56 protein-coding genes, 1 tRNA gene and 4 pseudogenes are annotated in these 57,553 nt (G+C 43.2%); 24 read left to right on the top strand and 37 right to left on the bottom strand.

Annotation, left to right across the window (positions count from 1 at the left end; genetic code table 11):
* Positions 1 to 84 precede the first annotated feature (84 nt).
* Complete coding sequence (locus tag BLL41_RS19750; protein WP_071579150.1) at positions 85 to 1,617, bottom strand: MFS transporter; 1,533 nt, start codon at positions 1,615 to 1,617, stop codon at positions 85 to 87.
* A gap of 517 nt (positions 1,618 to 2,134) precedes the next feature.
* Here BLL41_RS19750 and cdoA point away from each other — a divergent pair.
* Complete coding sequence (gene cdoA / locus BLL41_RS19745; protein WP_071579149.1) at positions 2,135 to 2,620, top strand: cysteine dioxygenase; 486 nt, start codon at positions 2,135 to 2,137, stop codon at positions 2,618 to 2,620.
* 104 nt (positions 2,621 to 2,724) lie between these two features.
* Here the strand turns inward: cdoA and BLL41_RS19740 are convergent.
* The 3 genes from BLL41_RS19740 to BLL41_RS19730 form a co-directional block, all read right to left on the bottom strand.
* Positions 2,725 to 2,797: transfer RNA gene (locus BLL41_RS19740), tRNA-Ala, on the bottom strand.
* A gap of 106 nt (positions 2,798 to 2,903) precedes the next feature.
* Positions 2,904 to 3,734 carry an undecaprenyl-diphosphate phosphatase gene (locus tag BLL41_RS19735; RefSeq protein ID WP_071579148.1) on the bottom strand — a complete coding sequence of 277 codons (831 nt, stop codon included), beginning with the start codon at positions 3,732 to 3,734 and terminating at the stop codon, positions 2,904 to 2,906.
* Positions 3,735 to 3,826: 92 nt separating this feature from the next.
* Entirely contained in the window at positions 3,827 to 4,993 is a 1,167-nt protein-coding gene (locus BLL41_RS19730) for an AI-2E family transporter (RefSeq protein WP_071579147.1), read from the bottom strand.
* 180 nt (positions 4,994 to 5,173) lie between these two features.
* Between BLL41_RS19730 and iolU the strand changes: the two genes are divergently transcribed.
* Positions 5,174 to 6,160: a scyllo-inositol 2-dehydrogenase gene (gene iolU, locus BLL41_RS19725; RefSeq protein ID WP_071579146.1), complete on the top strand. Its 987-nt coding sequence runs from the start codon at positions 5,174 to 5,176 to the stop codon at positions 6,158 to 6,160.
* Positions 6,161 to 6,200: 40 nt separating this feature from the next.
* Here iolU and rhaA read toward each other — a convergent pair whose 3' ends face one another.
* The 10 genes and pseudogenes from rhaA to mcpB form a co-directional block, all read right to left on the bottom strand.
* Positions 6,201 to 7,475 (bottom strand): L-rhamnose isomerase, encoded by a 1,275-nt coding sequence (rhaA, locus tag BLL41_RS19720; RefSeq protein WP_071579145.1) that lies wholly within the window; start codon positions 7,473 to 7,475, stop codon positions 6,201 to 6,203.
* A gap of 24 nt (positions 7,476 to 7,499) precedes the next feature.
* Positions 7,500 to 7,814: an L-rhamnose mutarotase gene (rhaM, locus tag BLL41_RS19715; RefSeq protein ID WP_071579144.1), complete on the bottom strand. Its 315-nt coding sequence runs from the start codon at positions 7,812 to 7,814 to the stop codon at positions 7,500 to 7,502.
* A 17-nt stretch (positions 7,815 to 7,831) separates the two neighbouring features.
* Complete coding sequence (gene rhaB, locus BLL41_RS19710; RefSeq protein WP_071579143.1) at positions 7,832 to 9,289, bottom strand: rhamnulokinase; 1,458 nt, start codon at positions 9,287 to 9,289, stop codon at positions 7,832 to 7,834.
* 4 nt (positions 9,290 to 9,293) lie between these two features.
* The gene (gene rhaR / locus BLL41_RS19705) at positions 9,294 to 10,070 is read right to left on the bottom strand and encodes a rhamnose catabolism operon transcriptional regulator RhaR (RefSeq protein WP_071579142.1); all 777 of its coding nucleotides are present in this window, start codon (positions 10,068 to 10,070) and stop codon (positions 9,294 to 9,296) included.
* Positions 10,071 to 10,127: 57 nt separating this feature from the next.
* On the bottom strand, positions 10,128 to 12,197 hold the full coding sequence (locus BLL41_RS19700) for a bifunctional aldolase/short-chain dehydrogenase (protein WP_071579141.1): 2,070 nt from the start codon (positions 12,195 to 12,197) through the stop codon (positions 10,128 to 10,130).
* Between the two features lie 145 nt (positions 12,198 to 12,342).
* Positions 12,343 to 14,331 carry a methyl-accepting chemotaxis protein gene (locus BLL41_RS19690; RefSeq protein WP_071579140.1) on the bottom strand — a complete coding sequence of 663 codons (1,989 nt, stop codon included), beginning with the start codon at positions 14,329 to 14,331 and terminating at the stop codon, positions 12,343 to 12,345.
* A gap of 113 nt (positions 14,332 to 14,444) precedes the next feature.
* Entirely contained in the window at positions 14,445 to 15,395 is a 951-nt protein-coding gene (locus BLL41_RS23365) for a methyl-accepting chemotaxis protein (protein ID WP_369877620.1), read from the bottom strand.
* A pseudogene (locus tag BLL41_RS23360) lies at positions 15,390 to 16,286 on the bottom strand (cache domain-containing protein); the annotation flags it as partial. The gene BLL41_RS23365 and the pseudogene BLL41_RS23360, both read right to left, overlap by 6 nt.
* 266 nt (positions 16,287 to 16,552) lie before the next feature.
* A pseudogene (locus BLL41_RS19680) lies at positions 16,553 to 16,975 on the bottom strand (methyl-accepting chemotaxis protein); the annotation flags it as partial.
* A gap of 56 nt (positions 16,976 to 17,031) precedes the next feature.
* The gene (gene mcpB, locus BLL41_RS19675; RefSeq protein ID WP_071579137.1) at positions 17,032 to 19,020 is read right to left on the bottom strand and encodes a methyl-accepting chemotaxis protein McpB; all 1,989 of its coding nucleotides are present in this window, start codon (positions 19,018 to 19,020) and stop codon (positions 17,032 to 17,034) included.
* A 158-nt stretch (positions 19,021 to 19,178) separates the two neighbouring features.
* On the opposite strand from mcpB, the gene BLL41_RS19670 reads away from it, so the two are divergent.
* Positions 19,179 to 19,916 (top strand): protein-glutamine gamma-glutamyltransferase, encoded by a 738-nt coding sequence (locus BLL41_RS19670; protein ID WP_071579136.1) that lies wholly within the window; start codon positions 19,179 to 19,181, stop codon positions 19,914 to 19,916.
* A 13-nt stretch (positions 19,917 to 19,929) separates the two neighbouring features.
* Here BLL41_RS19670 and BLL41_RS19665 read toward each other — a convergent pair whose 3' ends face one another.
* From BLL41_RS19665 to BLL41_RS19640, 7 genes and pseudogenes are all read right to left on the bottom strand, one after another.
* Complete coding sequence (locus tag BLL41_RS19665) at positions 19,930 to 20,184, bottom strand: hypothetical protein (protein ID WP_003242211.1); 255 nt, start codon at positions 20,182 to 20,184, stop codon at positions 19,930 to 19,932.
* A 161-nt stretch (positions 20,185 to 20,345) separates the two neighbouring features.
* Complete coding sequence (locus BLL41_RS19660) at positions 20,346 to 20,744, bottom strand: secondary thiamine-phosphate synthase enzyme YjbQ (protein WP_071579135.1); 399 nt, start codon at positions 20,742 to 20,744, stop codon at positions 20,346 to 20,348.
* Positions 20,704 to 20,829 (bottom strand): annotated as a pseudogene (locus tag BLL41_RS22730) (hypothetical protein); the annotation flags it as partial. The gene BLL41_RS19660 and the pseudogene BLL41_RS22730, both read right to left, overlap by 41 nt.
* Before the next feature lie 34 nt (positions 20,830 to 20,863).
* Positions 20,864 to 22,528 (bottom strand): glycoside hydrolase family 13 protein, encoded by a 1,665-nt coding sequence (locus BLL41_RS19655; protein WP_071579134.1) that lies wholly within the window; start codon positions 22,526 to 22,528, stop codon positions 20,864 to 20,866.
* A gap of 124 nt (positions 22,529 to 22,652) precedes the next feature.
* Positions 22,653 to 23,942 carry a hemolysin family protein gene (locus tag BLL41_RS19650; RefSeq protein WP_071579133.1) on the bottom strand — a complete coding sequence of 430 codons (1,290 nt, stop codon included), beginning with the start codon at positions 23,940 to 23,942 and terminating at the stop codon, positions 22,653 to 22,655.
* A 43-nt stretch (positions 23,943 to 23,985) separates the two neighbouring features.
* The gene (locus tag BLL41_RS19645) at positions 23,986 to 24,663 is read right to left on the bottom strand and encodes a zinc metallopeptidase (protein WP_014477803.1); all 678 of its coding nucleotides are present in this window, start codon (positions 24,661 to 24,663) and stop codon (positions 23,986 to 23,988) included.
* 40 nt (positions 24,664 to 24,703) lie between these two features.
* Entirely contained in the window at positions 24,704 to 24,967 is a 264-nt protein-coding gene (locus tag BLL41_RS19640) for a YuzI family membrane protein (RefSeq protein WP_015483620.1), read from the bottom strand.
* 46 nt (positions 24,968 to 25,013) lie between these two features.
* Between BLL41_RS19640 and mstX the strand changes: the two genes are divergently transcribed.
* Positions 25,014 to 25,346 (top strand): biofilm formation protein MstX, encoded by a 333-nt coding sequence (mstX, locus tag BLL41_RS19635; protein ID WP_071579132.1) that lies wholly within the window; start codon positions 25,014 to 25,016, stop codon positions 25,344 to 25,346.
* Positions 25,343 to 26,329: a potassium channel protein KbfO gene (gene kbfO / locus BLL41_RS19630; RefSeq protein WP_071579131.1), complete on the top strand. Its 987-nt coding sequence runs from the start codon at positions 25,343 to 25,345 to the stop codon at positions 26,327 to 26,329. The genes mstX and kbfO overlap by 4 nt, the downstream gene beginning before the upstream one ends.
* On the opposite strand, the gene BLL41_RS19625 is transcribed toward kbfO, so the two are convergent.
* The 5 genes from BLL41_RS19625 to BLL41_RS19605 all read right to left on the bottom strand — a co-directional run bounded on the left by BLL41_RS19625 (position 26,326) and on the right by BLL41_RS19605 (position 31,121).
* On the bottom strand, positions 26,326 to 26,730 hold the full coding sequence (locus BLL41_RS19625) for a YugN-like family protein (RefSeq protein ID WP_071579130.1): 405 nt from the start codon (positions 26,728 to 26,730) through the stop codon (positions 26,326 to 26,328). The two genes, kbfO and BLL41_RS19625, sit on opposite strands and share 4 nt — an antisense overlap.
* A 59-nt stretch (positions 26,731 to 26,789) precedes the next feature.
* Positions 26,790 to 27,161 (bottom strand): hypothetical protein, encoded by a 372-nt coding sequence (locus tag BLL41_RS19620; RefSeq protein WP_083428083.1) that lies wholly within the window; start codon positions 27,159 to 27,161, stop codon positions 26,790 to 26,792.
* Positions 27,162 to 27,219: 58 nt separating this feature from the next.
* A complete protein-coding gene (locus BLL41_RS19615) occupies positions 27,220 to 28,572 on the bottom strand; it encodes a glucose-6-phosphate isomerase (protein WP_003243401.1) in 1,353 nt (450 codons plus the stop codon).
* 110 nt (positions 28,573 to 28,682) lie between these two features.
* Positions 28,683 to 29,855 carry an iron-containing alcohol dehydrogenase gene (locus BLL41_RS19610; RefSeq protein ID WP_071579128.1) on the bottom strand — a complete coding sequence of 391 codons (1,173 nt, stop codon included), beginning with the start codon at positions 29,853 to 29,855 and terminating at the stop codon, positions 28,683 to 28,685.
* A gap of 102 nt (positions 29,856 to 29,957) precedes the next feature.
* Positions 29,958 to 31,121, bottom strand: a complete 1,164-nt coding sequence (locus BLL41_RS19605; protein WP_071579127.1) for an iron-containing alcohol dehydrogenase — start codon at positions 31,119 to 31,121, stop codon at positions 29,958 to 29,960.
* Positions 31,122 to 31,351: 230 nt separating this feature from the next.
* Here BLL41_RS19605 and BLL41_RS19600 point away from each other — a divergent pair, with 230 nt between their 5' ends.
* Positions 31,352 to 31,588: a DUF378 domain-containing protein gene (locus BLL41_RS19600; RefSeq protein ID WP_003220771.1), complete on the top strand. Its 237-nt coding sequence runs from the start codon at positions 31,352 to 31,354 to the stop codon at positions 31,586 to 31,588.
* Positions 31,589 to 31,664: 76 nt separating this feature from the next.
* Here the strand turns inward: BLL41_RS19600 and yugI are convergent, their stop codons facing one another.
* The 3 genes from yugI to BLL41_RS19585 all read right to left on the bottom strand — a co-directional run bounded on the left by yugI (position 31,665) and on the right by BLL41_RS19585 (position 33,920).
* On the bottom strand, positions 31,665 to 32,057 hold the full coding sequence (gene yugI / locus BLL41_RS19595) for a S1 domain-containing post-transcriptional regulator GSP13 (RefSeq protein WP_003228864.1): 393 nt from the start codon (positions 32,055 to 32,057) through the stop codon (positions 31,665 to 31,667).
* Positions 32,058 to 32,258: 201 nt separating this feature from the next.
* Entirely contained in the window at positions 32,259 to 33,419 is a 1,161-nt protein-coding gene (locus BLL41_RS19590) for an aminotransferase (RefSeq protein WP_071579126.1), read from the bottom strand.
* On the bottom strand, positions 33,420 to 33,920 hold the full coding sequence (locus tag BLL41_RS19585; protein ID WP_009968070.1) for an Lrp/AsnC family transcriptional regulator: 501 nt from the start codon (positions 33,918 to 33,920) through the stop codon (positions 33,420 to 33,422).
* A 148-nt stretch (positions 33,921 to 34,068) separates the two neighbouring features.
* Between BLL41_RS19585 and BLL41_RS19580 the strand changes: the two genes are divergently transcribed.
* Positions 34,069 to 34,890 (top strand): alpha/beta fold hydrolase, encoded by an 822-nt coding sequence (locus BLL41_RS19580; protein WP_040081982.1) that lies wholly within the window; start codon positions 34,069 to 34,071, stop codon positions 34,888 to 34,890.
* A 27-nt stretch (positions 34,891 to 34,917) separates the two neighbouring features.
* Here the strand turns inward: BLL41_RS19580 and BLL41_RS19575 are convergent, their stop codons facing one another.
* A complete protein-coding gene (locus BLL41_RS19575) occupies positions 34,918 to 35,178 on the bottom strand; it encodes a DUF1871 family protein (protein WP_071579125.1) in 261 nt (86 codons plus the stop codon).
* 86 nt (positions 35,179 to 35,264) lie between these two features.
* Here BLL41_RS19575 and patB point away from each other — a divergent pair, with 86 nt between their 5' ends.
* The 3 genes from patB (at position 35,265) to kapB (ending at position 38,273) form a co-directional block, all read left to right on the top strand.
* Entirely contained in the window at positions 35,265 to 36,428 is a 1,164-nt protein-coding gene (gene patB / locus BLL41_RS19570; protein ID WP_071579124.1) for a cystathionine beta-lyase PatB, read from the top strand.
* 126 nt (positions 36,429 to 36,554) lie between these two features.
* On the top strand, positions 36,555 to 37,841 hold the full coding sequence (kinB, locus tag BLL41_RS19565) for a sporulation sensor histidine kinase KinB (protein ID WP_071579123.1): 1,287 nt from the start codon (positions 36,555 to 36,557) through the stop codon (positions 37,839 to 37,841).
* 45 nt (positions 37,842 to 37,886) lie between these two features.
* Positions 37,887 to 38,273 (top strand): kinase-associated lipoprotein KapB, encoded by a 387-nt coding sequence (gene kapB, locus BLL41_RS19560; protein ID WP_071579122.1) that lies wholly within the window; start codon positions 37,887 to 37,889, stop codon positions 38,271 to 38,273.
* 26 nt (positions 38,274 to 38,299) lie between these two features.
* On the opposite strand, the gene kapD is transcribed toward kapB, so the two are convergent.
* Positions 38,300 to 38,917: a 3'-5' exonuclease KapD gene (gene kapD / locus BLL41_RS19555; protein WP_014665171.1), complete on the bottom strand. Its 618-nt coding sequence runs from the start codon at positions 38,915 to 38,917 to the stop codon at positions 38,300 to 38,302.
* A gap of 75 nt (positions 38,918 to 38,992) precedes the next feature.
* A complete protein-coding gene (locus BLL41_RS23170; protein ID WP_069840233.1) occupies positions 38,993 to 39,196 on the bottom strand; it encodes a hypothetical protein in 204 nt (67 codons plus the stop codon).
* Between BLL41_RS23170 and BLL41_RS19545 the strand changes: the two genes are divergently transcribed.
* The 3 genes from BLL41_RS19545 (at position 39,099) to BLL41_RS19535 (ending at position 42,708) form a co-directional block, all read left to right on the top strand.
* Positions 39,099 to 40,307 carry a multidrug efflux MFS transporter gene (locus tag BLL41_RS19545; RefSeq protein WP_371261924.1) on the top strand — a complete coding sequence of 403 codons (1,209 nt, stop codon included), beginning with the start codon at positions 39,099 to 39,101 and terminating at the stop codon, positions 40,305 to 40,307. The genes BLL41_RS23170 and BLL41_RS19545 overlap by 98 nt on opposite strands.
* 92 nt (positions 40,308 to 40,399) lie before the next feature.
* Positions 40,400 to 42,274 carry a transglycosylase domain-containing protein gene (locus BLL41_RS19540; protein WP_083428081.1) on the top strand — a complete coding sequence of 625 codons (1,875 nt, stop codon included), beginning with the start codon at positions 40,400 to 40,402 and terminating at the stop codon, positions 42,272 to 42,274.
* Between the two features lie 20 nt (positions 42,275 to 42,294).
* The gene (locus BLL41_RS19535; protein ID WP_071579120.1) at positions 42,295 to 42,708 is read left to right on the top strand and encodes a thiol-disulfide oxidoreductase DCC family protein; all 414 of its coding nucleotides are present in this window, start codon (positions 42,295 to 42,297) and stop codon (positions 42,706 to 42,708) included.
* A 249-nt stretch (positions 42,709 to 42,957) separates the two neighbouring features.
* On the opposite strand, the gene BLL41_RS19530 is transcribed toward BLL41_RS19535, so the two are convergent.
* Entirely contained in the window at positions 42,958 to 43,515 is a 558-nt protein-coding gene (locus BLL41_RS19530) for a YufK family protein (protein WP_003228837.1), read from the bottom strand.
* A gap of 177 nt (positions 43,516 to 43,692) precedes the next feature.
* Between BLL41_RS19530 and maeL the strand changes: the two genes are divergently transcribed.
* The 4 genes and pseudogenes from maeL (at position 43,693) to maeN (ending at position 47,915) form a co-directional block, all read left to right on the top strand.
* A complete protein-coding gene (maeL, locus tag BLL41_RS19525; RefSeq protein WP_071579119.1) occupies positions 43,693 to 45,294 on the top strand; it encodes a two-component system sensor histidine kinase MaeL in 1,602 nt (533 codons plus the stop codon).
* On the top strand, positions 45,287 to 45,994 hold the full coding sequence (gene maeM / locus BLL41_RS19520) for a two-component system response regulator MaeM (protein ID WP_071579118.1): 708 nt from the start codon (positions 45,287 to 45,289) through the stop codon (positions 45,992 to 45,994). The genes maeL and maeM overlap by 8 nt, the downstream gene beginning before the upstream one ends.
* 124 nt (positions 45,995 to 46,118) lie before the next feature.
* Positions 46,119 to 46,416, top strand: a pseudogene (locus tag BLL41_RS19515) (ABC transporter permease); the annotation flags it as partial.
* 152 nt (positions 46,417 to 46,568) lie between these two features.
* A complete protein-coding gene (gene maeN, locus BLL41_RS19510) occupies positions 46,569 to 47,915 on the top strand; it encodes a sodium/malate symporter MaeN (RefSeq protein ID WP_071579117.1) in 1,347 nt (448 codons plus the stop codon).
* Positions 47,916 to 47,949: 34 nt separating this feature from the next.
* On the opposite strand, the gene BLL41_RS19505 is transcribed toward maeN, so the two are convergent.
* Positions 47,950 to 48,165 carry a hypothetical protein gene (locus BLL41_RS19505; protein WP_071579116.1) on the bottom strand — a complete coding sequence of 72 codons (216 nt, stop codon included), beginning with the start codon at positions 48,163 to 48,165 and terminating at the stop codon, positions 47,950 to 47,952.
* 231 nt (positions 48,166 to 48,396) lie between these two features.
* On the opposite strand from BLL41_RS19505, the gene BLL41_RS19500 reads away from it, so the two are divergent.
* Genes BLL41_RS19500 through mnhG form a run of 7 tightly spaced genes read left to right on the top strand, consistent with a single transcriptional unit; the run spans position 48,397 to position 54,165 of the window.
* Positions 48,397 to 50,802, top strand: a complete 2,406-nt coding sequence (locus BLL41_RS19500) for a Na+/H+ antiporter subunit A (RefSeq protein ID WP_071579115.1) — start codon at positions 48,397 to 48,399, stop codon at positions 50,800 to 50,802.
* Positions 50,795 to 51,226, top strand: a complete 432-nt coding sequence (locus tag BLL41_RS19495) for a Na(+)/H(+) antiporter subunit B (RefSeq protein WP_071579114.1) — start codon at positions 50,795 to 50,797, stop codon at positions 51,224 to 51,226. The genes BLL41_RS19500 and BLL41_RS19495 overlap by 8 nt, the downstream gene beginning before the upstream one ends.
* Complete coding sequence (locus BLL41_RS19490; protein WP_003220730.1) at positions 51,226 to 51,567, top strand: Na(+)/H(+) antiporter subunit C; 342 nt, start codon at positions 51,226 to 51,228, stop codon at positions 51,565 to 51,567. The genes BLL41_RS19495 and BLL41_RS19490 overlap by 1 nt, the downstream gene beginning before the upstream one ends.
* On the top strand, positions 51,560 to 53,041 hold the full coding sequence (locus tag BLL41_RS19485; protein WP_071579113.1) for a Na+/H+ antiporter subunit D: 1,482 nt from the start codon (positions 51,560 to 51,562) through the stop codon (positions 53,039 to 53,041). The genes BLL41_RS19490 and BLL41_RS19485 overlap by 8 nt, the downstream gene beginning before the upstream one ends.
* A 5-nt stretch (positions 53,042 to 53,046) precedes the next feature.
* Positions 53,047 to 53,523: a Na+/H+ antiporter subunit E gene (locus BLL41_RS19480; RefSeq protein ID WP_014665187.1), complete on the top strand. Its 477-nt coding sequence runs from the start codon at positions 53,047 to 53,049 to the stop codon at positions 53,521 to 53,523.
* The gene (locus BLL41_RS19475) at positions 53,523 to 53,807 is read left to right on the top strand and encodes a Na(+)/H(+) antiporter subunit F1 (protein ID WP_003228814.1); all 285 of its coding nucleotides are present in this window, start codon (positions 53,523 to 53,525) and stop codon (positions 53,805 to 53,807) included. Before BLL41_RS19480 ends, BLL41_RS19475 begins: the two co-directional genes overlap by 1 nt.
* Positions 53,791 to 54,165 carry a monovalent cation/H(+) antiporter subunit G gene (gene mnhG / locus BLL41_RS19470; protein ID WP_014665188.1) on the top strand — a complete coding sequence of 125 codons (375 nt, stop codon included), beginning with the start codon at positions 53,791 to 53,793 and terminating at the stop codon, positions 54,163 to 54,165. The genes BLL41_RS19475 and mnhG overlap by 17 nt, the downstream gene beginning before the upstream one ends.
* A gap of 38 nt (positions 54,166 to 54,203) precedes the next feature.
* Here mnhG and BLL41_RS19465 read toward each other — a convergent pair whose 3' ends face one another.
* The 3 genes from BLL41_RS19465 to BLL41_RS19455 form a co-directional block, all read right to left on the bottom strand.
* Positions 54,204 to 54,584: a hotdog fold thioesterase gene (locus BLL41_RS19465; protein WP_071579112.1), complete on the bottom strand. Its 381-nt coding sequence runs from the start codon at positions 54,582 to 54,584 to the stop codon at positions 54,204 to 54,206.
* A gap of 20 nt (positions 54,585 to 54,604) precedes the next feature.
* Positions 54,605 to 55,249 (bottom strand): two-component system response regulator ComA, encoded by a 645-nt coding sequence (gene comA / locus BLL41_RS19460; protein WP_003220716.1) that lies wholly within the window; start codon positions 55,247 to 55,249, stop codon positions 54,605 to 54,607.
* Between the two features lie 80 nt (positions 55,250 to 55,329).
* The coding region (locus BLL41_RS19455) for a sensor histidine kinase (RefSeq protein WP_071579111.1) at positions 55,330 to 57,553 on the bottom strand (2,224 nt) is incomplete at its 5' end.

Genomic DNA, 57,553 nt, shown 5'->3' with positions numbered 1-57,553 from the left:
ATTTTTCAATTCTTTAGGGATAAAGTTGGGAAAAGATTGCATAATAAAAACCTTTTCGTGCAAGGAAAAGGTTTTTATCACGTTTTACTTTTGTAAATTTCTGAGTGCATTCCGATATTCTTTATCATTGATTACTTGATGTGATTTGATAGTTGCATTCGACAATCCCTGTCCTGAAACGGCCGGTTCCGGAGAAGTTTTTGCTTGATCATGTGGTTTATGTGCAAGCTTGTGCCCCATGCCTGTAGCATTCATACAAAATGACAGGCAGACGAGCAGAACGCTGAGGATAAAAGAAATGAAAAAGAGATCATGATAAGCAGTCATCATAGAATCCTGTACCGAACCGTTTTGTCTCGCAGCATCTTTTTTCGTGAAAAAACCGATGAGAATGGGAACTCCCATATAGACAAACAATCTTAAAAACTGGACAGCTGTCATTCTCTTGACCAAATCAGGCAGCGGGCCTCCCATGGCAGCTCCCATCAGCCCTGCGGCGACTGTCAGGCCGGTTCCGGCTGCCAGCATGATAAACAGTGCTGCGAACATATAGAGAGACGATTGATCTTGCATATGCAGCCATTGAAAATTTACAAAGACGAGAATGAGCCCGCCGATAATACCAAGCATCCCTGGTCCGACTTTATCATAAAACAGAGCGCTCAAAATGGCCGCGATCGCCACTCCGATTAAAAGAGTCAAGTTTAAAAGAATGAGATGAGCCTGAGAAATATCATACATTTGACGGAGCAAGCCTTGAAAAGCAGACAGACTGACAGCTACCGTTATCGTCCCTGCAGCTATAATCAATAAGCCAAGCACCGGTTTTGGCAGCAGCATCAGTTTAATAGATATGAAGGGGTTTTTCACTTTATATTCCACAATCAATAGAACAATGAGCAAACATAGCGTCACCCCGAAACCAATCCATACATAACCCGATGACAGCCCCCATTTTTGCAGAAAAATGAATGAAACCGCTGAGGCTGCGGCAAGGAAAACAGATAAAAGAATTCCCTTGCGATCAAGCGGCTGTTCTTGATCCGCCGCTCCGTGATGCTCGTCATGAAGAAAGAAATAGCTCACCGCGACACCGATCAGGGACAAGGTGCCAAAGATGAAAAACAGCCATCTCCAATGCCCGCTGCTTGTTGCAATGGTTCCAAGGATTGTGCCGATGATAACAGAACCATAGAACCCTCCGATTAGCACAAGCAGTGCATAGTTCCTGCGTTCAATCGGGAATGACAGTACAAGCATTGGAATCATAATCATCAGCATGACGCCTGTTGCCGCCCCCTGTAAAAAGCGTCCTGCCGCCATCCATGCAATATCGCTTGAACATGCGATGAGCAGTGAGCCTAGTATAAAGACAGGTAATGAAACCAGATAGACTGGACGAGCACCGAATTTTTTCCTCAGCAGCGGTCCTGCCGGAACTAATAAGGCAAAGGCCATATTGCCGATCAATATTGGATTTACTGTTGTGAAGCCACTTGTTCCAACCACTTTCTGAACAAGGCCTTGAACTGACGACAATGCCGTGTTAGACATCAATCCCGGCCCGACCGCTAAGACGGCGAGCAAAGAAATCACCCAATAGTGTTTTGTCTTCATGTTGTCATTCCTTCCTATATAAATACATGCGAAACACATCATTTTTTGAAACCAAAAGAAGCTAATAGATTTTGCATACCATTAGCTTTCATTCTAATATTCTCCCTTTCAGGGGAAATGATATTATTTTATTATAATTATGTGAATGAATGAGCATATACTCAAACATTATTTCAAATCGATTATGTTTTGTCAATGGAGTAAATTTCAAGCACAACATAAAAAGTCTGAAAGCTTTTCCCCGATATTGTGTTTTGGAGCCAAGGGGCCTAGAACTGCACTTATGGATCCCTGCTCGTTCCCTCAAGCGAATTAAAGCAGGCGGCTTTAACCCTTTCAATCCACTATTCCAACTAATAAACTCGAATAAGTTGGTAATAAGACAACATTTTGGCCGCACTTTTTTTTGTGTTCACTGGGCATTTGCCGCCTCTAAATTGTATATGGGTAAATACCATGAATTAACCTATGAAATACCAATGTAAGGAAATTTTAAATATTCCGGGAGGCAAAACGAATGGAACTGTATGAGTGTATCCAAGATATTTTTGGCGGCTTGAAAAATCCATCGGTTAAAGATTTAGCAACATCATTAAAACAAATTCCAAACGCAGCACAATTGAGTCAACCGTATATTAAGGAGCCAGACCAGTACGCCTACGGCCGAAATGCCATCTATCGAAACAATGATTTGGAGATTATCGTAATTCACATTCCGCCTAACGAGGAGACAACCGTCCACAATCATGGCCAATCCATTGGTTGTGCAATGGTGCTAGAAGGAAAGCTTCTTAATTCTATTTATCGCTCAGTCGGCGAACATGCAGAACTCTCCAATTCATACTTTGTCCACGAAGGAGAATGCCTTATTTCAACCAAAGGTTTAATTCACAAAATGTCCAATCCGACGTCCGAACGAATGGTGTCTCTTCATGTCTACTCCCCCCCTTTGGAAGACATGACGGTCTTTGAGGAACAAAAGGAGGTTTTGGAAAATTCATGATTGACAGATAAACTGCTCACTTTGACTTCGCTCAACTGGAGGATTCAGAGAATGTACCTTTTCCTCAAAACAAAAAACCCTTATAGAATAAGGGTTTAAAGGTATGGAGCCAAGGGGGCTCGAACCCCTGACCTCTACGCTGCCAGCGTAGCGCTCTCCCAGCTGAGCTATGGCCCCGTATGTAACGTCATGTTTATTATAGATGATTTTTTTTTGAAAAACAAGCTGTTTCCTCTTGAATTGACAGAAAAAATAAGGCTCGGGATGAGCCTTATTTTTCGACTTACATCATGATCAAAAGTAAAATCACACCGAGAATAATTCGATAGATTGCAAATGGGACGAGTTTGATTTTATTAATCAGTCTTAAGAAGAAACGGACGACAAACAACGCGACAACAAAGGCACAGATAAAGCCGACGATGAAAAACGGCATCAAATCCGAGCTTAAGCTGTCCCAATGCTTCACAAGGCTTAGAAAACTTGCTCCCATCATGATCGGCATCGCCATAATAAACGTAAAGTCGGCTGCCGCTCGGTGGTTTAACCCAAGAATAACACCTCCGGAAATGGTTGAACCTGAACGTGAGAAACCCGGCCAAAGGGCAAGACATTGGAATAAGCCAACAGCTATCGCCTGCTTATAGGAAATGCGGTCGAGGGTGTCTGTCGCTGTTTTCCGCTTATTGACCCAGTCAGCAAAAAGCATCAGGATTGCCCCGGCAATTAAACCGATGGCCACAGTTTTAACGGAAAATAAATATTCATCAATGTAATCTTCAAACAAAAAGCCGAGAACAGCAGCGGGAACGAGTCCGACAGCAATTTGGGCAATGCTTAATTTATGTCCCTGCTTCTGGTCGCTTGTAATATTTTTTTTCAAGCCAAGTAAATTTAAAATTCGGTCTTTAAACACGATAGCTACTGCTAAAATGGAGCCTAGCTGAATAACGACTTTGAATGAGTTAGCAGCTTCTTCTGACATCAGATTACTTGATTTAAGCCAGATGTCGTCTACTATGATCATATGTCCTGTCGAAGAAACCGGCGCGTACTCTGTTAATCCTTCTACGATTCCTAAAATGGCGGCTACAAACAATTCCCATAGAGTCATGATTTTGATTCTCCCCATTAGACATTTATTTTTTTACATAACGGGAGCTTCCCATAAATGGAAAGCCCGTCTTATATAACTATAAACGAAAATCACACTTTATGCCCCGGCGTATTTTCATTTTTTTCTTCGTCGTATAAATGTGACCGCATTTTAAACCAGTCAAATAAATGTGTCGTAATGACTTTGGCAACTGCATAGCCCGGAATGGCAAGAATGATTCCAACAACGCCAAACAGCTTGCCGGCTGTTAATAGCAGAAAAATAATCGTGATAGGGTGGATGTGAAGGTTTTTTCCCATAATTTGCGGAGAGATCAGCTTCCCTTCAATCAGCTGAACAATGGTCCAAACGATCACCAGCTTAAGCAGCATGAGCGGCGATGTCACTATGGCAATGATAATTGCAGGCGTAATGGCAATCGTTGGCCCTAAATATGGAACAATGCTTGTACAAGCCGCAATGACTGCGAGCAATGAAGCATAATCCAGGCCGATAATCAAATAACCGATAAACAGCAAAAACCCGATACAGAAGCTGACAATGATCTGGCCTCTGATATAAGAGCTTAACCGATGATTCATTTCACTTAAGACTGTATATGTCTGTTCTTTCAATCGAGTCGGCACAAACTTCAGTATGTAGACCGGTAATTTCTTTCCGTCTTTTAGCAAATAGAAAAGAATAAACGGAACCGTGACAATCGAAATGATAATCTCAGTCAGGGCGCCGATAAAATTCCCAACACCGGTAAAGGTGCTGTTTACGATCGTCGCTGCCTGGTCCGAAACCTTTGTAGCAAGATCAGATATATTAATGTTCATCGTTTGCTGGGCCTGATTGACGAAGTTGCTGCCAATCAGCTGTTTCGTCTGATTTTCTACGACATCGACATATCTTGGGATATTATCAATCAAACTCATAATTTGTTCTTTTAAAAAGGGGATGATGGACACGATCGTGATCGTGATCAGCCCGATAATCAATAGATATAACAGCAATATGGAATAGATTCTTCTTATTCTTCTTCTCTCCAGAAAATCGACGACTGGATTTAACAGATAAAAAACAATGCCTGTCAAAATAATCGGAAGTGAAATTGTTTTGAGCAGAACAATAATCGGGGTGAAAATAAATGATGTTTTTGTAAATACAAGAATATTTAAACCAATCAGCAGCAGCACAAGCAAAAATAAAACAAACTTATTGTCCAAGAAGAATCGCTTGAATCTGCCGCTCCATGTTTGCAACGTCTCCACTATCGTTCCTCCGTCATACATAGTTTAGTTAATTGTACACTATCGTCCCTATAATGAAAAATAAAAACCGTTAATTGCTGGAAAAGCTTTCTCGGTTGTCACATTCTATTTATATCTATCATGTGATTTTGTTCTTTTTAAGCTATAATTTAGCTATATCATGCAAAAGGAGCGATACGAGTGATACGTTTTGCAATAATAGGAACCAACTGGATTACAGACCGCTTTCTTGAGTCAGCAGCGGATATAGAAGATTTTCAGCTGACTGCTGTTTATTCAAGATCGGCTGAACGCGCTGCTGAGTTTGCTGCTAAACACAATGCTGCGCATACCTTCTCAGACCTTCAGGAAATGGCGGCGAGCGATTGCTTTGATGCCGTATACATAGCCAGCCCGAACGCTCTTCACAAGGAACAAGCCGTACTCTTTATGAACCATGGCAAGCATGTGCTTTGTGAGAAGCCATTTGCTTCAAATACAAAAGAAACAGAAGAGATGATCTCAGCGGCTAAGGCAAACGGCGTTGTCCTCATGGAAGCGATGAAGACCACTTTCCTGCCGAATTTCAAAGAGCTGAAAAAACACCTGCATAAAATCGGCACTGTCCGCAGATTTACCGCAAGCTACTGCCAGTATTCCTCACGGTATGACGCGTTCAGAAACGGAACTGTTTTGAATGCGTTTCAGCCTGAGCTTTCCAATGGGTCATTAATGGATATTGGCGTCTATTGTATTTATCCGGCTGTTGTGCTGTTTGGCGAGCCGAAGGATGTAAAAGCAAACGGATATGCTTTATCTTCCGGAGTGGACGGAGAGGGAACTGTCATTCTGTCTTACGATGGATTCGAAGCTGTTCTGATGCATTCTAAAATCTCTACTTCCTATGCCCCGGCGGAAATCCAGGGTGAAGACGGAACGATTGTAATTGATACGATTCACCGGCCTGAACGTGTTGAAATCCGATACCGTGACGGCCGCCTTGAAAACATTGCGATCCCTGATCCTAAACCAGCGATGTTCTACGAAGCAGAAGAATTTGTCACGCTCATAAAAGAGAATAAGCAAGAATCTGAAGAAAATACATTTGAACGGTCTTTGATCACTGCAAAAATTATGGAAGAAGCAAGAAAGCAAATGGGGATTGTGTACCCTGCCGATCATGCTTAAAAAAATCCGCCCGCGTACAAATCACGCGGCGGATTTTTTATTAGGCAATCGGAAAAGACGCCTTCCTTTTTAAAAGTACCTTTTGTTCATACTCTTTGATGTCATGCAGCCATGCCTCTTTTACCGGCACGCCCATTTGTTCACAGTAGGAATCCCAGATGGCTCCGAAAGGATATGTTTTGAATTCCTCCATCAGGGCCAGCCTTTCTGTATAGCGGCCCTCTTCCTGCAATTGTTTTAAATAGCCGTTCGGGAGAAGCAAGGCGTACAATAAAGCTTTGATCATATTTCTCGTTCCGATGGTCCAGGCGGCTACACGGTTAATGCTGGCATCGAAAAAATCCAGACCGATGGCGACCTTCTCAAGAGCCTGATTACGCACAATTTCAAGAGCGATTTCTCTCAATTCATCATCCAAAACCACTACATGGTCGCTGTCCCAGCGAACTGGCCGAGATACGTGCAAAGCAAGCTTGTCTGTATAAAGCAGCATGGACGAGATCTTGTTTGATACCGTCTCAGTCGGATGGAAATGGCCTGTATCAAGTAAACAAAGCTTATGATTCGTCAAAGCATAAGCTAAATAAAATTCATGAGATCCGACAACATATGATTCGGAACCAAGCCCGAACAGCTTGCTCTCAACTGAATCGAGATTGTGTTGTTCACTGATCTCTTCTGCGAAAATCTGATCCAGTGATTCTTTTAATCTTTTACGCGGTGTCAGCCTGTCACTCGGGACATCCTTATAGCCGTCGGGAATCCAAATATTCGTCAAGCAAGGGGTGCCTAATTCTTTCCCGAAGTATTCTCCGATACGTCGGCACGCGATGCAATGCCTGATCCAAAATTCTCTGATATCCGGATCGGGGTGTGAAAGGGTGAGTCCATCAGCCGCGTTCTCATGCGAAAACAAGGTCGGATTGAAATCTAAACCTAGCCCTAAATCTTTTGCCCATCTCACCCAGTTTTCAAAATGCTGCGGCTTCAATTCGTCGCGTTCTGTCTCTTCCCCGTTTGTTTCTGCGTAAATCGCATGCAGGTTCACACGGTGCTTTCCAGGAATGAGAGAAAGCGCCTTCTCCAAATCTCTTCTTAATTCTTCAGGCGTTTGCGCTTTTCCGGGATAATTGCCAGTCACGTCAATTCCGCCTGAAAGCTCGCCCTTATTTACTTCAAAGCCTTCAATGTCGTCACCCTGCCAGCAATGGATCGAAATGGGCACTTGCTCTAATTGCCGAAGCGCCTCTTCAACATCAATTCCCCATTTTTCATATGCCTGTTTTGCAATGTCATAATTGGCTTTTATGGTCATGCAGCTCTCTCCCTTTTTCAGTTTTTAATCCAAATAAAAAACTTCCTTTAGATCTATCGAAACAGGACTGAAATCCGAATTTGTTTTCATTAAGGGCGCCATCGATTTCCACCATTTTCGGCAAACTTCTGTATCCGCCATCTTTCTCCATTTCTCTTCATCCTCTATTTCTAAATATGCAAAAAGCCTGCCTGTTTCTTCGTCTAGAAAAATGGAATAATGGTGGGCTCCATGAGCTTTGAGTGCTTCTGCCATCTCAGGCCAAATGTCATCATGCCGCTGTTTGTATTCTTCGTACTTGTCTTGATGGACAAACATGATACTGGCTTTTCTTTTCAAACTTTGTCACCTCTTCATTATTTAGATAACGCTTTCAAAACAGTTTGCTGAAATGACTGAATGATCGTGCTTCTGTCAATGTCTTTGGGTGTAAACACTTTGATCGGAAAGGAATTTCTGACGACTTGCCGGGCTTCTTTTACGTCTTTGACTTCTTTGTCAGCAATCATTTGCATCAGCAGATTTCCTATGGCGGTTGCCTCTACGGGCCCTGCGTATACCGCTTTTCCGCTCATGTCTGCCGTTAATTGATTTAACAAATCATTCCGGGCTCCGCCGCCGATAATATGAAACTGATCGATCGGTTTTTCTGTGATCGTTTCCAGTTCTTTGATGGCTATCGCATAGATGATGGCTAAATTGCTGTAGATGCAGCAGGCAAGTTCGCCTGCAGTGCGGGGAATCATTTGGCGGGTTTCTCTGCAATAATGTTGTATTTCCATTATCATGTTTTCTGGATTGAAGAAACATTTATGATTTAAGTTTATAAATTGCTGGAATGGTTCTGTTTTTTCGGCTTCTTCTGCAAGCTGCTGGAAAGAGTAATTTGCTTGTAACTGCTGTCTTACTTCTTGTATCACCCACATGCCGATAATGTTTTTGAGAAAGCGAATGGTGTTGTTTGCGCCGCGTTCATTTGTATAGTTGTTTTTCAAAGCCAGATCAGTAATTATCGGTGTTTTGTTTTCAACCCCGATTAACGACCATGTTCCGCTGCTGATATATGCCCAGCCATCACTTACACCAGGCGCCGCGATAATAGCCGAGGCCGTATCATGTGTTGCGACTGTCATCACCTTGCACGCCGGGAGATCATAATCCGGGAACCAGTCATTTCTTAGCTTCCCGAGCTCATACCCCGGTTCAGTCAACGGGGCAAATTGCTGTTCGTGAACAGACACGGCTTTAAGCAATTCAGGATCAAACTTTCCTGTTGAGACGTTTAAAAGCTGTGTTGTGGACGCATTCGTGATTTCTGTTACGGCTTTTCCGGTTAAACAATAGCCTAAATAATCAGGAACCATCACAATTTTATCTGTCTTTTTCAGCAGCTCACGGTCTTCTTCATACAATTGATAGATCGTGTTGAAAGGCTGAAATTGTATTCCTGTTTTTTGATAAATTTTAGCTTTCGAGAGGGTATGTTCCAGTTTGTCTATTGTATGATCTGTTCTTCTATCACGATAGGATATTGCTTCCCGCAACCGATTTCCTTTTTCGTCCAGTAAGACATAATCAACTGCCCAAGTATCAATGCCAACGGTGCAGTGTTCATATCCAAGCGTTTTTACTTTTTGCAGTCCTTGCAGGATTTGTTTTAGCAGATGATCAATATCCCAAAAGCAATGCCCGTCTCTTTGACTAAAACCGTTAGCAAATCTGTGAATCTCTTGTATGTCAAGCTTCCCTTCCTTCAGTTCACCTACCATGATTCTCCCGCTTGATGCGCCTATATCAATGGCAGTATAAATCATTCTTTCACCCTCTCTTCGGAAGAGGAACAGCTGTCACCTTCACCTTTTTATCCTCAAGAGCTTTTACCGATGCCGGATCAAGTCCAGAATCTGTAATAACGCGGCTGACATCTTGCAGCGAGGCGATATGTGAAAACTCGCGGTTCCCCCATTTGCTTGAATCGGCCATCAAAATGGTCTGGTCCGATCTTTCAATCATCCGTTTTTTGAGCAGCGCCTGCCACTCATTTGAGTCACTCATCCCGTTGTTTACATCAAATCCCTTACATGACAGAAAGGTTTTATTAACATGATAGGTTTCAAGTGAACGCTCTGCTAACGGGCCGGCAAATGATAATGATTTTTCCAGCAAAATGCCGCCTGTTGAAATGACTGATATGTTTTTTTTATTGCTGAGTTCAATGGCTGCTTTCATTGAGTTTGTAATCACGGTGAGCTCAATGTCAGGGAGTATTTTCGCCATGTACCAGGCGGTTGTGCTTGCATCGAGAATAATTCGGTCTCCGCTTTTTACATATTTGGCCGCTTCGTGAGCGATGGCTTTTTTTTCGATGACATTTGTGATTTCCCGTTCAGAAAAATGAATTTCTGATTCCTTCTGCTGAATACTGACCGCTCCTCCATGACTTCGGCTCAGTTTATGTTCTTTTTCAAGCTTCTCAAGATCACGCCGAATGGTTTCCTCTGTGACTGAAAATATGTCACTTAATTCTGCAACGCGGATGCTTGAACGCGAATTCACTATTTCCACTATTTTTTGCTGCCGTTCTGCTACTAGCATCAGTAACGCCCTTCCTCATATCGTAGTCCATCTTATATTTTTTATCATAGCATATTTCTAACGCGTAAAAGCAGCAGGGACGCCGCCGTCTACCGTGATCATGCAGCCCGTTGTTTTTTCGGCTTTAGAAGAAGCGAAAAATGCAATGGCTTCGGCAATATCCTCCGGGTAAATATTGACGAGCAATGTTGTCCGTTTCCGGTAATGTTCTTCCAGCTGATCCGGTTCAATCCCGTACGCCGCGGCTCGTTCCTCCCGCCAGTTTGAACCCCAGATTGCCGATCCTTGAAGAACCGCATCCGGCAAAACGGAGTTGACCCTAATCCCGAATTCTCCGCCTTCTGCAGCGATGCATCTTGCTAAATGGGTTTCAAGCGCCTTAACCGAGCTGTAGGCAGAGGCGTTTTTCCCCGCATAAACCGAATTTTTTGATCCGACAAATACCATGCTTCCGCCTCTATTTTGCTGTTTCATCTGTTTAAACGCTTCACGGGCTACAAGGAAATAGCCTGTTCCTAAAACATTCATATTAAGATTCCATTCTTTTAGACTTGTTTCGTCAAATGGGCTTGATGTGGCCAGCCCGGCATTATTGATGACGATATCAATGCCGCCGTATGCAAGCGCCGCTTGTTCAAAAGCTGACTGTACGTCTTTTTCCTTTGTCACATCCATTTTGACAGCCATTGCACGCCCTTCTCCGTACGCATCATTTATTTCCCCGGCAATTTTCTGTGCACCTTCTATATTCAGATCAGCTGCGATTACGTGTCCTCCCTCAGCTGCAAATCGGCGGCATGCTGCACTGCCGATTCCGCCAGCCCCTCCAGTTATCAGCGCTACTTTACGGGAAAATTCTGCTTCCGGCGGGGCCAGCGTAAGTTTATATAGTTCAAGCGGCCAATATTCGACATGGTAGGATTCATTCTCATTTAAAGAAACAAATTGCCCCAGAGCTGTTGCTCCTTTCATAACGGCGATGGCCCTCCGATATAAAGCCCCGCTTACTTTAGACATCGTATAACTTTTTCCTGTATTCACCATTCCGATTCCAGGAATCAATATCACCCGCGGAGCGGATTCAAAGATTTGATCCCCATCCTGCTGATTGCGTGTAAAGTAAGCCTGATACTCTGATGTAAAGCGCTCGATCCCTGACTTGATCAGATCCGCAAGCTTGTGAACATCTTGAGTTTCCGGATTCCAATCAATGTACAGCGGAACCCGTTTTGTGTGAACAAGGTGATCCGGGCATGCCGCACCGATTTGCGAAAGTGCTGGCGCTTGAACACTGTTTACAAATTCCAAGACATCGTCATGATCATCATAGGAAAGGATCTGTTTCTTTTCTTCACTTACAGTTCCTCTGATCACAGGCATGATCTCAGCCAATATTTGTTTTCTGTGCTCTTCCGGCAGCGGCTGATATCTTTTGCCTCCAAATACCTCATGCTGATTGATACGATCGTTAATATACTGCTCGGCTTCTTGAATGATGGATATCGTTTTTTGATAACATGTTTCAGACGTCTCTCCCCAAGTGACTAAGCCGTGTTTCTCCATTAATACAAGCTCGGCGTGGGGATTGTTTGCTACGCCTTCAGCGATCATTTTAGACAAAGTAAATCCAGGGCGGACGTATGGCACCCATACAAATCGGTTTCCGTAAATGTCTTCAGCGATTTGTTTTCCATTATCTGCACAGCATATGCTGATAATCGCATCTGGATGGGTATGGTCAACATGGTTGTATGGCAGAAAAGCGTGTAATAGCGTTTCAATTGAAGGGCGGGGATGTTTGCTGTCAATCATACAATGAGACAGGTAATCTACCATCTCTTCATCTGACATTTGCTCCCTTTCAATCAGCGGGCGGATATCATCTAATTTCAAACCGGTAAAGTTATGCGCTTTCATTGTTGCCAAATCCGAACCGCTTCCTTTTACCCACATGACTTCTATTTCACGGCCTCTAAAATCCTTTTCCGTTGTTTTCATAGATGTATTCCCCCCGCCCCAGTTGCAAACAGTGCGGTCTGATCCGATCAGATTGGACCTGTACACCAATTCCTCTACACCTTTAGGCAGCTTTGCAGCTCGGTCTGACTCCCACATATGCTTCACCATATTTGATATTCCTCCATACCCTTTTATTTGTATCCGTTTTCATTATATATGATCTTCGTTTGTTTTTGAATTGTTTTTGTTTATTTTTGTTTATTTTGTTTCCGACAAAAAAGAAAGCAGCAGAATATGCCGCTTTCTCGTTTCATTATGATTCAATTTTAAATTTTTTCGTAATGTCCTGAAGTTCTTCCGCCATGTTTGCCAACGTTTCCGCTGAAGAGCTGATTTCTTCCATGGACGCAAGCTGTTCTTCCGCCGAAGCTGCGATATCCTGAATACCTGCTGAGCTTTCTTTCGCCACTGCAGAAATGTCTTCAACAGCACTTGACACTTCCTGTGATCCGGCTGACAGTTGTTCAACCGTGGAGTTCAAGTTTTGCAATTCGCTGGAAATTTGGGTTGTCATCTCATAGATTTGTTTAAAGCTTTCCGCTGTTTGGTCGGTAATCTGCAAGCCTTCTTTCACTTCATGATTCACGGATTGGAACATTGAAAGTGAAGTGCTGATTTCTCTGACAATCTCTTGAATTAACCCTTCAATTTCCTTGGCGGAGTCTGCTGATTGTACAGCAAGTTTTCTAACCTCTTCCGCAACTACTGAGAAGCCTCTTCCGTATTCTCCCGCTCTTGCCGCCTCAATCGCAGCATTTAATGCCAGCAGGTTGGTTTGATCAGCGATGCCATTAATCACATTCAAGATGCTAGTGATGTCTTGCGATTTTGTTTCAAGGCCCTTCACAACCGCTTCCGCTTGTTGAACGGATTGGTCGATTGTTTTCATTTGGCCGACTGTGTGTTCCACCAGTTTCTCGCCGCTGCCCGCTGCCTCAGAGGACTGAATCGATGATTTCGTAATGGTTGAAGAGGCTTGTGCCACTTTTGAAATCCCGTGATTCATTTGAGAAAGGTGGTTTGAGCTCGTTTCCAGTTTCTCGCTTTGCGCCTCGTTGCCATCTGAGAACTGTTCGATGGCGAGTGTAATATGTTCAGTTGCCTTACTCGTTTGAGCCGCGCTTGCTGTCAGCTCCTCAGAAGATGAGGCGACGTTTTCGACAGACGTTTGAATAACGCCGATTACAGAACGCAATGATGCAGACATTTCATTAAAGCTCTCGCCAAGCTGGCCAAACTCGTTTTTCGAGTGAATATCAATGACTTCTGTGAGATCACCGCTGCTGATTTTTGCAGACGTTGAGACAAGTTTTCTTAATGGCTTGGTAATGGCACGAATAATATAGAGTATGAGTATGCCGCCGATTACAATAGACACGCATAGAATGATAACCGCAGTGTTCAGCACCGGGCTTGAAGCATCTTGCAATTCACTGACAAAATAAGTGCCCGCGATTTTCCAGCCAGTCAATTTATTTGTCGTAAAGGCCATTTTCTTTTCTTTGCCTTCGAATGTATATTCAAAGGAGCCGTCATTTTTGGAATATACTTGGTTTGTCCAATCGCCGGAGCCGGTTGTCCCAGGCTTAATCGTCGGATGGGCGATATATTTTTTGTTGCCTGTCGTAATAAATGCAAAGCCTTCTTTACCGATTTTGATTCTCTGTGATGCAGTAAGCACCTCATCCAGGTTTAAATCAAGCGCTATAACCCCTGACCCGTCTTTTAATTGTTTTGAAATTGTGACAACGATATTCCCTGTTGCTTCATCAGTATACGGCTCTGAGAAAACAGCCTGTCCTTTTTCCGCAACGGCCTGTTTGTACCAGTCACGTCCTGTCGGATCGAAGCCTTTCGGAACACCGCTGTCCGGATATTTGTAAAGCTTCTTATCTTCCGAAGCAGCATAGATTGCGCCTACATCGTCGTTAAGTGTCGTGTACTGCTTAAATTTCTCTTTCAGTAAGGTTTTGTTTTTGCCTAGCAATAGGTCTTTATCGATTGTCTCACTATAATAATCTATTGCTTTCACTTTATCCTCTAATTTATTTTGCAGCGTACTGTTTAGTTCTTCAACATTTCCCTTCGCACTGCTTATGAGCTCTCTGTCTAACGCGTTCCAAGCTGATTGATAACTGAAATATGCTAAAACCCCAACCGGCAAAATAAGCACTGCCAGAAACGCAGCGATTAGCGGTTTGCTGATCGATGGCTGTTTGATCCATTGTATGAATTTTCCCATTCTTGTTGACTCCTCCTTTAAGATAAAACTAATATCGTCAAACGAGGATAAAAGGTTTAATAAAAAAACTAAAAAAAACACCCAAGCGCAACAAGCTTGGGTGTTAAGGCTTATTATTCGATTTTGAATCGTTTGGTCATATCTCGAAGCTCTTCCGCCATAGACGAAAGGGTCTCTGCAGACGAGCTGATTTCTTCCATGGAAGCAAGCTGCTCTTCGGCTGACGCCGCGATATCTTGTATATGCGCTGAGCTTTCTTTTGAAATCGATGCAATGTGCTCAGACGCTCCCGAAACTTCCTCGGAGCTGGCAGAAAGCTGCTGAACCGTCGCACTCATATTTTGCAGTTCGCCGGCGATTTGGTTCGTCATTTCAGAAATGCGCTTAAAGCTCATTTCTGTTTTATCTGTGATGTCAAGTCCTGTCTGCACCTCTTGATTGACAGACTGGAACATGCCGAGAGATGTATTAATTTCCTTCACAATTTCGATGATTAATCCTTCAATCTCTTTTGCTGAATCTGCTGACTGTACTGCCAGTTTTCTTACTTCTTCCGCTACAACGGAGAAGCCGCGGCCGTACTCACCTGCACGGGCTGCTTCAATTGCTGCGTTTAATGCAAGCAGGTTCGTCTGGTCTGCGATGCCGTTAATCACACGCAAAATGTTTGTAATGTCTTTCGATTTCGTTTCCAATCCGCGTACGACTTGCTCCGCTTCTTTAACGGACTTGTCAATGACGTTCATTTGGCCGACGGTTTGGTGAACAAGCTTGCCGCCTTCACTTGCAATTTCTGTCGATTGAACAGATGAATCTGTGATGACTTCAGAAGCTTGAGCCATATTCGTCAACCCGTCATTCATTTGATAAATATGCTCTGCTGCCGTTTCAATATTTTCGTTTTGTTTTTCATTGCCGTTAGAAAATTGTTCAATCGCCAATGTAATATGCTCTGTTGCCTTGCTCGTTTGCGCAGCTGATGCAGTCAGCTCTTCAGAGGAAGCGGCAACATTGTCTACCGAATCCTGGATGGCGTGTATGAGAGAACGAAGTGACGACGCCATATTGTTAAAGCTTTTGCCGAGCTCGCCCAATTCATCTTTTGAACGAATATCAATGGTTTCCGTCAAATCTCCCTCGCTGATCCGCTTAGAGGAACCGACAAGCTGTTTCAGCGGTGTTGTAATCGACCGAATGATTAAAGTCATGACGATAATCCCTATGATAATAGCTGCGGCCAAGACAATTAAAGCAAGGTGAAGGACAGGCTGGGCTGCCTCGTGAATTTCGTCTAAATACATGGTGCCGCCGATCTTCCATCCCGTTAACTTGTTTGTGTCAAAGGCCATTTTTTTCTTATCGCCGTCCATGGTGTATTGAAAATCGCCTTTATCAGCGTTCAGCATCTTATTGAGCCAGTCGCCTTTTAATTCAGTTCCTGATTTTTCATTAGGATGAGCGACAACTTTTTTGTCCTTCGTCATGATAAATGCGTAGCCTTGTGTGCCGATGTTGACTTTTTTGGTTGTTTTCAACAGATTTTCAATGGTCATGTTGATTGCGATAACGCCTGAACCATCTTTTGTCTGCTGGGCGATTGTCACAACCATCGTATTTGTAGACGCGGTTTTATAAGGATCTGTTACAACGACTTTTCCTTTATTCGCAACCGCTTTTTTGTACCAGTCGCGTTCAACCGGATTGTAGTCGCTCGGCATCGGGAGATCCGGGTAACGGGTAAATCGCCCGTTTTCATCACTTGTATAAATGGACTCTACATCTTTATTAATGCTGATATATTGTGAGAATTTCTCTTCAATGCTTGCATTGCTTTTTGCTTTATATCTCTCTTTTGTCAGCCATTCGCTGAAGTAAGCAGCGCTGTTTTCTTTTTCACTGATGCTGGTGTTAATGATTTCGTTTAATTGCTGTACATTTTCTAATGCGCTCCCCATCATCTGTCTGTCGAGTGAGCTGCTAGCCGATTGATACGCAAAGATCGCCAATATGACAACCGGTATGATGAGGATCGACAGAAAGGAAACAAGGAGCTTCCGTGTAATTGATCTTTGTTTTATGAGTTGGAGTATTTTTTTCATCATTCATTTCTCCTTTTTTATGCTACCCTTCATATCGGCTGGAAATGGGTAAATATATACAGCAAAAAAGAAGAAATTTAACAAAAGTAACTAATTCCCCATAAATAAATAGTCTTTTAGACCTATTTTTTATCTACCTTAAATCGTTTTGTCAGATCACGGAGCTCTTCAGACATTCTTTCTAGCGTCAGTGCTGATGAACTGATCTCCTCCATGGATGCCAGCTGTTCCTCAGCTGAAGCGGAGAGATCTTGGATACCGTCCGAGCTTGCCTTAGAAATGGCTGTGATATCATTTGAAGCTGCGGAAATTTCTTGAGCTCCCGCCGACAGCTCCTCAACCGTCGCATTCATGTTTTGCAGCTCGGAAGCAATCTGATTGGTCATTTGCGATATATGTTTGAAGCTCTGCTTTGTTTCATCCGTCATGACAAGCCCTGTTTCAACTTCTTTGTTTACGGACTGAAGCACGTTCAATGATGTGTGAATTTCTTTTACTATTTCACTGATCAGCGATTCAATTTCTTTTGCGGAGTCAGCCGACTTTGTTAATGTTCACCATATGAAAAAACAGCGCCTTGATGAGCGCTGTTTTTCGGCTTTTACTCGATTTTAAATTGTTTCGTCAGATCGCGAAGCTCTTCTGCCATCTGCGCAAGAGTGGTCGCTGATGAACTGATCTCTTCCATGGAAGCAAGCTGTTCCTCAGCTGATGCGGCAATGTCCTGGATGCTTGCCGAGCTTTCTTTCGATACGTCTGCAATGCCGCTGACTGCTGCTGAAACATGCTGTGAACGGCCTGACAGCTGCTCGACGGTGGAATTCATCGTCTGCAGCTTGCCCGCGATCTCGTTTGTCATGCTGAAAATGCTCTGGAAGCTTTCTTTTGTATTGTCTGTGACAATAAGTCCTGATTGCACTTCCTGATTAACCTCTTTAAACATGTGAAGGGAGGTTTCAATTTCTGCGACGATTTCTTGGATCAGCTTTTCGATTTCTTTTGCTGAATCGGCTGATTGAACAGCCAGCTTGCGCACTTCCTCCGCTACGACAGAGAAACCGCGGCCTGACTCTCCGGCACGCGCCGCTTCAATAGCCGCGTTTAGTGCAAGCAAATTTGTTTGGTCAGCGATGCCGTTGATAACTCTCAAAATGCTTGTAATGTCTTTTGATTTCCCTTCTAAGCCTTTGACTACAGCTTCAGCCTGCTGAACAGATTGATTAATCGAGTTCATTTGGCCGACTGTCTGCTGCACAAACTTTTCACCTGTTCCGGCGATTTCCGTTGATTGGATAGACGCCTTTGTAATATATGACGATGTTTGTGAGACTTGCTGGAGTCCTTCATTCATTAAATTCAACTGATGAGAGCTGGATTCAACCTTTTCGCTTTGCTCTTCGTTTCCGTTTGAGAACTGCTCAATCGCCATCGTAATATGCTCGGTGGCTTTACTTGTCTGTCCGGCAGATGCGGTGAGCTGTTCGGAAGATGCGGCCACATTGTTCACCGAGTCCTGAATTGCGCTGATTAGAGAGCGGAGAGATTGTCCCATTTCGTTGAAGCTTTCCCCTAGCTCCCCTAGCTCATCCTTTGAATGAATTTCGATCGTTTCAGTCAGATCCCCTCTGCTGATCGTTTTCGATGATTGAACAAGACGTTTTAGCGGTTTTGTAATCGAACGAACGATAAACAGAATTAAAATCCCGCCTGCCACAATGGAAGCGATCAGCACGATCATGCCTGTTATCAGTACAGACTTTGAGGCATCCTTAATTTCATCCATATACATTGTGCCGGCTATTTTCCAACCAGTCAGTTCATTTGTAGTATAGGTCATCTTTTTATCTTCGTTATTAAGAGTGTACTTCAGTTCACCGCTGTCATTCGCATACATTTTGGCTACCCAGTCGCCTGACAGCTTTTCACCAGCTTTATGGTCCTTGTGGGCTACGTATGTTTTGTTTTTTGTTGCAATGAAAGCATAGCCTTCTTTTCCGACCTTGATTTGTTTCATCTGTTCTAACAATTTATCAATGGTAATATCCATGGCGACAACGCCAGATCCGTCCTTCAGCTCCTGTGCAATGGTAATGACCATGCTTCCGTCACTCGCAGCCACGTAAGGATCTGTCACGACAATTTCACCGCCGGCCTTCATCGCATCCTGGTACCAAGGGCGTTGTCTAGGGTCGTATCCGTCCGGCAATTTCTCTTTTGGCGCTTGTACGTAAGTGCCGTTATCTGCGCCTCCATAAATTCTGGCTACGCCTTGATTAATAGATACATATTGTGAAAATTTAGCTTTGATCTCTTCTTGATTCGATTTTCCTTTGAATGCGGATCTTTTAAGAGATTCACTGAAAAAGGTAACTGCTTTCGCTTTTTCTCCCAGATCATTTGTTACGGTTGTATTAAATGTATCGACACTGTTTTTCGCGTTCCCCATAATTTCCTGATCCAGCTTTCCGCTGGCGCTTCGGTAAGAACTAAATTCTAATATAAGAATAGGGATAATGAGAATCGCAATAAATGAGACGATTAATTTCTTTGAAATAGACGGTTTCTTAAGCCAATTGATAAAAGTCTTCATGTCCACTTGCTCCTTCAGGTTTGATACAGTATATATCGGCTGCTTAAAAAAGTTTTAAAATAAAAAATGGAAGAAGTTCTTTTTGGCAGTCTTCAGTCTTTTTAGCTTTCATTGCCCAAGCCCTTTGCATATCTTATAAAAAACAAGGGGGGCTAAACATGATTATTGTATCAGGACAATTGCTCCGTCCCCAGGATGTTGAAAACTGGCAGATTGATGAGCATCTGAATCCGCTCTTAAAAGAGATGATCGAGACGCCTGTTCAGTTTGATTATCATTCAATTGCTGAACTGATGTTTGAGCTTAAACTGCGGATGAATATTGTAGCAGCGGCAAAGACGCTGCACAAAAGCGGGGCGAAGTTTGCCACTTTTTTAAAAACATACGGGAATACAACGTATTGGAGGGTTTCACCGGAGGGCGCCTTGGAGCTGAAATACAGAATGCCGCCTTCAAAAGCGATTCGGGACATTGCAGAGAACGGCCCGTTTTATGCGTTTGAATGCGCAACCGCAATCGTTATCATTTATTACTTGGCCTTAATCGATACAATCGGAGAAGATAAATTCAATGCCAGCTTTGACAGAATTATTTTATATGACTGGCATTATGAGAAATTGCCGATATATACGGAAACAGGACACCACTTTTTCCTTGGAGATTGTTTGTATTTTAAGAATCCTGAATTTGATCCGCAAAAGGCGCAATGGAGAGGCGAAAATGTGATTTTACTGGGGGAAGATAAATATTTTGCCCATGGTCTTGGAATCTTAAACGGAAAGCAAATTATTGATAAGCTGAATTCTTTTAGGAAAAAAGGAGCCTTACAGTCAGCCTACCTTCTGTCTCAGGCGACCAGACTGGATGTTCCGTCTCTTTTCCGCATCGTCCGCTAAAAAGCCCCATCGCCTATTTTCGGGACGATGGGGTTTCAAATGCCTTTCGTTTGCGATAGAAAGGGGCTGTGCCAAAATATTGGTTCGCAGCCCACTCCATTTTTTCAAGGTCATTTCTTGTCACGATTGGGTCTAAGCTGCTCCATTTGATAAAGCGGACAAAATAGTAGCCTTTGATAGGAGCCATTGTAACTTTTGAGTGAGGCCAGCCTTCAAATACAAACTCAATTTTCCCTCTTTTTTTATAAGAGTATTGAAGAATGTTCATATTTGTCACCTCAGATTTATCAAGTTACATTCGCCTGGATTTGTTATTTTGAGATGTCGGGACTGAGATATTCGATTGTCAAGCGCGCCTTCATTACGTGAGACAGGCCCTCCGGCTTTTGGTTTATGTCAGCGAAAATGTTTCGTCTTAAAAACAACGTGCTACCCCATGATTTTGATATAGCATGTCCGGGTTCGCGGGCCGTCAAATTCGCAGAAATAAATGCCTTGCCACGTTCCAAGAATGAGCCGGCCGTTTTCCACTATGACATGCTGTGAAGCTCCGACCGTACTCGACTTCATGTGTGCAGCTGTATTGCCCTCCATGTGGCGGTCCAGCTCATGTTCCCACGGATAAACCTCATCAAACCTTCTGAGCATATCTTTTTTGACGTCCGGGTCGGCATTTTCATTAATTGTAATGCCCGCCGTCGTATGCGGACAGTAAATCAGCGCTGCGCCGCTCGTTACACCTGTTTCTTGAAGAAACGCATCCACCTCACGGGTGATATCAATCATTTCATCTCGTTTGGTCGTTTTGACTTGCAGTGTTTTCAGCATTTGTTTCTCCTTTCGTTTGTCCGCTCTCATCGCTTAATTCGTTCTGTGTTCTTTTTTTTCCTGTTAAACCGCTCTCATAAACCCGTTAAAACAAAAAAACTCCAGTCTAAGGCTGGAGTTTAGCACCATAGATATATTCTTGCCTCATACGGCTTTAAGAGTGCTGATGTCATATGCTTGTGCGGCTCTGTTTCAATATTTGACAAGACGAGTGCATCTGATGACAATGGCAATCCAGAGTGCCTGAACAACGCCGGGGTTCCTGTCAGATTGGCCGCAATCAGTGCAGTATGGCTCTCGTTTTTCCGAAGATATGCAAAGATTTGCTGATCTTCCGGTAAAATGAGCTTGTATGTCCCGTTAATAAAAACATCATATGTTTGGCGTAGCTTGATCAAGCTTTTGTAAAAATGGTAAACGGATGTTTTATCGTTTTTTTGCGCCTCGGCATTCAGCCATTTGTAATTCTCATTGACTCCGATCCACGGTTTGGCCTCAGAAAATCCGGCGTATGGATCAGCATTCCATTGCATCGGCGTTCGTGAATTGTCTCTTCCCTTTTTCCAGACAACCTTCATCGCATCCTCGTGTGTTGTGCCCCTCGCTGTTTTTGTTTCATACAGGCGTTTCATTGCGACATCATCATAGTCCTCAATAGACGGAAATGCCACGTTCGTCATCCCGAGTTCCTGTCCTTGATAAATAAACGGTGTGCCTTTCATGAGAAAATAAACAGCAGCCAGCGCTTTTGCACTTTCTTTCAGGTACACTCCGTCGTCTCCCCACACAGAAACTGAACGGGGCTGGTCGTGATTCTCCATAAACAAAGCATTCCAGCCAATTCCTTCAAGACTGTCCTGCCAGTCAGTTAAAATTCGTTTAAATGAGGCGATATCAATGCTTTCATCGATCTCTACATCCCACAGGCCAAGATGCTCAAATTGAAAAATCATGTTGAATATGCCGTTTTTTTCTCCAGCCCAATCAGCGGCTTCCTTTGCAGCGACGCCGTTTGCCTCGCCGACCGTCATAATCGGATAGCGGGAAAATGTGCTTTCCTTCAGCTCTGTTAACAAATCCATAATGCCGTCAGCATTCATATGATAAGGAAAGGAAGGAACATAGTCCAGACCCGTTGGATTCGGCATGTCGGGAAGCCCTTCTTTTTTCTTAATATGCGTAATGGCATCCACCCGAAATCCGTCAATTCCTTTATCAAGCCACCAATTGATCATGTCATAAACGGCATTCCTCACCTTTTCATTTTCCCAATTCAAATCAGGCTGTTTTTTATCAAAAAGATGAAGATAGTACTGGTCTGTCTTTTGATCATACTCCCAAGCCGGCCCGCCGAAAATGCTTTCCCAATTGTTCGGTGCTTTTCCGTTTTTGCCGTCTTTCCAAATATACCAGTCGCGCTTTTCCGAGTGTATAGATGAACGGGATTCTATGAACCATGGATGTTCGTCGCTTGTATGGTTCACAACGAGATCCATAATCAGCTTCATGCCCAGATCATGAATGTCATCAAGAAGCTCGTCAAAATCTGCCATGGTGCCAAAATCGCTTAATATGTTTTGATAATCCCTAATATCATAGCCATTATCGGCATTCGGTGAATCATACAGGGGGCAAATCCAAAGGACGTCAGCGCCCAGCTCTTTTATGTACGGAAGCTTAGATCTGATTCCTTGAATATCCCCGATTCCGTCGCCATTTGAATCTTTAAAACTGCGGGGGTAAATTTGGTAAACAACCGCTTCCTTCCACCATGCCTTTTTCATACAGCCACTCCTTCCCAGTGTCCATCTTATATATCCTATGTAGAAAAAAGGCTTTACAGCATTGCTTTTTAAGAAATGACTTGATGACACAAAAAACAGCCGTTTGTTCCCCGGCTGTTTTTTATCAAAAATCAGTTTTTTTAATTTCTACAAAACGGATGTGATGATCTTCGGCGTCGAGGATTTTAAATTCACAGCCTTCCGCGTGTATGATGTCCCCTGCTTTCAGCTCCATTTTTTGCGTTAGGAGCCAGCCTGCAATCGTATCAATCTCTTCATTTTCAATCGCAATGTCGAGCAGATCATTTACTTCGTCTATTAACGCCTTTCCATCCATCACATAATGATGCTCGCCCTTTTTCAGGATGTGCGGTGTTTCATCCTGATCATACTCATCGCGGATTTCCCCGACGATTTCCTCGATAATATCCTCGACAGTGACAAGCCCTGCCGTTCCCCCGTATTCATCGACGAGAATCGCCATATGAATCCGCTCTTTTTGCATGCGGATTAACAGCTGCTGAACAGGAATGCTTTCAATGACCCTGATAACGGGCCTCATGATTTGCTCCAGCTTTATCGGCTGGCCGAGAAAATAAGCTTTAAACATATCTTTGCTGTTGATGATCCCTAAAATATGATCCTTGTCATCTTTGATGACAGGGTAGCGTGTATACCGTTCATTAATGATGTGATGAATTGCCTCTTCAAGCGACTGCTCCAGAGAGATAACCGCAATTTCTGTCCGCGGAATCATAATCTCTCTCGCTACCCGGTTGTCAAATTCAAAAATCTTATTTACATAGCGGAATTCAGACTGATTGATTTCTCCCTTTTCATAGCTTTCTGAAAGGATCAGTCTTAGTTCCTCCTCGCTGATGACAACCTCATGCTCCTTTACTGAATGAAAGCCAAACAATTTCACAAGAAAGCTTGCAGAGCCGTTTAATGCCTTAATAAACGGGTAGGTGATTTTATAAAACCAGATCAGCGGCTTTGCAATCCATAAGCTTACAGCTTCAGCTTTTTGAATAGAAACCGTTTTCGGAGCTAGCTCCCCCATCACCACATGCAAAAAAGTGACGATAATAAATGCAACTACAAATGTGACGATGTGATTAAACGGTTCCGGCATGCCTGTCATTGTAAATAAGGGATGAAGAAAACGTTCAAATGTCGGTTCACCAAGCCACCCAAGGCCGAGTGCTGTAATCGTAATCCCGAGCTGGCAGGCTGATAAATACTCGTCAAGATTGGAGATGATTTTATGTGCGGCCAGCGCCCGGCTGTCACCGCTTTCGATGAGCTGATTGATTTTTGAACCTCTGATTTTGACGATCGCAAATTCCGCTGCAACGAAAACAGCCGTAATGCCAATCAAAACAAAAATGGCGATCAATTGTAAAATAAGCAAAAAAAGCCCTTACCATAAATGGTAAGGGGCCACCTCCTTAACGTTAATTCTCATCACGACCGTTTAAGAAGATCATCACAAAACGAAGAAGTTCAAACAGGGAAACCAGGGCGGCGGCCACATACGTTAAGGCAGCAGCGCTCAGCACTTTATTTACCCCATTTTCTTCATTATTTCGGATGAATCCTTCTGACACAATAATCTGCTTCGCGCGTGAGCTTGCATTGAATTCGACAGGCAATGTAATCAGCTGGAAAAAGACAGCCGCTGAAAATAATATGATGCCAAGCCCGATCAAATTCAGGCTTCCGAGAAGCATGCCTCCTAAGAAAAGCAAAGGAGCTACACCGGATGCAAAATTCACGACTGGGAAGATTTTATGTCTTATCACAAGCGCACCATATGACTCCTGATGCTGCAAGGCATGTCCGACTTCATGGGAAGCTACGGATATGGCGGAAATTGAGCGGCCGTAATAGACCGGCTCAGATAAACGCACCACCCGTCTTGTCGGGTCGTAATGGTCTGTTAAAGTGCCTCTTACCGGTTCGACCGGCACGTCGTAAAGACCGTTTATATCTAAAATCCGTCTTGCTGTTTCTGCCCCTGTACGTCCGCTTGAGGCTTCCACTTTTGAATATTTTTCAAAGTTGCTCTTCACTTTAAATTGTGCCCAAAACGACAATCCCAATGCGGCTATTGTTAAAAATATAAACAGCATTTTTCATCATCCTTTTTCCATGATCATTTCTCTATTACGATTATTTTAATGAGTTTTCTTTCCCGTGTACAGAAATGCGCTTTTTCTTCCGGCTCGGAGCACACAATCCAATCAGCAAAAAGAACAGGCCTGCTGAAAACAAATAAAAGGCGAAACTGCCGGCCAGTTCCTTCAGAAAATGAAGCCAGGAGAAGCTGCCGGAAAAGTGATTATATGAGTTTAAATCGAAAATAAACAAAATCACCGCGGATGCCGCCAGCTGCGTACCGATCAAAACCACGATCGTTCTCTGGAAGATCGTCATCTTTTTCATCCTTTTTGTTTTAGTTTATGAAGAAATCCGGTTTTATATGTTTTGTACATTTTTTGAAAAACATCACCGGAAGTGGGACATACTGTTAGAAAAAAGCACGGGTGTGATGGAAGTTATGAAAGTGACGAGTGAGGAAAGGGAACAGCTAAGCACAGCAATCGACCGAATGAATGAAGGATTGGACGTGTTTATTCAGCTGTATAATGAATCAGAAATTGATGAGCCGCTTATTCAGCTTGATGACGATACAGCCGAGTTAATGAAGCAGGCCCGAGATATGTACGGCCAGGAAAAGCTAAATGAGAAATTAAATACAATCATTAAACAAATTTTATCCATTTCAGTATCTGAAGAAGGAGAAAAAGAATGAAATCAAATCGGATATTTATTTCATGGCTCAGGTGGCCGTTATTTATCCGAATCGGTGTTATTATTTTATGTCTGATTCTTTTGTTTGGCCAAATCATTTATATACTTGAGCCGAAGCAGTTTACTTCGGTATTTGAAGGCATTTGGTGGGCTGTCGTTACGGTTTCGACAGTCGGTTATGGAGACTATGTTCCGCACACGCCGCTGGGTCAGGCAGCTGGAATTCTGCTGATTTTGAGCGGAGCAAGCTTTGTCACTGCATATTTCGCAACGTTATCAGCGGCCGCATTCAGCAGGCAGCACCGCTACATCGAAGGAAAAGTTGCTTACAAAGGCCGGGGCCACATCATTCTGATCGGGTGGAATGAAAAAACAAACCGGCTTTTGAAGGATCTTCAGCTTGCGGCCCCTTCCAAAACAGTCGTGCTAATCGATGAATCTTTAACAGAAGGCCCGCTTATTGAAAACGTCCATTTCATACGCGGGCATGCTGCCGATGATGAAACACTGAAACGGGCCAATATTGCTGAAGCGGAATCAGTGATGATTACAGCTGATCAGTATAAAAGTGAAACTGAAGCAGATATGCTGTCAGTGCTGACTCTTTTATCTGTGAAAGGGCTTAATCCCCTTGCTTACTGCATCGTCGAGATTTTGACTGACCGTTTTGTCACCAATGCGGAGCGGGCAGGCGCAAACCAAATCATCGGAACGTCAGAATTTATCAGCCGGGCGATGCTGCAGCATTACCAAGTCAAATTACGGCCGTCGAAACAGCAGAACGGAATCAAGTTGACACTTGACCAGCATGTAGAGCTTCTTGCTGTTCCTGACGAACTAAAGGGAGCGGCTTACAAAACCTGTGTTCTTTATTTCCTTGATCACAACACAACAATTATAGGCATACAAAAAGAGGAGGGGCCGATAATTTCCCCTCCTCTTACATACAAGGTACTCGAAACAGACCAATTCCTTGCCATCTAATGCAGCAGAACATCCTCCAATTCTTTCACGAGAGAGGCGCCAATATCCAAAAATGCCGGATCAATTTCCGCGTCCCGCCTTTCCGGTTCGGAAAATTGATTAAACAGTGATTGGAAAGGCCCTCCCTCGGCTTGATCATCAACATCCGTCTGAAACACCTGTCTCAGCATAAACGGCGTTCCGACCCGGACGGCCGCCCCGCGTTCATCGAGACTGCCCTGTACCGCATTGACAGGGATTCTTAAAAATAAATAGCCGTCCCTATCATCAATTTTATAATCAAAGTAGCCATGATCGTATTCCCAGCCGCCGTTTATCACATAACCGAGCGGCTTCATCACTTGTTCCAGTTCTTGGAGCAGAAAAGACTGCCCATCTATCGCGGAAGGTATTGGTATCATCAAAATGCCCCTTTTTCACTTATCCTGTCCTGCCGAACAAGACTTCATTCAGAGATACACTACATGGAAAGCGTTGTTTCTTTCGCGCGTCCAACAGAAAAGAAAGCGCATTCAATTAAGAAGTAAACAGCCATTGCAACTGCAAGCCATGCAGCTGAATCCCAAGACACATAAACAACCGTTGCATAGAGTCCTAATTTAGTGAAAAGAGTATGGGTTCGTTTTAAATGCAAAATCCGATGTACCGCATCGGTAAAAAGGGCAAGCGGCAAACCAATGAGAAGAAAGGCGTGGATCAAAAAATGTGACAGCGTGCCGCCAAAGCTTGAAGAAAACCCTGTATACACAGCATCAAAGGAGATAAGGAAACTTAAAACAGCTGCAGAAAAACCGGCAATGATGAGATGTTTAACCACTTGTTTCATGAACATCAGCACCTTTCTGATTTTATAAAAAGCCGACCGGCAAATGCCAGTCAGCTTTCTCACATTAATCTTCCAGACGTTTTTCAAGCTCTGCTTTTTTCTCTTCAAAGCCAGGTTTGCCGAGTAACGCAAACATATTGACTTTATACGCTTCTACTCCAGGCTGGTCAAACGGATTGACGCCAAGGAGGTAACCGCTCATCGCGCAGGCTTTTTCGAAGAAATATACAAGGTATCCAAAAGTATATGCATTCAGCTCAGGAATGTTAACGATTAAGTTCGGAACATTTCCATCTGTATGGGCAAGCATCGTGCCTTGGAATGCTTTTTTGTTAACGAAATCAACCGTTTTACCGGCTAAATAGTTCAAGCCGTCAAGATCGTTATCCGCTTCCTCAATTGTCAGTTCATGTTTAGGTTTCTCTACGTTCAGCACTGTTTCGAATAAATCTCTGCGGCCTTCTTGTACATACTGGCCTAAAGAATGAAGGTCTGTTGAATAGTTAGCTGAAGAAGGATAAATGCCCTTCTCATCTTTCCCTTCACTTTCTCCGAACAGCTGCTTCCACCATTCCGCAAAATATTGAAGCGCTGGTTCGTAGTTGATGAGCATTTCGATCGTTTTGCCCTTGTTATAAAGGACATTGCGAACAACCGCATATTGGTATGCTGGGTTATCTTCCAGTTCGGATGTTGCAAAATCTTTGCTCGCATCCAAGGCGCCTTTCATCATGTCATCAATGTTGACGCCGCTGACAGCAATCGGCAAGAGGCCTACAGCTGTTAAGACTGAATAACGGCCGCCGACATCGTCAGGGATAACGAATGATTCGAAGCCTTCTTCGTTAGAAAGCGTTTTTAATGCGCCACGCTCTTTATCTGTTGTTGCATAAATCCGTGCTTTCGCTTCTTCTTTACCGTATTTCTCTTCAAGAAGCTTGCGGAAAATACGGAAAGCGATTGCAGGTTCAGTCGTCGTACCTGATTTAGAAATGACATTAATAGAGAAGTCAACATCTTCAAGAAGATCCATGACGTCTCTCATATAAGACGAACTAATGTTGTTTCCGATAAAAATGACTTGCGGATTGCCGCGTTTTGCTTTTGGCAAAGTGTTATAAAACGCGTGATTCAGCGCTTCAATCGCTGCCCGCGCCCCAAGGTAAGAACCGCCGATGCCGACAACAAGCAAGACATCAGAGTCAGATTTGATTTTTTCCGCGCTTTTTTTGATGCGCGCGAATTCTTCTTTATCATAATGTTCAGGGAGGTCCACCCAGCCTAGAAAATCGCTGCCCGCGCCTGTTTTTTCATGGATATTATGGTGTGCAGTTTTTACAAAGTCCCGCAGGTATGTAAGTTCATGTTCGTTGAAGAAAGTCAACGCTTTTGAGTAGTCAAAGCGTACATGCGTCATTGCTTGTCCCTCCATAACGGTATAATGTTTTCATCTTTCACTTTATATGAACTTATCTGTGAAATCAAGTCAAGAAGAAAGGCGGAATGACTGGATTCCGCCCTTTGGGGTTATAGAGACGCGCGAAGGATGGCAAGCACGTCATCTTTGTTCAGTTTTTGGAAGTTGCCGAAGCCGCCGTGTTCCATTTCTTTAGCTGCGATATCAGCAATTAGCTCAAGCTTTTCTTCTCCAATATTGTAATCAGCAAGACGGGAAGGCGCGCCGAGGCTTGTCCAGAACGCAGACAGTTTATCGATTCCTTCAAGCGCAATTTCTTTATCTGTTTTGCCTTCCGTATCAATGTCAAACATGTTGAGCATGAGGTTTTTGAAGCGGCCTACGTTTGTATCAAGCGTATATCTCATCCAGTTCGGGAACAGTATCGCCAAACCGCCCGCATGCGGAATATCATAGACAGCTGAAACGGCGTGTTCCATTGTATGAGAAGCCCAGTCACCAAAGTAGCCCATTTGGAGCGTGCCGTTTAAAGCGATTGTACCTGCATACAAAATCGTTTCACGAAGCTCGTAGTTTTCCAGATCTTCAAGAAGCTTAGGAGCTGTTTCGATGACCGTCTGTAAAACAGCAAAGCACATTCTATCCTGAAGTGGCGTGTTTTCAACATTATGGAAGTATTGTTCGAATACGTGGCTCATCATGTCAACCATGCCGTATACTGTTTGATTTTCTGGAACGGTGAACGTATTTTCAGGGTCTAAAATAGAGAAACGCGGATGAGTCACATTGCTGCCCCATACAAATTTCTCGTTTGTTTCCCAGTTTGTAATCACGGAATCAGGGTTCATTTCAGAGCCTGTTGCAGCAAGAGTTAAAACAGTGCCAAACGGCAGCGCATCCTCCGCTGTTACTTTTTTGCTGAAAATATCCCAAGCGTCGCCATCGTATTTGACGCCCGCTGCGATGGCCTTTGTACAGTCAATGACACTGCCTCCGCCGACAGCAAGCAGAAAATCAATGTCATGCTCTCTGCAAAGGCCTATGCCTTTTTCCACTGTTGCAAGACGCGGGTTCGGCTCTACACCTGACAGCTCATGAACAACAGCGCCCTCTTCTTTTAAAATGCCGGTGACTTGATCATAAAGGCCGTTTCGCTTAATGCTGCCGCCCCCGTAAACAAGCAGTACATGCTTGCCGTATCGTTTTAATTCTTTTCTTAACTGTTCAAGCTGACCTTTTCCAAAAATCAGCTTTGTCGGATTATAATAAGTGAAATTTTCCATAGTAAAACCTCCAAATGATGCTCGTAAAAAACAGATCTTCCATTGTAACATAAGTTGACAAAAAGAAAAAGGGAAGCAGCCAAACGGCTATTTCCCCTTTTTTTATAGAGATGCTTTCAAAATTGACAGCACATCTTCTTTGTTGAGTGATTTAAATTGGCCGAATGTACCGTTAGCCATTGCCTTGTCAGCAATTGTGTCAAGCTGCTCATCATTAATATCATAATCAGCAAGACGGTTCGGAGCGCCAAGGCTTGTCCAGAATTCGGACAGCTTATCGATACCTTCACGTGCGATTTCTTCATCTGTTTTACCTGCTTCTTCAACATCAAACACGCGAACTGCAAGCTGTTTCATGCGGGCAGGGTTTTCAGACAATGTGTGTCTCATCCAGTTCGGGAACAGAATCGCCAGTCCGCCGGCATGCGGAATATCATAAACGGCTGATACTGCATGTTCAATATTATGAGTAGCCCAATCTCCTCTAGCACCCATAGAAAGCATGCCGTTTAATGCGATTGTTCCTGTGTACAGAATCGTCTCACGCAATTCGTAATTTTCGAGGTCATTGATCAGCTTAGGCGCTGTTTCAATAACTGTACGAAGAAGTGATTCACACATGCGGTCCTGATACGGCGTGTTTGATACATGATGGAAGTATTGTTCGAATACATGGCTCATCATGTCAACCATCCCGTAGATCGTGTGGTTTTTAGGCACAGTGAATGTATTCACCGGATCAAGAATCGAGAATTTAGGGAATACGAGCGGGCTTCCCCAGCCGTATTTTTCTTTTGTTTCCCAGTTTGTAATAACAGAGCCTGAGTTCATTTCAGAACCAGTCGCAGCGAGAGTCAATACCGTTCCGAATGGCAAAGCATCTTTTGGCTGATGTTTTTTCGTGACGATATCCCACGCATCACCATCATACTTTGCTCCTGCGGCAATCGCTTTTGTACAGTCGATGACGCTTCCGCCTCCGACAGCCAGTAAGAAATCAATGTTGTGTTCTTTACAGATGGCAACACCCTTATTAACAGTCGACACACGCGGATTCGGTTCCACACCTGCTAATTCATGCACGGTCGCTCCGGCTTTATTCAGCTGTTCAATCACTTGATCATACAGGCCGCTGCGTTTAATGCTGCCGCCTCCGTAAACAAGCAATACGTTTTTTCCGTAAGATTTGAGTTCCTCCGGAAGTCTTTCCACTTCGCCGCGCCCGAAAATTAATTTGGTCGGATTCCAGTATGTAAAGTTTTGCATGACATCTCCTCCTTAGATTTTTTATTATGCAGAATGTCCTCACCACATGTAAAGCAATCAGCTCTCGCCTCTCAGCATATCAGATGGTTTTATCTTGCAAGACGCTGGGAAAGAAGCTGATATAAGCGAGGGCAGGCCAGTTTCCCCTCATATGGAGAATGCATGTATAGATTCTCCAATATGTCACAATCTATAACTGTTTTAATAATTCATGGAGGAGGTTGCAAAACATGAGTACCATTCAGAGAATTTGTCTTGTATTAACCATCATTGGCGCTATTAACTGGGGACTGATCGGATTTTTCCAATTTGATTTAGTAGCGGCTATTTTCGGCGGCCAAGGGTCAGCCCTTTCCCGAATCATTTACGGACTTGTCGGAATCGCCGGCTTAATCAACCTCGGTCTGCTATTTAAGCCAAATGAGGAAAGATCACGTGAAGAAGCAGCAAATCCTGAAATGCGATAGGATATCAATACGCTGAAATAGGATTTTGCATGAAAGCAAAAGCACCGAACATTCCTGTCCGGTGCTTTTTTCTTGCTTATTTTTTGATAAGATCTTTGCGGTTGGACATTTCGATCCACTCTTCAAGCTTATCTTTTAATGTGTTGAAACCTTGTGGAGTAGAAGCTTCTTCGCTTACTTGCGCAGCTTTAGGTTTTCTTGGTTTGCTTTCTTTTTTCTCAGGCGCAGCTTGTGTCGCACGAATTGAAAGGCTGATTTTGCCTTTTTCTTCATCAACAGCAAGTACCTTTACTTGTACTTCGTCGCCAACTGAAAGGTGCTCGTTGATATCTTTTACGAAACCGTGAGTCACTTCAGAAATGTGTACTAAACCTTGAGTTTCTTCATCTAATGCAACAAACGCACCATACGCTTGTAATCCTGTAACTTTACCAGTGTAAACACTGCCCACTTCAAATTTTGCTGCCATTCATAACAACTCCTAAGTTAAATTAAATATCTGTTTATACGCAATTTAAAATTATATCACACATGTCTTATTTTCGCAAAGAAATCTTTTTATAAAAAAATCAGGTTTATGCACGGCAAAAAGGGGGTAAACTGAAAATACCAAAGGCTTTCTAGTATTCCCCCCTTTTATTGGATGCGAACAAAAGGTTCGTATCTTTTTTTATGTTGTTTTGTGCAGGAAGCGTTTCATTCTGACTAACGCTTCTTGAAGCTGTTCAATCGAGGTTGCGTATGAACAGCGGATATATCCTTCACCGCTCGGGCCAAACACACTTCCAGGAACAACTGCCACTTTTTCCTGCGTAAGTAGCTCCTCGGCAAACTGTTCTGAGCTCATTCCTGTGCTTTTAATAGATGGAAAAGCATAGAAAGCGCCGCCCGGATGATGGCAGCTGAGACCGATTTCATTGAGAGATTCTACAAACAGGTTCCGTCTTCTTCGATAGCTTTTTTTCATTTTTTCTACGTCTTCCATGCCGTTCTTCAGGCCTTCAAGGGCGGCAAACTGCGCCATTGCGGGCGCGCACATCATCGCATATTGATGAATTTTAAGCATTGCATCCCTAAGCATGGATGGTGCTGCAGCAAAACCGAGCCTCCAGCCCGTCATTGCAAATGCTTTTGAAAAGCCTGAAATGACTACCGTCCGTTCCTTCATTCCCGGTAATGCCGCTATACTTGTAAATTCCTCATCATATGTCAACTCCGCGTAGATCTCGTCGGCTAAGACGATGACATCATGTTTTTTGGCAAACTCAGCAATCGCATTCAGCTCTTCCTTCGAGTAAACCGAGCCTGTCGGATTCGATGGTGAGCAGATGAGAATGGCCTTTGTTTTTTCAGTGACTGCCGCTTCAAAATCAGCAGCCGTTGCTTTAAATCCTTTGTCTGCCGTTGTATGAACGTGAACCGGGATGCCGCCTGCCAAAGAAACTAGCGCATCGTACGCCACAAAACACGGCTCAGGAATGATGACTTCCTCACCTGGATTCACAATGGCGCGGATCGCAATATCCAAAGCCTGACTTGCCCCCACTGTCACGATCAGCTCATTATCTGGCGAGTAGCTAAGATCAAACCTGTTGCTCAAATAACGGCTGATTTCCTCCCGCAATGAGTATAAACCCGCATTGGCCGTGTATGACGTATATCCTTGTTCAAGAGAGAGAATGCTTGCTTCGCGGACATTCCACGCAGTAACAAAATCAGGCTCGCCGACGCCTAAAGAAATGACGCCTTCCATCGTTGCCGCCAAATCAAAGAATTTGCGGATGCCGGATGGTTTTATTTGTTGTACATAGTCTGATAAATACGAAGTCATTTACGGTGACACCACGATTCTTTTGTCGTCGTCTCCTGTTTCAAACACTTTGCCGTCATGCTTGTATTTTTTCAGGATAAAATGGGTTGTGGTAGATACAACTGAATCAAGCGTTGACAGTTTATCCGAAACAAAACGCGCTACGTCAGACATCGAATTGCCGCGAATCACGACAGACAAATCGTACACGCCTGACATCAGGTAAACTGATTCAACCTCTTGGAATCGGTAAATCCGTTCCGCCACTTCATCAAAACCGACTCCCCGCTTCGGCGTTACTTTGACGTCAATCATGGCCGTAACGCCCTCATGTCCGTCTACTTTTCGCCAGTCAATCATAGCGGAATAATCGATAATAACCTTTTCTTTCTCCAGTTTGTCAATAATCGTTTTTACTTCATTTACAGGGATGCCCGCCATCTTTGCAATGGTTTCTAAATCGGCGCGGCTGTTTTCGTCTAAAATTTCTAATATTTCTGTTTCTTTTTCTGTCAACTTCATTTGATTCACACCTTTGCAATGTCAAGAAATCTCATGACATTATATCACGTTTTTTGACGAATGCTAAGAAAAAAACGAGGAGAAACTTCCGCTAGAATTGACAATTTCAGGGCACGATACAAACATCAAAAAAAGGGAGTGACACAGAATGGAGGCGGTTTCACCAATAAGGCGGTTTACGGTCGATGGAGTCAATGTATACTACGAACATTATCAAAATCCGGGCAGGCAAACGCTGGTCTGTGTACACGGTTTTTTGTCGTCTGCCTTCAGCTTCAGAAAAGTAATCCCTCTCCTTCGGGACAAGTACGACATCATCGCGCTTGATTTGCCTCCTTTCGGCCAATCTGAAAAATCAAGAACGTTTATCTATACCTATCAAAACCTCGCAAAGCTTGTCATTGGGATTTTGGAGCACTTGCAAGTGAAACAGGCTGTGCTTATCGGACATTCTATGGGCGGGCAAATTTCATTGTCTGCTGCTCTCCAAAAACCGGAGCTTTTTTCAAAGGTTGTGCTGCTGTGCAGTTCAGGATATTTAAAACGCTCACACCCGACGATCATTTTCGGAACCCATATCCCGTATTTTCATTTATATATCAAGCGCTGGCTCTCGAAAGAAGGCGTGATGAAAAATTTATTAAATGTTGTGCATGACAAATCGCTGATTGATGAGGAAATGATTGACGGCTATGGTAGACCGTTTCAGGACGAGCAGATTTTCAAAGCCATGACAAGGTTTATCCGCCATAGAGAAGGCGATTTAGAACCCGAACAATTGAAGAGAATGAACAAGCCTGCATTATTGATTTGGGGCGAGGAGGATCGAATTGTCCCAATGGAGATCGGTAAACGGCTGCACGCGGATTTGCCTAATTCCGTACTATACTCATTTAGCCAAACCGGACATCTGGTGCCTGAAGAACGGCCTGAACTTGTTTCCGAACACATTGCTGATTTTATCAAATAGAAAAAAAACCGGTGCTGAACCGGTTTTTTAAAATGTGCAAGAGCTGCTGTTTTTAATGTATAAAAGCTGGCCAGCCACTTCCCGGCAGTTGTCGATCGGCAGCGTTTGTTCAAAAGAAGTTTCAAATATATGCTGAATGCTTTTCGCCAGCACGGCGGGATCGTCTTCATCATAGACCGCCTGCACGACATCAACAGCCTCCGTTTCGTAAAACTCTTCACCATATTTAAACGGTTCCCATTTGGCAATGACCTTGATCATTTCCCCTACCGCTTGACTTTCTTCCATATTCATCACCGCTTATAATAAAATTTGCAGTTCCATTTTATCATAGTGAAGCTTAGAAGAATAAACATACATGAGGAGGTAACAGAATGAACTTTGATAAACGAGAAGAACGCCTTGGCACCCAATCGGTCAAATGGGACAAAACAGGCGAATTATTCGGCGTGACAGACGCACTCCCGATGTGGGTGGCAGATATGGATTTTCGCGCGCCGGAAGCGATAACTGAAGCATTAAAAGAGCGCCTTGACCACGGAATTTTCGGTTATACAGCTCCGGATCAAAAAACGAAGGAAGCTGTTTGCGGATGGATGCAGAACAGGCACGGCTGGAAGGTGAATCCGGAAAGCATCACATTCAGCCCGGGTATTGTAACGGCTTTGAGCATGGCGGTACAAGCTTTCACGGAGCCTGGCGATCAAGTAGTTGTACAGCCTCCAGTTTATACGCCTTTTTACCATATGGTTGAGAAAAACGGCCGGCACATTTTACATAATCCTTTGCTAGAAAGAGACGGCTCATATGCAATGGATTTTGAAGATTTGGAAACGAAGCTTAGTGACCCAAGCGTTACATTGTTTATTTTATGCAATCCTCATAACCCTTCTGGTCGTTCATGGGGCCGTGAAGATTTGCTGAAGCTTGGCGAATTGTGTCTTGAGCATGGCGTCACAGTTGTATCCGATGAAATCCATTCCGATTTAATGCTGTACGGACACAAACACACGCCGTTCGCTTCGCTCTCTGACGATTTCGCTGATATTTCCGTGACATGTGTTGCGCCAAGCAAAACATTCAATATCGCCGGATTGCAGGCTTCGGCAATCATGATTCCCGATCGCCTGAAGCGCGCCAAGTTTTCTGCAAGCCTGCAGCGCAATGGTTTAGGCGGATTGAACGCGTTTGCCGTCACAGCAATCGAAGCCGCATACTCAAAAGGCGGACCGTGGCTTGATGAATTGATCTCTTACCTTGAGAAAAACATGAACGAAGCGGAAGCCTTCTTGAGCACCGAGCTGCCGAAAGTCAAAATGATGAAGCCGGATGCATCCTACCTGATCTGGCTCGATTTCAGCGCTTACGGCTTGTCCGACGCGGAGCTTCAGCAAAGGATGCTGAAAAAGGGAAAAATCATTTTAGAGCCCGGGACGAAATACGGACCTGGCGGAGAAGGATTTATGCGCCTGAACGCGGGATGTTCTCTCGCAACCCTGCAGGACGGCCTGCGCCGCATCAAAACCGCATTATCGTAAATATAGCTCTTAAACGCCTTTACGTCTTCATTCGTAAAGGCGTTCTTAATAAAGGAATTTTATATTTTACTTCTAATATTTAGTGTTATAATAGATTCATATTTTATACGAAAGGATTTCACACGAATGGAAATTCTAAAAGACTATCTCCTGCATATCTGCTTTATTTTGTTTCCTATTCTTCTTTACCAAGTGTTTTGGCTTGGAAAACCTGCGATTCTTGTGCCAAAAATAAACAGCGGTTTGGTCACGCTCTTCGCCTGCGGCGCCTCCGTTTTATGCATTATTTTCCCGATTCATGAAATGGACTACATACAATACGGCCTTCAGATGATTCCCGTTATCATTTGTTTATTTTACATTAGTACCGCTTCCGGACTCACAGTCGCCGCATCTGTCCTATGTTTTGAACTGCTTTTTTACGAACCTTCCGCAATGTTTGTTTTCACTTTGCTGCCTTTTCTTATCATTATCCCAATCTTATTTCAGAAAAAATGGCCATTTATGTCCAAAGCGAAAAAACTGCTGCTGTCTTTATTGATCAGCTGCTTGGAGATTTTCCTATTTTTCGCCTCCAGCTGGATTCTTTCCGCCTTGAATATTTTAAATTTTCAAAATTCAGGGATTTTCGTTTGCGAGGCGGCAGTTTCAGGGCTTTTCCGCTCCAGTGTTCTTCTATTAAGCATCTATATTATCGAAAGCATCGCCGAAAATATCGCCTTGCGTTCACAGCTTATCCATTCTGAAAAAATGACGATTGTGAGCGAACTGGCAGCGAGCGTCGCTCATGAGGTCAGGAATCCGCTGACAGTTGTCCGCGGGTTTGTCCAGCTGCTTTTTAATGACGAAACCCTACAAAACAAGTCGAGTGCGGATTACAAAAAGCTTGTACTGTCAGAGCTTGACCGGGCACAAGGCATTATTACAAACTATCTCGATATGGCGAAACAGCAATTATATGAAAAAGAGGTTTTTGATTTATCTTCCCTTATTAAAGAGACAAGCAACCTTATGGTGTCGTATGCCAATTACAAGTCAGTAACCGTCGAGGCTGAAACAGAACCGGACCTTTTGATATACGGGGACGCAACAAAGCTGAAGCAAGCTGTCATCAACCTGATGAAAAACAGTATTGAAGCGGTTCCTCACGGGAAGGGGATGATCCGCATATCAGCCAAGAGAAACGGCCATACGATCATGATTAACATCACAGACAATGGGGTCGGGATGACAGACCATCAAATGCAAAAACTCGGCGAACCTTATTATTCCTTAAAAACGAACGGAACGGGACTCGGTCTTACCGTAACCTTTTCCATTATTGAACATCATCACGGAACCATTTCATTTAACAGCAGCTTCCAAAAAGGCACTACGGTGACAATTAAGCTTCCCGCTGATCTTCCTCACTAGCAAATCGCTTGGAACTTTAATAGAATAAATGCGAGGTGATGACAGATGAGCGCGTTTAAGACAGGCTCTATTGTTAAAGGATTTTACAAAACAGGTGTATACATAGGAGAAATCACGGCTTGCAGGCCGCAGCATTATTTAGTGAAAGTGAAAGCGGTTCTTACCCATCCCGCACAAGGAGACCTTCATCATCCAAAACAGGCGGATGTGCCGTTTTTTCATGAGAGAAAAGCGCTCGCATATGGTGAACAGACAAATATCCCCCACCATATGGTGAAGCCTTATGACGGTGAAGTGCCGGATTATACCGAATCTCTGCGGGAGGCGACAGCACAGCTAAGAGCCAAATTGAATGAGGATGGTTCGGAGTGGGCAAAGCGCTCCCTTCATCATCTTGACATTTTGGAAAAAGAATATTTCAATCGGCCATAACCCAGTCTGACAAAAGATTGGGTTTTTTACGTCGCACGCTTGAACAGTTCGGTTAAATCGATTCTTTCGCCGATTGTGGGCGGTTTTGGCTTTTCGAGATACTGCTTATCCTGCTCAACAAGCTTAAACAGTTTATATGCTGTGAGAGCATCATCAAGCGCTTTATGATGGGTGCCGGTTCCGGAATCTCCATACTCTTCAGCAGCTTTCCATAAACCCGTCAATGTCCGGTCTCCAAAAAAGTTTTTGTATTCAAGCGATAAATCTCTCATTTCTCCCTTAAACGGGAAAGGGATATGGTTAAACATACAGTTTTGCTTCAGCACTTTCATATCCATATTTCCCCACGTAATAATTGTGCTGTTTTTCTCAGGATCAAGCTCGTTTAGTTTACGGATGAGATCCTCGAATCTTATTCCTTCGTCTACCTGTTTTTGGGTGATTTTCAAAAATGTCTTGCAGCGTTTCGTAAGCTTCGGGAACTTTTTCGGTCTTACATAGCTAGAAAACGTCTCAACTACTTCATCATCAATCGACTTTACAATTCCGGCTTCAATGATTTCCGGGAAGAAGTTTTGCGGACTGTACTTTCCGTCAGGCATTGTAAATTCGAAATCAATAATGAGTAAGCTGTTTGTTGTCACCTTTTTACACCTGCCTTTCCTCCGATCAGAAAATGCTATCTTTATAGTATATCAATTCCCCTTCTCGACATTTCTTCATTTTCTAAAAATGATGAATTTTCCCAGCCGCTTTGTTTCTTTTAAAATATGAATCGTTTCTTTATAATTAGTAAGGAACCCGAAATAATAAGAAGGTGATGTTATTTCTACCCGCAAGAAAAACTTTGTCATTGTGTGGCTGGCGAACTTTTTTGTTTCCGCTAGCACTACGATGATCGTTCCTTTTCTCTCCTTATACATTGAGACGCTCAGCTCTTTTTCAAACGGCTTTGTGCAAAGATGGAGCGGCTATGTGTTCGGCATTACATTTCTCATGGCGTTTGTGGTATCCCCGTTTTGGGGACGGTTCGGAGACAAACGCGGATACAAGAAAATCCTTATGGCAACCGGAACAGGCATTGCCCTCAGCATTTTCTTAATGGGCTTTGTTACATCGGTGTACCAATTGTTTTTTCTGCGTATGGCAATGGGTCTTGTAACCGGATTCATCCCGACTTCTCTTGCGATGATTTCGGCACAGACTCCGAAGAACTCAGCCGGCAAAACACTTGGCACGCTGCAAATGGGGCAAGTGTCCGGAAGCTTGTTCGGCCCGCTGTTGGGAGGTATGCTGGCTGATCGTTTCGGCTTTACGTATACCTTTTTTATCACATCCTTTGTGATTTTCTCGTCTGTTCTTCTCGTATTATTTGGTGTCAAAGAAAAACCTCTTGCAGAGAAAACAGCCAAACGTACGTCTTACTCGAGAAAAGAAGTGCTCTCCTATATTTTTCACCAGCCGGCGCTGTGGGTCATGATGCTGTTAACCATGCTGATCCAAACAGGCAATTTCAGTATCCAGCCGCTGCTCGCTTTATATGTAAATGAGCTGCACGGACCTGTCAATCTAGCCTTTTTCTCCGGCATGGCATTTTCAGCAACGGGACTCGGAAGTTTGCTGCTGGCTAGAAAATGGGGTGATCTGGGCGACCGCTACGGCCACCGCCGCATTTTAATCGGACTCTTGCTCGCCGCTTCTTTCTTTTTTATTCCGCAGGCGCTCGCGTCCTCACTCAACGTTCTCCTCGTTTTCAGATTTTTGTTTGGAATGGCAATGGGCGGTTTACTGCCATGCATCACGGCAGCGATCCGCGTTCAGGCTCCCGGCAGCATTCAAGGAGAGGTTCTCGGCTACAATGTCAGCTTTCGCTTTTTAGGAAACGTGCTCGGGCCTCTTCTCGGCGGAATCATATCGAGCCATTTTACGATTTCGGCCACCTTTTATGTCACAGCGTTTCTCTTTTTCGCCGGCGCCTGTATGCTTTGGATCATGCCGAAACTCCAGAAGGATTCCTATGCCAAAGCAAGCTGAATCCGATAAAAAACTGAGGAATCTTCTAAATTTAACCTTCTCGTAATCTCAAAAGAATGGTACGATATGGCTAGAATTTAGGAGAAAAGAGAGTGACCATGTTACGAAAAATAATCGGATGGATTTTGCTCCTTTGCATAATCCCATTGTTTGCATTTACAGTTATCGCTTCCGGAAAAGAAGTCAAACAAATGAAGTCCCTGGATCAGGTGCTTGATAAAAATATTAATCTGAAAGAGATCAGCCTTGTTCAGAACAGCTACATGTATGACAGGGACGGCTCCCTTGTCTCGGAAATCGTCAGCGACCACGAAAACCGCGTGCTCGTTCCATTTGACAAGATTCCCGAGGAAGTCAAACAGATTTTCTTAACATCTGAGGACCGCCATTTTTACGAGCATAAAGGCTTTGACTTTATGGGAATGGTGCGGGCAACTGCTTCTAACGTAAAAGACAAGAAAATTGACCAGGGCGCCAGCACCATCACACAGCAGCTTTCAAGAAACTTGTATTTGAGCCACGAACGCTCCTTCAGCCGCAAGCTGACAGAGCTCGCGTATTCCTATCAGCTTGAGAAAAAGTATACGAAAAATGAAATTCTTGAAGCTTACTTAAACACTATTTATTTCAACAATGGTGTTTACGGCGTCGGTTCAGCGGCTCAATTCTATTTCAGCAAACCGTTGAAATCTCTCACAGTGGGAGAAATGGCTTTTATCTGTGCTATACCTAATAACCCTACATTATATGATCCTCTTAAGCATTTTGACTACACGAAAAGCCGTCAAGAACGTTTGCTTAAAGGGCTAAAAGATGCCGGGGTCATTACAGACAAAGAGCTGAAAAAAGCCGTAAAACAAAAAATCAAACTGGATGTTGAAAAAAGAGAAGACAAATATCCTGACTACGTTTCCTACGTCAACGATGAATTCACTCAGCTGGTGTCTGAATCAGAAGGCTTTGATAAACGCCTTCAAAAAGCGTCAGGAAAACAAAAAGAAAAAATTGAGAATGAGCTGTCCGCAAGAGTCAGCACTCTGATGAAAGACGGCGTGAAAATTTATACCGCACTTAATCCGTACATGCAAAATCAAGTTGTGGCACAAATGAATTCCAAGCTCCCGTATGCGGGCGTGCAGGGCGGAGCGGCTGTGATTAATCACCAGACGCATCAAATCATTGCTCTGTCCGGCGGGAAAAACTATCAAAAATATGATTTTAACCGTGCCTACCAAGCATACAGACAGCCGGGTTCATCCATTAAGCCGCTTCTTGATTACGGCCCTTATATTGAACAGACCGGCGCGACAGCAAGCAGCACCATTGATGCCAGCAAGTTTTGCAGCAAAGATTACTGTCCGCAAAACTACAATAACCGCACATACGGCACAGTTACGCTTGATACGGCGTTTAAAAATTCTTATAATACACCAGCCATTAGAATGCTCGACCGCGTCGGCATCCAAAAGGCATTCAGTTATATTGAGCCGTATCATTTTGCCAAACTTGTCGACAGCGATTATCTTCTTCCTGCGGCGCTTGGCGGATTTACAAACGGCATGACGCCTCTTGAGATGACAAAGGCTTATACGACATTTGGCAACAGCGGAAGCTATACGCCGAGCCATGCGATTACAAAGGTGACAGACCTTAAAGGAAAAACGCTTTATAAATGGAATGATAAAGCGACTCAAATATTCAGCGTCCGCACGAACATGCAGCTGAAAAAACTGATGTCTTCCGTTGTGAAAAGCGGAACAGGGAAAAAAGCATATTTCAATGCGCCTTACATCGGCGGTAAAACCGGAACGTCAAATGATTATCACGATATGTGGTTTGTCGGCCTGACAGATACTTATACAATGGGGGTTTGGGTCGGAAAGGATACACCGACCAGCGTTGAATATCTTCACAGCATCAGCCCTCAGCTTTCCATCTGGAAAGGAACGCTGCAAGCGGCTTATTAAAGGATCGGAGGGGATCTGAGGTGACTACAGAACAAATTCCAAATCGCGTTTTGCTGTTCGACGGCGTCTGCAATTTATGCAATGGCGCCGTGCAATTTATCATTAAACGTGATCCGGACGGATTGATTTCTTTCACTTCGCTGCAGTCGGAAACAGGACAAAGCCTGCTGAAAAAAAGCGGGCTTCCGACAGATCGGTTTGACAGCTTTGTCTTTATTGAAGACGGCCAAGTGTACACAAAGTCAACTGCAGCCATTAAGGTTTTCAGGCACCTGCGAGGCCCATGGCGGCTCTTCGTCCTGTTTTTCGCAGTGCCGAAGCCTGTCAGAGATATGGTCTATTCTTTCATTGCCAAAAACCGCTATAAGTGGTTTGGCAAAAAAAATGAATGTATGCTCCCCTCCCCTTCAATTAAAAAAAGATTTTTACCGTAAATAAAAAAATGGCTAGGAAGCTAGCCATCACAGATTGTCGACAAAATCCTAAAACGGCTTCGTTTTAGGATTTTGTCATCTTATCAGCGTAATTGAAAACCTTTGAAGTCTAGGAAAAGCGAGCATCGGAGCAGATATTCACAGGATGTGATGATTGCGGATTCCAGCCGCCGTTTCATTGCGTATAGAGCACGAAGCGCAAATCTGAACACGAATGAAAGGGTTTGCCGATACGCTGAAATGGCTAGCTTACACAGGTAAGCTAGCCATTATGCTATTATAAAGCTTGATAAATATGAACAGAATACCGATAACAAAGGTAAACCAAAACAGCAGTTCCAATAGAATAAATCCGACTAATGACATGAGAGAAAGCGTCGAATAAATCCGGTATACGGTAAACACAAAGTAAGCGAGTGTGACGACCGCAAACCAGATTACAATCCATATGACATTTTGCAAGAGCACAAAGGATAAAATCCCGCCGCCCAAATAAATCATGGAACCCATTCTGAGTTTTTTCAGGTTGTTCCCTTCCGGATCATTAGCAAAAAACAGCAATGATAGCTCAGTCACGGTATTTGCTATCAATTTCAGAGCGGACAGAACCATAAAATATAAAAGTGCAAAGGCAGCAAATAACGCAAGCCTGATCCCTTTCTCTGAAAAATAATCGAGCATTCCATCGTACATTCCAAATGAAGACAGCATCTTCAACGCATAAAGTGAAGTTGAGATGGATAAGGACGAACTAAAAAGCAGGATCGCAATCAGCGGAAAATATCCTGTCAAATAAGTATTTTTCATATAAAAAAGTCCCTTTCTATAATCTACCTCATTTATTATGGAGGACTTAAAACACATTGACAAGATAAATTATTCCATTTTTTCTCCTTTTTACGAATTACGGTCCCAAATCTTCACAAAGCAGCATTTTGAGAGTAAAGTAGTACGCAGGAATCATAAAACGTAAGGAAGTTTTATATGAAAAAAACATTAAAACTGCAAACCAGACTCACCATATTTGTTTGTATCGTTGTATTAATCGCATTGCTCATTACATTTTTTACAGTCGGTGCCCAAACGACCAAACGGATTAGAGACCAGGAAAAGGCCACTGCGCTGCAGACTGCTGAAATGGTTGCAGAAGCGCCGATGACAGCCGCTGCTTTAGAAAGCGGAAAAAAACAAAAGGAACTGCAGAGCTACACAAAGCGGGTTCAGAAAATCACCGGCACGGAATTTGTTGTCGTCATGGATATGAACGGTATTCGCAAAACCCATCCTAACCCGAACAAAATCGGAAAAAAATTCAGGGGCGGTGATGAATCAGAGGTATTAAAAGGGCATGTCCATATCAGCACAGCCTCTGGCACGCTCGGGAAATCGCAGAGAGCGTTCGTCCCTGTCTACGCCGAGAATGGAAAGCAGGTCGGTGCAGTCGCGGTCGGCATCACCGTAAATGAAATTGATGAAGTGATCAGCCATAGCTTACGGCCGCTTTACTTTATTATCTGCGTCAGCATCTTCGTCGGTGTAATCGGAGCTGTTATCGTCGCCCGTACGGTAAAAAATATCATGTACGGACTTGAACCTTATGAAATTGCGACTCTCCTTGAAGAACGGAGCGCGATGCTGGAATCGACGAAGGAAGGAATACTTGCTGTCGATGAACACGGCAAAATCAAACTTGCCAACGCGGAAGCAAAGCGCCTATTTGTCAAAATGGGCATCAACACAAATCCCATTGATCAGGATGTAGATGACATATTGCCGAAAAGCCGCTTGAAAAAGGTTATTGAGACAAAAAAAACTCTTCAAGACAGAGACGTCCGCATTAACGGGCTGGAGCTTGTGTTTAATGAAGTTCCTATCCAGCTGAAAGGACAAACTGTCGGAGCGATTGCGACGTTCCGGGACAAGACCGAGGTAAAACATTTAGCTGAACAGCTTTCCGGTGTTAAAATGTATGCAAACGCACTGAGAGCGCAGTCTCATGAATTTATGAACAAACTGCATGTGATATTAGGGCTCGTCCAGCTGAAAGAGTATGACGATCTTGGAGATTATATTAAAGATATTGCCATTCAGCAAAAATCAGAAACAAGTGAAATTATAAATGATGTCAAAAGCTCTGTACTGGCCGGTTTTCTGCTCGGAAAGCAAAGCTTCATACGTGAGCAGGGCGCAAATCTTGATATTGAATGCAACGGTGTCATCCCGAACGCGGCAGACCCATCTGTCATCCATGAACTCATTACAATCATCGGAAATCTCATCAACAATGGCCTGGACGCCGTTGCCGATATGCCGAAAAAACAAATCACCATGTCCATGCGCTTTCATAACTGCATACTGGACATTGAAATTACCGATACTGGAGCAGGCATGTCAGAAGAAGACCAAGCCAAAGTATTTGAACAAGGCTATTCAACAAAGGGCAAAAACCGGGGATTCGGCCTTTATTTCACACAGCAAAGCATCGAAAATTTAAAGGGCCAAATGATCCTCACAAGCGAAAAGAATGAAGGAACGACATTCAGTATTCGCATCCCGTACGAACCGAAGGAGGAAAATCATGATTAATGTACTAATAGTTGAAGATGACCCCATGGTGGGTGAATTAAATAAACGATACTTAAGCCAAATAGATGGCTTTCAGCTGAAAGGCATCGCTTCTTCCTTTCAAAGCGCTCTGCATATTTTAGGCGAGCATCATATCGACCTCATTTTGCTTGATATTTATATGCCGGGGAAAAACGGGCTGGAACTGCTGACGGAATTGAGAGCCCAAAATGAAGCGGTTGATGTGATTGTCATCTCAGCGGCCAGCGAGCTTGACGTGATCAAAAAAACACTTCGTTACGGAGCTGTCGATTATTTAATCAAACCGTTTGAATTTGAACGTTTCCAAACAGCTCTGTCTGATTACAGACGAAAACAAAAGGTGTATTCAACCCATCGCAACATGAGTCAAAAAGAACTGGACGCCGAGCTTTTTCAAAAGAAAGAAGCAACAGAAAAAGTACAGCTTCCTAAAGGCCTGACAAAAAGCACGCTGAAGCTGATCTGGTCCAGTATCCAGTCATTTGAAAATGAATCTTTTACGACAGAAGACTTAGCAAAGCACACAGAAATCTCTCAAGTATCCATACGAAAATACTTAAAATTTCTTGAAGATATACAGGTTCTAAATGTAGAAATGGCGTACGGAACGATCGGAAGACCAGTGTTTCAGTACAACGTCAACACCGGTAACCTTAACGGAATAAAGCAATATCTATAAGAAAACGCACTGCTTGCTTCGAGCAGTGCGTTTTTTCCGTCATATCTCTTGCCAAGATGCTTGATTCTATTGGTGAAAAGCATACAAAAACTCTGTTACATATTCGGAATTCTATTTATTTCGTCTCGGTGGCGGCGTATATGCCTCCACGATTGCGCTTGATTTCACGCACTCTACCATCTCCGGGCAAGGCTTTATCGCCCTGGCAGCTCTTGTATTTGGAAAATGGCATCCGATTGGAGCACTGGGGGCCGCCCTGTTTTTCGGATTCGCCCTCATCGGATCGCTGCTCCCTCTCTTTAAAGACATACCAAATGTGTATATGCTGATGGCCCCTTACAATCCTCGCTTTAACAGGCTTTATCGTGCGGGCAGATGCGCCAAAGGCCAATGGTGTGCCTTATATTAAAGGAAAAAGATAAAACATTCTCCCCTGGGAAGACGCTTCTCAGGTTTTTTTCTAATTCAAAAGACCCTCTTAATTTAATTGTTTATTGGTTTTTTAACTTAAAAAAATATGAAGTGTTAACGCTTTCTTGTAGACTGTAACAAACAATACATGGGGGTGTATGACATGGGAGCAATTCCAAAAACGGGGACAATTTCACCTGAGCAAAAAGACCCACAGGGGAAAAACCTGTTTCAAAAAATCTGGTCTTGGGAAATCGGTGTGATTCCTCTGCCATTATACACAGTATTAGCTGTTATTATTATTCTTGCAGCCTATTACAATGAGCTGCCGGCAAATATGCTTGGCGGGTTTGCCATCATCATGATTCTTGGTGTATTTCTTGGAGACATAGGCCAACGTATACCGATATTGAAGGATATTGGCGGCCCTGCTATTTTATCTTTATTTGTTCCTTCATTTTTAGTCTTTTACAATGTACTGAATTCAACATCTTTAGACGCTGTAACCAACTTGATGAAAACGTCTAATTTCCTTTATTTCTATATCGCTTGCCTTGTAGTGGGAAGTATCCTCGGTATGAACCGAATTGTTTTAATACAGGGGTTTATCAGAATGTTCGTTCCACTGGTTGCAGGAACGATCGCGGCCGTTGCAGCCGGCATTCTTGTCGGATTTATTTTTGGCTACAGTGCTTATGATTCCTTTTTCTTTGTGGTTGTCCCGATTATTGCCGGGGGAATAGGTGAAGGGATTTTGCCGCTTTCAATCGCCTATTCACAAATACTGGGCTCATCCGCTGATGTGTTTGTGTCTCAGCTGGTCCCAGCCGCTATTATAGGAAACGTTTTTGCTATCATATGTGCAGCCTTAATGAAAAAGCTTGGCGATAAGCGTCCAGATCTTAATGGGAACGGACGCCTCGTAAAATCTAAAAAAGCAAATGAGATTTTTAATCAAAAAGAAGCCGAAGCAAAAATTGATTTCAAACTCATGGGAGCCGGAGTTCTGCTCGCGTGTACATTCTTTATTTTTGGCGGGTTATTGGAGAAATTCATCTTCATCCCAGGCGCGATCTTAATGATTATTTCAGCTGCGGCTGTCAAGTATGCGAATATTCTTCCGAAAAAAATGGAAGAAGGCGCTTACCAGCTTTATAAGTTTATTTCTTCAAGCTTTACATGGCCGCTCATGGTCGGTCTCGGCATCCTCTTTATTCCGTTGGATGACGTGGCGTCTGTGATTTCTATTCCGTTTGTCATCATTTGTATTTCAGTTGTAATCGCGATGATTAGTTCTGGATATTTTGTTGGCAAGCTGATGAACATGTACCCGGTTGAATCCGCAATCGTTACCTGCTGCCACAGCGGTCTCGGCGGAACGGGTGATGTTGCCATTTTATCAGCATCAGGAAGAATGGGCCTTATGCCGTTTGCCCAAATTTCAACCCGTCTCGGCGGTGCAGGCACAGTGATTTGCGCGACAGTTCTGCTTCGTTTTTTCACTTCATAAACAGAGAGAGTTCCGTTTTATGCGGAACTCTTTTTTATCTATTCACAATCCGAATATACTCTCGCGGACCAAACGGCAGATCCTTTGATTCCGTCTCACTCATTCTGGCTGATAGGTGATGCTCCAGTAAATACAGTTCCCACTCATCACTAGCAGCCACATCACTGCGTCCGTCATATTGATTCAACATGAATGTCCCTGCAAATACTGAGCAGAATAAACCTGAGCACATCACTATTTTTGTTTTCACATGACCAGCTCCTTACATTCAGCTTGATCAGGAATGATTTTAAATATACAAATAACCTCTTTTTTGTTAGACTTATTTTGAGGTCAAAAGAACTCATAAAAATCAATTGCAGCAGTTCGAAGCGTGGCAGCTTGCAGAAAAGTGCGATATAATTTGGACTAGGTCGTTTGACCGTATATTTCATACATAGCGCATTTTTCAATTGAGAACGAGAAAAAGGAGGTCTTATCTTTGCAGCTCTTACATTTTGCTATTTTATCGCCTTTTTTATTTGCTTTTATCATTCCATTCTTGGCAAAATACGCAAAAAGAGTACATACGGGCTGGTTTGTGTTAGTCCTGCCCGTCTTGCTGTTTATATACTTTTTCCCCATGATCAGGATGACACAATCTGGAGAAACACTTCGGTCGGTATTAGAGTGGATTCCTTCACTCGGCATTAATTTTACCGTTTATATAGACGGCCTCGGGTTATTATTCGCCTTGCTGATCACAGGCATCGGCTCTTTGGTCACTCTTTACAGTATTTTTTATTTATCGAAGGAAAAAGAACAGCTTGGACCCTTTTATGTCTACTTATTGATGTTCATGGGCGCCATGCTCGGCGTTGTTCTTGTAGACAATGTCATGGTCCTCTACATGTTCTGGGAGCTTACAAGCCTTTCATCCTTTTTGCTGATCGGCTATTGGTATAAGCGAGAAAAATCACGCTACGGCGCCGCCAAATCACTTTTGATTACGGTCAGCGGCGGGCTGTGCATGCTTGGCGGATTTATTCTCCTTTATTTGATAACGGATTCCTTCAGTATTCGAGAGATGATTCATCAGGTTCAATTAATTGCCGGCCACGATTTGTTTATCCCGGCTATGATTCTCATTTTATTAGGCGCATTTACGAAATCCGCGCAGTTTCCTTTTTACATCTGGCTCCCTGATGCGATGGAAGCTCCGACGCCTGTCAGCGCTTATCTCCATTCAGCCACTATGGTAAAAGCCGGCATTTATGTAATTGCGAGATTCAGTCCAATTTTCGCCTTTTCAGCCCAGTGGTTTTGGATCGTGTCCCTCGTCGGTCTCTTTACGATGGTTTGGGGCTCATTCCATGCCGTGAGACAAACTGATTTAAAATCGATTTTGGCGTTTTCAACCGTCAGCCAGCTCGGAATGATCATCTCTATGCTTGGAGCCAGCGCTGCAGCCCTTCATTACGGCCATACAGAATATTATACAGTTGCCGCCATGGCTGCCATTTTCCATTTAATCAACCACGCTACCTTTAAAGGAAGCTTGTTTATGGCAGTCGGGATTATCGATCACGAAACAGGCACACGGGATATCCGAAAGCTAGGCGGCCTGATGGCGATTATGCCGATTACGTTTACCATTTCCTTAATCGGAACATTTTCAATGGCCGGACTTCCGCCGTTTAACGGATTCTTGAGTAAAGAAATGTTTTTCACAAGCATGCTTCGCGTATCACATTTTGATCTGTTCAACGTGGAGACATGGGGCATTCTGTTCCCTGTTCTCGCCTGGATCGGAAGTGTATTTACGTTTATCTACAGCATGAAATTGCTGTTTAAAACATTCAGAGGAAATTACCAGCCTGAGCAGCTTGAAAAACCGGCTCACGAAGCGCCTGTCGGCATGCTCGTATCGCCGGTCATTCTTGTCGCTTTGGCTGTCAGTCTCTTCTTTTTCCCAAATATCTTGTCGTACAGCCTGATAGAGCCTGCGATGAACTCAATCTATCCGACACTGCTGGACGGCCATGAGAAATTCCACGTTCACATTTCACAGTGGCATGGGGTTACAACGGAATTGCTCATGACTGCGGGTATTGTTGTGATCGGAACAATCGGTTATTTGTCGCTGAATAAGTGGAAGGGAATCTATAAAGTGTTTCCTTCAAAACTCACACTCAACCGGTTATACGATAAGCTTTTGACTCTGATGGAGAAAGGCTCTTACCGGGTCACAAAACAATATATGACCGGGTTTTTAAGAGATTATTTGCTGTATATCTTCGCTGGTTTCATCATCCTGATAGGCGGAGCTTTTGCCATTAAAGGCGGGTTTTCATTTAAAGCGGAAGGCATGGCTAAAATCGGCGTATACGAAATCATTTTGACGCTTGTCATGATCAGCGCCACAGTGGCGACTGTTTTTGCTAGGTCAAGACTGACGGCGATCATTTCACTTGGTGTTGTCGGTTATACGCTTGCATTGTTTTTTGTCATTTTCAGAGCGCCGGACTTGGCATTGACTCAGCTCGTCATTGAAACGATTTCTGTGGCACTGTTTCTGCTTTGCTTCTATCATTTGCCGAAACTGAGACTGAAAACAAAAACGAGAACGTTCCGGATGACGAATTTTATCATTTCTTTAGGAGTCGGTATTATCGTTACTCTGCTCGGGATCGCATCCTCAAGCCAGCGGACAAAAGACAGCATTGCATCCTTCTTTGTAAAACACAGCCACGATCTCGGCGGAGGGGACAATGTCGTCAATGTCATCCTCGTTGATTTCAGGGGATTTGATACAATGTTTGAAATTACGGTATTAACGATTGCCGCTCTCGGCATTTACAGCATGATTAAAACAAAAGTAAAAGAGGAGGGGAAAAGCGGTGAATGAACAAAAAACAAATGACTTAATTCTTCAGACCGCGACAAAACTTGTATCCTTTATCATTTTGCTTTTCTCTTTCTATTTATTTTTATCAGGGCATAACGCGCCCGGAGGTGGCTTTGTCGGCGGACTGATCACGTCCTCTTCCATCGTTCTATTGCTCCTGGCATATGATTTAAAAACCGTGCGCTCCCTTTTGCCGGTTAATTTCATTTATGTCGCGGGAACCGGCCTTCTGCTCGCTGTATTAACAGGCGTTGGCTCCTTTGTCTTCGGGGCTCCTTTTTTAACCCATACATTCGGATACTTTCAACTGCCGATCCTTGGGAAAACGGAGCTCGCCACGGCGACGATATTTGATTTAGGCGTTTATCTTGTTGTCGTAGGCATTACGATGACCATTATTCAAACGATTGGAGAGGAAGAATAATGGAAATCTTAATGGCTGTATTAGCCGGTATTATTTTTATGGCTGCTACGTATTTGCTGCTGTCTAAAAGCCTGCTTCGCGTCATTATCGGAACAGCACTGTTAAGCCATGGCGTTCATTTAATGCTTTTGACTATGGGAGGATTAAAGAAAGGCGCCGCTCCGATATTGAGCGAGCATGCCAAATCATTTGTCGATCCGCTTCCGCAAGCCTTGATTTTGACGGCAATTGTCATTTCATTTGGCGTTACATCATTCATCCTGGTCATGGCCTTTCGCGCTTATCAGGAACTGAAATCGGACGATATGGATCAAATGAGGGGAAATGATCAACATGAATAATTTTGTTATTTTGCCAATCCTGATCCCGCTTCTGTCGGCCATTCTGCTGATTTTCATGACGAAGAATCTTATGCTCATGCGGATCTTCAGCACTGCGGCATCGGCTATCGGGATTGTGATCAGCGGCATACTCGTACAGACTGTCTTCACAAAAGGTATCCAAACACTTAGCTTAGGCGGCTGGAAAGCGCCGTACGGCATTGTGCTCGTCGCAGACCAATTCGCCAGCCTGCTCGTTCTCACAACAGCGGTCGTCGGTTTATTGGTTGGGCTTTATTCCTTCCGTTCCGTCGGTGAAAAACGTGAGCGTTCCTTTTATTACTCCGGCGTGCAGTTCTTGCTTGCCGGCGTCAGCGGGGCGTTTTTAACAGGCGATTTATTTAATATGTACGTATTTTTTGAGCTTCTGCTTATTGCTTCCTATATGCTGATTGTATTAGGCGGCACAAAAATTCAGCTGCGGGAATCCCTTAAATATATTGTGTTTAATATCGTATCGTCTGCCCTGTTCGTCATAGGTGTCGGGTTTTTATACGCGGTAACAGGTACGTTAAACATGGCGGATCTTAGCGTAAAAATCAGCGAATCAGGACAAACCGGGCTGATCACTGTGATTGGTGTCCTGCTGCTTTTGGTATTTGGCATGAAGGGCGGAATCTTCCCCCTCTACTTTTGGCTTCCAGGCTCTTATTACGCGCCTCCGGCTGCAATCTCCGCATTGTTCGGCGCTTTGCTGACAAAAGTCGGGTTATATGCGATTACGAGGGTTTTCACATTGATTTTTATTCACGATACAGCCTTTACCCATCAGCTGATGATTTGGCTTGCGGCGCTGACTGTGATTTTCGGTGTAATCGGTTCACTCGCTTATTCAAATGTCATGAAAATTGTGATCTATAACATTATTACCGCTGTCGGCGTGATTTTGTTTGGTGTCGCAGTACACACTCCCGCATCCATTCAAGGCGCCATTTACTATCTGATTCACGATATGCTGATTAAGGGCGCTTTGTTTATGCTGGCGGGCACGCTGATTGCATTGACTGGAACTGCGAGCCTTCATAAAATGGGCGGACTGATCAAACGCTATCCTGTTCTTGGATGGATGTTTTTCATTTCCGCTATTTCTCTTGCAGGCATTCCGCCACTAAGCGGATTTGTCGGCAAATTTAAAATCGCGGAGGGCGGCTTCGCAGAAGGTGAATTTACGATTTCCATGCTGATTCTGCTTTCGAGTCTGCTTGTCCTGTACTCTGTGCTGCGGATCTTTATACATGCGTTTTGGGGCGAAGAAAAAGAAACGCCAAAACCAAATCATCGAACAGCTAAAGGACTTCTTTATCCGGCAGCTATTTTTCTCTTGCTGTCTCTTCTCTTCGGATTGGGTACAGAATGGGTGTCGCCTTACGTTGATCAAGCGGCCGAGACGCTGCTGAATCCGGAAAAATATATTGAAGCTGTTCTGAAGGAGTAGATCGCATGGCATTTCAAATTTTATTAAATGTGTTTCTCGCTTTTTGCTGGATGTTCTTAAGCAACAGTCCAAGCGCCGCAGGATTCATTACAGGCTATATTCTGGGAATGCTCTCACTCTTTTTCTTCCGGCGCTTTTTCACTCGCCAGTTTTACCTATGGAAAATGTTTTCTATCATCAAGCTCTGTTTCATTTTTATAAAGGAACTGTACCTTGCCAATGTCAGCGTGATGAAATCCGTTTTATCACCAAAAATGAATATCAGACCGGGCATTTTTGCTTTTAAAACTGAACTGACGAAAGATTGGGAAATCACCCTGCTTTCCCTGCTCATTACATTGACACCGGGAACCTTGGTGATGGATATTTCTGATGACAGAACAATACTTTATATTCATGCAATGGATATCGAGGATGCGGAAAAAGCGATTTTTGATATTCGGGAGTCTTTTGAAAAAGCCATACAGGAGGTGAGCCGCTGATGTTTACGCTGATCCTGCAAATCGCGCTCGGCATTATGGCAGTGTCTACCTTTTTGTATGTCATTCGTGTCATTAAAGGGCCGACTGTGCCCGACCGGGTCGTGGCTCTGGATGCTATCGGCATCAATCTGATCGCGATCACGGCGCTTGTCTCCATTTTGCTGAAAACAAGTGCGTTTTTGGATATTATTTTGCTGCTGGGGATTTTATCGTTTATCGGAACAATCGCATTTTCCAAGTTCCTGGAGAAAGGAGAGATTATCGAAAATGATCGAAACCGCTAAGGTCGTTGTGGCTGTATTCATTTTGCTTGGCGCTCTTGTATGCCTCATTGCATCATTCGGAGTACTTCGCCTTCCTGATGTGTTTACACGCTCTCATGCTGCTTCTAAAGGTTCAACATTGGGTGTCAATATGATTCTGCTCGGTGTCTTCTTCTATTTGTGGTTTGTGTCAGGGGAACTCTCCGCAAAAATCCTGCTTGGGATTCTCTTTATCTTTATTACGTCGCCTATCGGCGGACACTTGATCTGCCGTGCTGCGTATAACTCCGGCGTCAAGCTTGATGAGAGAAGTGTACAGGATGACTATAACGGAATCAGAAACTTTGTGATTAAACGAAAAAAGGATTCTTATTTATAAAAATAAGCAGCCGGACAGGCAGAGTTCCGGCTGTTTTTTTATTTCTTGATGACAGCCAGCGTGCATCTGGATATACAGATCAGCCTCTCTTGCTCGTCATATATGTGAATATGATAGACAATCGTCGTTCTGCCTATATGAACGGGCTCGGCTACCGCCTTTACCGTTCCTTCCTTTACGGATTTTAAATGGTTGGCGTTAATCTCCAAACCAACACAAGCTTGCGTTGTATGATCAATCAGGTTCTGTGCACCTGCGCTCGCCGCGGTTTCCGCCAGGGCTACTGAAGCGCCTCCATGCAAATATCCGAACGGCTGTACCGTCCGATGATCCACCGGCATGACCGCAACGCATCGTTCCGCTGTGTTTTCAACAATCTCAATACCAAGCGCTTCAAGCAATGTATGCTTCGTATCCATCATCTACACCCCCAACACATTTAAAGTACACCGTCTGATTTCGCAATCAAAACCGCTTCCGTCCGGGAACCGACATTCAGCTTATTGAAAATCGATGTCAGGCTGTATTCAATGGACCGCTTGCTTAAGTGAAGGGCATCTGCGATTTCTTGGTTTGTAAATCCTTTTTCAACTTCTTGCAGAATCAGGCATTCTCTAGGTGTGAGCACATCTTGTTCTTTTTGAGAGGAAGGAGCCGGCTTTGTTTTTTGCTGAGTCATCAGCTGTTTAAAGTAAGCAAAATCGACTAAAATTTCTCCGTTGAGTACGTGGTATATGTATTGGGTGATCTTTTCTTTAGATTCCGTTTTGCTGATGGCACCGTGCAGACCCGCACGAATCGCTTCCTCAAAATAATCCTCGACCTCATAACCGGTATACACGATAATTTTACAATGAGGATTCTCTTGTAAAATCTGTTTAGAAAGCTCCATCCCATTGACCTCGCCGCCTAGATTCAGATCCATTAAAATGAGATCGTATGACGAGAAATCATGCTGCTTGATAAACTGTTCGCTCGGTTCAGGACTGAGACAATCAACAGACAAATTCGAATCCGTTTCCAAAATTGTCTTGGTGCCTTCCATGACAGCCGGATGGTCATCAATCACTAGTATCTTTTTCATGTTTTCCTCCCTTTTACTCACTCTTTTCCATTTTATAAAAAAGACTTGGCCTGTGCCAAGTCGTTTCCGTTATAAATCCATTACAATTCGATTTCAATATCAGCCTTAAAGCCCTTTCCTTCACTTGTTTCAATCCGAAGGCGCCCATCTAAAGCCCTGACTCTCTCCTTAATGCCAGAAAGCCCCATGCTCATGGAATGCTCAGTATTCTTTTCCTGATCAAACCCTACGCCATCGTCCTCATAATGAAGAACGATTTTGTTTTGTATACTAATGAGCATAATCAGCACATCTGTGGCTTGAGAGTGCTTAACCGCATTAGACAGAAACTCTTGAATGATCCGGTATAAATTCAGCTGCGAATCCAGATCAAGGGAAGCCGTAAATCTGCCGGTATTTAAACGGATATGAAACGGAACCCGCTCCTGCTGCTGCGCCACCAGCTTCGACAGTGCCTTCACCAATCCAAGATCATACAGAAGCTGCGGCCGCAGCTCATGACACGTCTCCCTCGTCATCGAAATCACATCAGACATCTGCTCATTCATCTGTACAAGCTTGTCCTGTACCTCTTCACGGCACGGATTGTCATCCTTCTTAAAATCACCCAAAAACAGCTCACACTGGCGTTTTAAGGAAATCAAGTCCTGAAGAACCGAATCGTGGAGATCGCGGGCGAGATCGGAGCGTTGTTTTTCTTCAATGGTGTACATGAGTTTTTTGAGCCATACGGGGTTAGCATCTTCCCTTTTTAAAGCTTGTAAATGATCCATGAGTTCTTCAATTTGTACAACATTTTCCATGGATACACTAGTATAAAACGATAATGTTTTCAGCCATGAAATTTCATCTCTTGTCAACCTTGGTGTATTGATGCTAGATAAACAAAGCAACACATAAGAACTCGTACCTTTTTCCCCTACTTTGATCAAAAAGCCTTGGTTAATCTCAATAATCTTCCCTATTTCTTTAGTGACCTTTTCAAATTCTGTTTTATATAGCCTCCAGTTGGGTTCAACACTCTGTTTATCAAAGTATATGATTTCTCTATCAGCACCAACTTCAAAGATGTAGGCTTTACTTACGGGTAGAACTTCTAGTATTGTTGTTTTTAAGTTCTTAAATACTTGATCTAAAGCTGATACACCTTTAATTAGTTGCGTATATTTAAATATACTGTCTTGATAATTATATTTTTCCGAAAATCGTTTTAACCGAAATTTATAGTCCAGTAATTCTTTAATATAAAAGACAGACAGAAAAATTATGAACGTACATAACGTAATTAAGATGATATTAAAATCCGCTCTTTTGCTATCAAATATTATTGACAACCATACTATGCCTATTGTTGGTATGATGGATAATAAACTATAATATCTAATTCTGCCTAGTATAAAGTCTATATCATAAATTTTATTTACAATGAATTGATAAACCAATGCTAATGGGATAATTATTAAGAATGGCGCAGTCACTATTGCTGAATAAATATATTGCCCAAATAAAACTTCCGGCATGATATATAAGACCGTAAAAGGAAAGAAAGCTACCGTATTTGAAATCAATAATACCTTCAACAAATAATAATGATCCTTTTTTCTATAAATTATCCCATAATAGATAATGCAAAAATAAACAACTGTAATCTCTATTAAGAATGTTACTAAATTAATATTACTAATATTCGTAATAATCCCCGAAGGAAGGTATTTCTGGACGAACTCTATTATTACATTGATAATTGGCAACGTGTATAAAATATTCACGATATAACGTGATGAAAATTTGATGCTTAATTCTTTGAAATATTGATATAGAAAATGCAAATACAAGACAGGTACATTTAAAAAGGTAAAAAGATTAATATATCTATTTATTTCATATCCTCTAGTTACGCCTCCAGCACTTAAATATGCTATAGATATAAACAGCAAAAAATTAATCAAAATATAAGCCGAGTACGTATTTTTTACTCGATTGACCCTATAAATATAAAATGCACATAACAGACTCAAAGCAAAAAATATACAAGGGATAATATAAATGAAAAAGCTATAAGAATTATTTAAAGAGATATACTCCGTATTATGTAATTGAATTTCATGATTATCCCTTTTAACTTTTAAATGTTCAGCTTTTGCTAAATAATTTCTTTTAATATTCTCGCTTGTAGGTTTCTTCCCACTTACCTCGAGTATTAAGTCGCCTTCTTTTAAGCCCATATATTTTCCATATGTGGCTTTAGTCATTTTTTCAACTTTTAACTCATGATTGGCTGTTTCAGAAACATAAGTACCAACT

This window comes from Bacillus sp. FMQ74 (assembly GCF_001875785.1).
GTDB lineage: Bacteria > Bacillota > Bacilli > Bacillales > Bacillaceae > Bacillus > Bacillus stercoris.
Note: the sequence above shows the minus strand (reverse complement) of the source record. Positions and strands in the feature narration are given on the sequence as shown.

Bases quoted from the DNA above. Each gene is read 5' to 3' on its own strand.
- BLL41_RS19750 (WP_071579150.1), bottom strand. From the start codon at position 1,617: ATGAAGACAAAACACTATTGGGTGATTTCTTTGCTCGCCGTCTTAGCG.
- cdoA (WP_071579149.1), top strand. From the start codon at position 2,135: ATGGAACTGTATGAGTGTATCCAAGATATTTTTGGCGGCTTGAAAAAT.
- BLL41_RS19735 (WP_071579148.1), bottom strand. From the start codon at position 3,734: ATGACTCTATGGGAATTGTTTGTAGCCGCCATTTTAGGAATCGTAGAA.
- rhaA (WP_071579145.1), bottom strand. From the start codon at position 7,475: ATGACCATAAAAGCCAATTATGACATTGCAAAACAGGCATATGAAAAA.
- rhaB (WP_071579143.1), bottom strand. From the start codon at position 9,289: ATGATTTATACTGCCATTGATATAGGCGCATCAAGCGGGAGAATCATG.
- rhaR (WP_071579142.1), bottom strand. From the start codon at position 10,070: ATGCTAGTAGCAGAACGGCAGCAAAAAATAGTGGAAATAGTGAATTCG.
- BLL41_RS19700 (WP_071579141.1), bottom strand. From the start codon at position 12,197: ATGGTGAAGCATATGTGGGAGTCAGACCGAGCTGCAAAGCTGCCTAAA.
- BLL41_RS19690 (WP_071579140.1), bottom strand. From the start codon at position 14,331: ATGGGAAAATTCATACAATGGATCAAACAGCCATCGATCAGCAAACCG.
- BLL41_RS23365 (WP_369877620.1), bottom strand. From the start codon at position 15,395: ATGGCGTCGTCACTTCGTTCTCTCATACACGCCATCCAGGATTCGGTA.
- mcpB (WP_071579137.1), bottom strand. From the start codon at position 19,020: ATGAAGACTTTTATCAATTGGCTTAAGAAACCGTCTATTTCAAAGAAA.
- BLL41_RS19670 (WP_071579136.1), top strand. From the start codon at position 19,179: ATGATTATTGTATCAGGACAATTGCTCCGTCCCCAGGATGTTGAAAAC.
- BLL41_RS19665 (WP_003242211.1), bottom strand. From the start codon at position 20,184: ATGAACATTCTTCAATACTCTTATAAAAAAAGAGGGAAAATTGAGTTT.
- BLL41_RS19660 (WP_071579135.1), bottom strand. From the start codon at position 20,744: ATGCTGAAAACACTGCAAGTCAAAACGACCAAACGAGATGAAATGATT.
- BLL41_RS19655 (WP_071579134.1), bottom strand. From the start codon at position 22,528: ATGAAAAAGGCATGGTGGAAGGAAGCGGTTGTTTACCAAATTTACCCC.
- BLL41_RS19645 (WP_014477803.1), bottom strand. From the start codon at position 24,663: ATGCTGTTTATATTTTTAACAATAGCCGCATTGGGATTGTCGTTTTGG.
- BLL41_RS19640 (WP_015483620.1), bottom strand. From the start codon at position 24,967: ATGACGATCTTCCAGAGAACGATCGTGGTTTTGATCGGTACGCAGCTG.
- mstX (WP_071579132.1), top strand. From the start codon at position 25,014: ATGTTTTGTACATTTTTTGAAAAACATCACCGGAAGTGGGACATACTG.
- kbfO (WP_071579131.1), top strand. From the start codon at position 25,343: ATGAAATCAAATCGGATATTTATTTCATGGCTCAGGTGGCCGTTATTT.
- BLL41_RS19625 (WP_071579130.1), bottom strand. From the start codon at position 26,730: ATGATACCAATACCTTCCGCGATAGATGGGCAGTCTTTTCTGCTCCAA.
- BLL41_RS19620 (WP_083428083.1), bottom strand. From the start codon at position 27,161: ATGTTCATGAAACAAGTGGTTAAACATCTCATCATTGCCGGTTTTTCT.
- BLL41_RS19615 (WP_003243401.1), bottom strand. From the start codon at position 28,572: ATGACGCATGTACGCTTTGACTACTCAAAAGCGTTGACTTTCTTCAAC.
- BLL41_RS19610 (WP_071579128.1), bottom strand. From the start codon at position 29,855: ATGGAAAATTTCACTTATTATAATCCGACAAAGCTGATTTTTGGAAAA.
- BLL41_RS19605 (WP_071579127.1), bottom strand. From the start codon at position 31,121: ATGCAAAACTTTACATACTGGAATCCGACCAAATTAATTTTCGGGCGC.
- BLL41_RS19600 (WP_003220771.1), top strand. From the start codon at position 31,352: ATGAGTACCATTCAGAGAATTTGTCTTGTATTAACCATCATTGGCGCT.
- yugI (WP_003228864.1), bottom strand. From the start codon at position 32,057: ATGGCAGCAAAATTTGAAGTGGGCAGTGTTTACACTGGTAAAGTTACA.
- BLL41_RS19590 (WP_071579126.1), bottom strand. From the start codon at position 33,419: ATGACTTCGTATTTATCAGACTATGTACAACAAATAAAACCATCCGGC.
- BLL41_RS19585 (WP_009968070.1), bottom strand. From the start codon at position 33,920: ATGAAGTTGACAGAAAAAGAAACAGAAATATTAGAAATTTTAGACGAA.
- BLL41_RS19580 (WP_040081982.1), top strand. From the start codon at position 34,069: ATGGAGGCGGTTTCACCAATAAGGCGGTTTACGGTCGATGGAGTCAAT.
- BLL41_RS19575 (WP_071579125.1), bottom strand. From the start codon at position 35,178: ATGGAAGAAAGTCAAGCGGTAGGGGAAATGATCAAGGTCATTGCCAAA.
- patB (WP_071579124.1), top strand. From the start codon at position 35,265: ATGAACTTTGATAAACGAGAAGAACGCCTTGGCACCCAATCGGTCAAA.
- kinB (WP_071579123.1), top strand. From the start codon at position 36,555: ATGGAAATTCTAAAAGACTATCTCCTGCATATCTGCTTTATTTTGTTT.
- kapB (WP_071579122.1), top strand. From the start codon at position 37,887: ATGAGCGCGTTTAAGACAGGCTCTATTGTTAAAGGATTTTACAAAACA.
- BLL41_RS23170 (WP_069840233.1), bottom strand. From the start codon at position 39,196: ATGTATAAGGAGAGAAAAGGAACGATCATCGTAGTGCTAGCGGAAACA.
- BLL41_RS19530 (WP_003228837.1), bottom strand. From the start codon at position 43,515: ATGAAAAATACTTATTTGACAGGATATTTTCCGCTGATTGCGATCCTG.
- maeL (WP_071579119.1), top strand. From the start codon at position 43,693: ATGAAAAAAACATTAAAACTGCAAACCAGACTCACCATATTTGTTTGT.
- maeM (WP_071579118.1), top strand. From the start codon at position 45,287: ATGATTAATGTACTAATAGTTGAAGATGACCCCATGGTGGGTGAATTA.
- maeN (WP_071579117.1), top strand. From the start codon at position 46,569: ATGGGAGCAATTCCAAAAACGGGGACAATTTCACCTGAGCAAAAAGAC.
- BLL41_RS19490 (WP_003220730.1), top strand. From the start codon at position 51,226: ATGGAAATCTTAATGGCTGTATTAGCCGGTATTATTTTTATGGCTGCT.
- BLL41_RS19485 (WP_071579113.1), top strand. From the start codon at position 51,560: ATGAATAATTTTGTTATTTTGCCAATCCTGATCCCGCTTCTGTCGGCC.
- BLL41_RS19480 (WP_014665187.1), top strand. From the start codon at position 53,047: ATGGCATTTCAAATTTTATTAAATGTGTTTCTCGCTTTTTGCTGGATG.
- BLL41_RS19475 (WP_003228814.1), top strand. From the start codon at position 53,523: ATGTTTACGCTGATCCTGCAAATCGCGCTCGGCATTATGGCAGTGTCT.
- mnhG (WP_014665188.1), top strand. From the start codon at position 53,791: ATGATCGAAACCGCTAAGGTCGTTGTGGCTGTATTCATTTTGCTTGGC.
- BLL41_RS19465 (WP_071579112.1), bottom strand. From the start codon at position 54,584: ATGGATACGAAGCATACATTGCTTGAAGCGCTTGGTATTGAGATTGTT.
- comA (WP_003220716.1), bottom strand. From the start codon at position 55,249: ATGAAAAAGATACTAGTGATTGATGACCATCCGGCTGTCATGGAAGGC.